We start from the raw sequence: 43,912 nt of genomic DNA on the forward strand, positions 1-43,912 counted from the left end.
CGCGGTCGCGATCGGCGCGGCGACCGTCTTCCAGGCCGCGAGCCAGGCGATCGACCCGCTGATGAGCCTCAACCTGGTGGTCATCGCGCTGTTCATGGGCCTGCGCGTGGTGGTGCGGCGCGGCCACGTGCGGGCCGTCAGCGTCGGGCTGGTGATCACGCTGTGGGTCCTGGTGACGATCGCGGTGTGGTTCGACGGCGGGCTCAAGAGCCCGTCGATCGCGGCCTACTTGACGATCCTGATGCTGGCGGCGCTGCTGCTGCGCGCGCGCGCGTTGTGGGTCTACCTGGCGCTGTCGGCGGCCGCGGCGCTGGGGCTGGTGCTGGCGGAGGGCGCGGGATGGCTGCCGCCGAAGCAGTCGGTCGACAGCGTGGCGCGGCCGTTCTTCGTCCACCTGATCCACCTGCTGGCGTCGACGCTGTTCCTCTACATGGCGGTCGACAGCCTCGAGCGGGCGCGGGCGCGGGCGCGGCGCAATCAGGAGCGCGCGGCGATGCTGCTGACCCAGCTCGAGCGCGAGAAGCAGCGCGCCGACGAGCTGCTGCACAACATCCTGCCCGAGCGGGTGGCCGACCAGCTCAAGCGCAAGCTGCATCCGATCGCCGAGCGCTTCGAGGCGGCGACGGTGCTGTTCGCCGACATCGCCGAGTTCACGCGCTTCGCCGCCGAGCGCCCGCCCGACGTGGTGGTCGAGCTGCTGAACGACATCTTCTCGCGCTTCGACGCGCTGGCGGAGGAGCGCGGGCTCGAGAAGATCAAGACGATCGGCGACGCCTACATGGTCGTGGCCGGGATCCCGACGCCGCGGGCCGACCACGCGGCGGCGATGGCGGAGATGGCCCTGGCGATGCGCGACGAATTCGCGCGCTTCGTGGCGGCGCGCGAGCTCGCGCTCGGGGTGCGGATCGGGCTGCACAGCGGGCCGGCGGTCGCGGGGGTCATCGGCCGCCGCAAGTTCATCTACGACCTGTGGGGCGACACCGTGAACACCGCGAGCCGCATGGAATCGCTCGGCGCCGTCGGCGAGATCCAGGTGACCGAGGCGGTGGCGCGCGAGCTCGCCGGCCGCTTCACGTGCACGCCGCGCGGCACGATCGCGGTCAAGGGCAAGGGCGAGCTGGAGGTGTTCTGGTTGCAGGGACCGGCGGAAAAGCCGGTGGCCGTGGGGTCTTGAGTCCTCACGCCGGTGGGGGTCTTGAACATGGGCATGGCGCTGCACCGCGCGGGTGTACGCTGGGCCGGATGGACGAGGCGCTGCTGCGCTACCCCGACGTGCTCGCCTATCTCCGGCAGCTCGCCAGAGATCCGGGGTTCGGTCGGGTGCAGTACGTCACCGACCTCGGCGGAACGCTGCGCGCGGCGGTCGTCGGGCGAGCGCGGGCCCGCCTGGCGATCGTCGAGGCGCTCGGGTTCGTGCCGCCGGAGTTCGACGTGGTGCTGGTGGTCGGACCCGAGCGCTCGCTGTCGGCCGCGCTGGCCCGCATGCCGGCCAACCGCGCCCACGCGCTGGCGCTGCCGACGTCGCCCGGCCGCCTGCGACGGGCCATCGACGAGGCGCTGCTGGCGGTCGAGGCCATCCTGCAGAGCCGCGTGGCCAACAAGCTGGTCGACGTCGGCCTGGCGCTGAACCGCGAACGCGACCCACGGCGCGTGCTCGAGCTGATCGTCCGCCACGCGCGGGCGATCACCGGCGCCGACGCCGGCTCGATCTACGTGGTCGAGGGGGAGGGGGCGACGCTGCGCTTCCGCGTGGCCCACAACGACTCGGTCGCCGCCGACCTGCGCGACCACACCCTGCCGGTGTCGGACGCGTCGGTGGTCGGCGCGTGCGTGCGCAGCGGCCACATCATCAACCTCGAGGACATGTACTCTGAGACAGGTCGCTCGGCGCTCGGGCGCACGTTCGTGCACGACCGCTCGTTCGACGAGCGCTTCGGCTACCAGACCCGCTCGCTGCTGACGGTGCCGATGCGCGCGCCGGAGGGCCAGGTGATCGGCGCGGTCCAGCTGATCAACGCCAAGGAGGGCCGCGAGCCGCTGACGAGCCCGGGCGACTTCAACCGCCGCACGCGGCCGTTCTCGGCCGCCGACGAGCGGGTCTGCCTGGCGCTGGCGACCCAGGGCGCGGTCGCGCTCGAGAACGCGAACCTGTACGCGGAGGTGCAGGCGCTGTTCGAGGGGTTCGTGCGCGCGAGCGTGACGGCGATCGAGCAGCGCGACCCGACGACCAGCGGCCACAGCCAGCGCGTGGCCGACCTGACGGTGGCGCTGGCGGAGGCGGTCGACGCCGCCGGCGGGCCGCTCGCCGACGTCAAGTTCTCGAGCGAGGAGCTGCGCGAGATCGAGGTCGCGGGGCTGCTCCACGACTTCGGCAAGGTCGGCGTGCGCGAGCACGTGCTGGTCAAGGCGAAGAAGCTGTTCGAATGGGAGCTGACGCTGGTCGAGGAGCGTCTCGACCACCTGCGCACGGCGGCGCGGCTGCGCCTGGCCGAGCGCGAGCTGGTGGCGCTGCGCACCGGCGACATCGATGTCGAGGCGGCGCGCCGGGCCTTCACGGCGGAGCTGCTGCAGATCGAGCGCTGGCGCGAGGTGGTCCGCCGCGCCAACGAGCCGGCGCTGCTGGCCGGCGCGGTCGAGTCCGAGATCCACGAGGTCGCGGCCGCCCGCAGCTCGACGCCGGACCGCGAGCTGCGGATCCTCGACGACGCCCACCTGACGGCGCTGCTGGTGGCCCGCGGCAGCCTCACCGAACACGAGCGCTCGGAGGTGCAGAACCACGTGCGACACACGTTCGAGTTCCTGCGCCAGATCCCGTGGGGCCAGCGACTCAAGCGCGTGCCGGAGATCGCGGGGATGCACCACGAATACCTCGACGGCAGCGGTTATCCGCGCGGCGCGGCGGCCGCGGCGATCCCGATCCAGGCACGGATGATGACGATCGCCGATATCTTCGACGCCTTGACCGCCGCCGACCGCCCGTACAAAAAAGCCGTGCCCGTGGACAAGGCGCTCGACATCCTCCACGCCGAGGCCGACGCCGGCAAGCTCGACCACGTGGTGCTCGAGGTGTTCGTCCAGGCGCGGGTCTACGACCGCATCGATCTGTCGGGAGGCCGCAAGTGAGTCGCGCGAGGCCATCGGGCACAGGCAGAGGCAGGCCAGGCAGCCGCGGCGAGGCGGGGGACGGCGGCCGGGCGAGGGGCGAGGGGGACGAGGCCGACGTGCGCGAGGACGATGTGCGCGAGGACGACGAGGGCCGCGGAGCGGACGAGGAGGACGGCGCGGACGGCGAGGACGGCGAGGACGGCGACGAGCTCGCGGAGGGCGGCGAGGACGACGGCGACTTCGCCGAGGACGACGCGGACGAGGACGACGTTGAGGAACTCGCGGGGGACGATGCGGACGAGGACGACTTCGCCGAGGAAAGCGAGGACGACGGCGACTTCGGCGAGGACGGCGCCGACGACGAGGACGACGATGACCTCGCGGAAGACGGCGAGGACGACCTCGGCGAGGACGGCGACGACGAGGACGACTTCGCCGAGGACGGCGAGGACGACGCGGACGAGGCTGAGGACGACTTCGCGGAGGACGACGCGGACGAGGATGAGGACGACGTCGAGGACGACGTTGAGGACTTCGCGGAGGACGACGCGGACGAGGATGAGGCGGAGGTCGCGGAGGACGACGCGGACGACTTCGCGGAGGAGGACGAGGACGACGTTGAGGAGCTCGTGGAGGACGTCGCGGACCAGGAGGACGAGGACGAGAGGCTCGCAGGCGGCGATGAGGACGAGGGCGACGCCCTCGCCGGCGACGATGAGGGCGACCTCGCGGATGACGACGAGAGCGAGGACGACGGCGATGCCCTCGCGGCCGACGGCGACGACGACGGCGACGACGAGGTCCGGAGCGCCCGCGGCGCCGCGGCGCGCGGTCGGTTCGTCTCCGGCGACGACTTCGAGGACATGTCCTTCGCGCCAGGTCGCGGGCGCGTCCGCTTCACCGTGGCCCCGCGGCGCAAGGCCCCGCGGTGGTTCGTGCAGGCGCTCGCGCGGCGGGTCACCCGGGCCGCGCGCAGGTTGGGGATCGGCGCCGGCGCGGCGGTGACCTGTCACCTGGTCGACGACGCCGCGATCGCGGCGCTCAACGCCGAGCACATGGGCAAGGTCGGGCCGACCGACGTGCTGTCGTTCCCCTCGGGGCCGCTCGGGCCGGGGGGCGGCGCGGGGGGCGGCGACGTCGTCATCAGCGTCGACGCGGTCCGCCGCCAGGCGCGCGCGCGCCTCGGGATCTCCGCCGCGACCGGCGACATGACTGTGGGGACAGGTCGCAAGCGACAGGTCCTTTGGGGCCTGATCATCGAGACCGGTCCCAAGACACCTGTACTCCCGGACATGGTCGAAGGGTCCGCCGAGGCCGCGGCCGCGATCGACGAGGCGACGGTGCTGGCGGTCCACGGGCTGTGCCACCTGCTCGGCCACGACCACGGGGACCGCCGCGAGGCGCTGGCGATGCACCGGGCCGAGCGCCGCGGGCTGCGGGCGGCCGACACGCCCGACGTGCCGCGGCCGTACGGGATCGACGCCCGCCGCGAGCGGCGCGGGAGGAGGACGCGATGACGACGCCGGTCATCGTGGTGCACGGCGGCTCGGGCACGGTGGCGGAGGACCTGCGCGCAGGGGCGGTGACGGGCACGCGCGCGGCCGCGGCCGCCGGGCAGAGAGTGCTGCTGGCGGGCGGCAGCGCCGAGGCGGCCGTGATCGCGGCGGTGCGCGTGCTCGAGGACGACCCGGGCTTCAACGCCGGCCGCGGCGCGTGCATGAACGCCGACGGGGTGTTCGAGGCCGACGCGGCGATCATGCGCTCGCGTGACCTGCGGTCGGGCGCGGTCGCGGGGGTCCGCGAGGTCCGCGACACCATCCTGCTGGCGGCGCTGGTGATGAACGAGACCCGCCACTGCCTGCTGGTCGGCGACAACGCGGCCCGCTTCGCCCGCGAGCGCGGGGTCGGGCACTTCGGCCGCGAGGAGGTGTGGACCGCCAAGGCCGAGGCCCACTTCACGGCGGTGCGCGCGGGCAAGCGGCTCGACAACCGGGCCGACACCGTCGGCGCGGTCGCGCTCGACGCCCGCGGCGATCTGTGCGCGGCCGGCTCGACCGGCGGCGTGCTCTACAAGTTGCCCGGTCGCGTCGGCGACACGCCGATGGTCGGCTCGGGTCTCTACGCCCACCCCGAGCTCGGCGCCTGCGCGACGACCGGGCTCGGCGAAGCGATCCTGACCCACGTGCTCGCCTACGCGGCGCTGCAGCGCGTGCACGGGGCCGCCGGCGCGGCCGTGACGCCGCTGGCCGCCGGCCTGGTGCGCGAGGTGTCGGCGCGCTGGGACGGCGCCGCCGTCGGGCTGATCCTGCTCCGGCCCGAGGGGACGCCGGCCATCGTCCACGCCAGCGACCACATGAGCTGGGCGATGGCGGCGGGCGACGGCGCGGTCACGGGCGAGCTGTCGGCCTGAGGTCGCCATCGTGCGGAGCGGTCCTCGACGCGGACCGTGGTTCATCCTTCGTGCCGGTCGTCGGGGAGCGGGCCGCGGGCCCGGCGCTGGCGTGGCCTGCCCGAGCACACCTGAACTCGTGGACAGGCGCCGGCCGGACGGCCCCGCTGCAGCAGCGGGCGGCCGTGCGAGCGGTGATCTGGGCACTGGACGCCGGGCTGGGGGGGCGCCTATAACCGGCAGGTGCTCCTCAGCGCGCTGATCGTCGCCCTGGCCGCACCGCCGGCCGCCGGTTCGGGCGCGCCCGCGGTGCCGTGGGGGCCGCTGCCGGGGCAGGCGGCGCCGGCGAGCGAAGGTCCGAAGGAACATGCTCCCTCAGACATGTCCTTCGGGACAAGTGCTTCGGGACAGGTCGAAACGGCCAGCTCCGCGGCCGCGAGCCCGCCCGAGGCGGCGCCGGTGGAGCCGATGGGTCCGACCGGACCGGCGCCCGCGCGGGGCGAGGCGCCGCCGCCGGCGCCCGGCGAGGCGACGCTGGTGCTGACGGGCGTGGGGCAGGGCGGGCAGGCGATCGTGTCGTCGCCGCGCGGCAAGTTCCTCGGGTCGTTCGCGCTCGGGCCGGGCGAGTCGATCGCGCTGCGCGGGGCCGCCGGCGAGTACGTGGTCCGCAGCCCCGGGGCGCCGTACGGCGTGGTCGTGCCGGTGGTCGGGCGCGCGCGGGTGCAGGTCGGGCCGGCCGGGCCGGCGGTGGTGGCCGACGAGGGGCCGACGCCCGGGCCGGTGGTCCGCGTCGACCCGCCCGCGGGCACGCGCGACGGCAATTGGCGCCGGCCGGTCGCGCCGATCCTGTCGGCGCTGGTGCCGGGCGTCGGGCAGATGGTCAACCGCGAGTACGCGCGCGGGGCCGGGTTCCTGCTCGGCAGCATGTCTCTCGGGGCAGCTTCGCTCGCGCTCGCGCTCACCCGCGACCCCGCCGACGCCGCCACCGCGGGCGCGCACGGCCGGACGTTCACCACCGACGTGGTCGGCGCCGCCGGCCTCGGTCTGCTCACCGGCGGCCTGCACCTCCTCTACATGGCGCAGGTGATGGACGCCTACGCCGGGGCGATCGGCAGGCGCTCGCCGCGGCCGCACACGAACCACAAGCTCTCGCTCGAGCTGCGCCGCATGGCGACCGTGGGCATGCGCGCCGGCGACCCGGCGGCCCATCTGTATGCCGACTGGAACGTCGGCGTGCTCGGGCAGGTCGCCAGGCGCTTCAGCGTCGGCCTCACCGACCTGAGCCTCAAGTTCGGGCCGGGGCGCGCGGCGCTGCAGGGCGGGCCGCGGCTGCAGTACCGCGTGCTCGAGCGCGGGCGCGTGTGGCTGTCGCTCGCCGCCGGCGCCATCGTCCAGGGCGCGTTCGCCAGCGGCCCGCCGCCGGCGGTGCCCGCGGGCGAGAAGGCGCCGCGCACCGCGGTGGTCGCCGCCGTCCCGTACGGCCAGCTCGACCTGCGGCTGTTCATCCTCGACCGCTGGTCGATCGACATCGTCCCGCGGATCAGCGCGCCGCTCGGCGCGGCCCGCTACTACCGGGGCGACGGCGCGATCCCGAAGCAGGCGGTCACGCTCGAGCTCGGCACCGGCCTGGGGGTGTACTTCTGATGCTGGCCTTCGGAACATGCCCCTCGGGACACTGGCTGGCAGGACATGTCCGAAAGGTCATGTTGACGGCGCTCGCGCTGGCGGCCGGGTGCGTGTTCGGCTACCGCAGCGAGGCCGAGATCGAGGCGACCTGGCCGCTGACCGGCGTGCAGGCGGTGCGGATCGACCTGCCGCGCACGCCGCTGTCGGTGGTCGGCGACCCGATGGCCGTCGGGCTCGAGCTGCGCGGCGAGTGGCGGGCGGCCGGCGGCAGCCGGAAGGTCGCCAAGGCCAACGCGCGCACGCCGCGGCTGGTGTTCGACGTGACCGGCGGGTTCGGCCGGCTCGGCGCGGTGGTGCCGCTCGCGGTCGACGATCAGGTCGACCTCGAGGTCGAGGAGATCCGGCTGCCGCCCGGCCTCGACGTGGAGCTGCAGACCGAGCTCGGCGACGTCGACGTGGTCGACGTGGTCGGCAACATCGGCGTCGACGTCGACGTCGGCGACGTCGACATCGAGGGCGGCGACGGCGGGGTCGCGGTGCGCACCGGCGACGGCCGCGTGCGCGTCGAGTCGGCCGGCAACATGGACCTGCGCACCGGCCACGGGACCGTCGAGGTGTGGCAGGCCAGGGCCGGCGGCAACGACGTCGTGGTCCGCGCCGAGGGCGACGTGCGCGTGTGGCTGGTCAGCGACGCCGACCTCGACCTCGACCTCAAGGGCCGCGAGATCCGCGTGCAGACCGGCACGGTGTCGACGATCACGAGCGGCTCGTTCCGGCGCGCGGTCGGCGGCGGGCACGTGAAGATCTGGGTCGACGCCGGTCAGGGCCAGGTCGAGGTGCGCCTCGGCGAGCCCCAGACGCCGTGACTGCGGCGCTGCGATGGCGCCGGGTCCCGTCCGGCGGCGCAGGACAGGCGCGCGGCGCGGTGTGACCCCTCGCTCGTCCGGGCGAGACGCAGGCTTGCGAGCAGACCGGCGCCCGTGCTACACGCTTCGCCGCTCCTCGCGCCAGAGTGGCGAAATCGGTAGACGCGGCGGACTCAAAATCCGTTGAGGTAGCCCCTCGTGTCGGTTCGAGTCCGACCTCTGGCACTTACGCGGGCTTCGTGCCAAAACGATCCCCGTGCCCATCGATGTCGTGCGAGCGCCGGCTGATCGGTCCCCTGGTGGGCCCACCAGCCTCGCGCGTCATCTGCTGTGCGCGGTGCCCCAGCTCGTCGATCCGAACTTCGTGCGCTCGGTGGTGTTCGTCATCGATCACTCGGAGCGCGGGGCCTTCGGGCTCGTCATCAACCATCGCCTGCCGACCACGATCGCCGAGTTCGCCGACGCGGTGACGCTGCAGTGGGAGGGCCCCGCCGACCAGGGCCTGCGGCTGGGCGGGCCGGTCGAGCCGGTGCGCGCGTTCCTCCTGCACGACCAGCAGCAGTGGGACCCGCTCGCCGAGGACGTCGCGCCGGGGGCGTTCCTCACCGCCTCGCTCGAGGGCGTGCGCCGCGTCAGCGACAACCGCTTCGGCGGGGCCGGCCGCAACTACCTCGTGTTCCTCGGCTACGCCGGCTGGGGCCCCGGCCAGCTCGAGTCCGAGATGGCCCAGGGCAGCTGGCTGGCGGTGCCGCTGCGCGAGGCGGCCAGCGACTCGCCCGGCGTACCCGTGCCGTGGCTGTTCCACACCGCGCCCGAGCTGATGTGGCACGACGCGCTCGCGGCCGTCGGCGTCGACCCGGCGCGGCTGATCGGCGCGAGCGTCGGCTCGGGCCGCGCGCCGCAGGCGTGACGCGGAGGCGCCGCGTCGAGAGGTTGCAAGTCGCCGAGGACATGTCGTGGAGAACGTGTTCTTTTGAACATGTCGAATTCGACGTGTCGTTCCGAGCATGTTCGTCAGCGCATGCCGGACGCGACATGTCGATCAGGACATGCGGCTCGCGCAGTCCTCGCGGCGCCTCAGCGATCGTGCTGGCGGGTGCCGAGCGGGCGCCGCGCCTCGTCGCGCAGACCGATGAGGACGCTGTCCCCGGCCGGCGCCAGCGCGAGCTCGCCGTAGCGGGCGGCCGCCAGCGTCGGGCCTTCGCCCTCGGGGAACAGGAACGTCTCGGCCCCGAGGCTGACGTCGCGGCCGCGCCTGGCGTAGCGCAGGCGCAGCTCGCCGGGCGCGAGGGCCCGGCCGTCGTCGACGCGGACGAAGCGGGCGACGTGGTCGCCGTCACGGGTGATGACCAGCGTCCCGCGCGGGGCCAGCCGGTCGACGTCGCCCAGCTCGCCGATCAGGGCGTAGCGCAGCTCCATGTAGTCGCCCTGCATCAGCGAGCGCGGGTCGACCGGCGCGAGCGGCAGCAGCACGGTCTCGCCGGAGCCGAGCACCTGCTCCTTCTGGATCACGACGTAGCCGGGGATCGCCAGGCCGAGCGCGAGCGCGAGCGACAACCACCGCAGGTCGGCGATCCGCGCCGGCAGCGGGCGGCCCTGGCCCTCGCGCGGTCGGTCCGCGCCGCGTCGCAGCACGGCCGCCAGCACCAGGAACGACAGGCCGTGGCTGACGGCCACGATCGATTTGGTCAGCAGCGTCGTGCCGTGCTCGTAGTACCAGAGGAACAGGAAGCTGCCGATCGCGACCAGGCCGAGCAGGCGCAGGCTGGCGCTCGCGCGCAGCTGGCCGAGGAGCAGCAGCGTGAGGCCGGCGCCGAGGCCGGGCGTGTCGAGCCCGAACAGGGCCGTCAGCCACACGACGGCCCAGGCGAACCACTGGCTCCTGCCGCGCAGCTCCGGCCGCTCGCGCCCCGCCTGGCCGATCAGCCAGGTCGACAGCGCCGCCCAGCCGGCCGACAGCGCCAGCGCGCCGGGCGGGATGTCCCCGGGCGAGAGCAGGAACAGCGGCAGCTCGTCGCCGCCGCGCCGCTCGAGCCCGGCGGTGATCGGTGCCCACACCACCAGCGGCAGCGCGTAGGCGAGCGGCTGCCACAGCCGGCCGAGCCGCGGGAGCAGCTGCGCCTGCTCGACCCAGAGCGCGCAGGTGCATGTCCCGAGGAACAGGGCCACAAGGCCATGTCCGAACGGACCGACGCGGAGCTCGGCCGCCAGGCCCAGCGCCGCGCCGGCCGCGACCATCACCGCGGCGGTGCCGATGGCGAGGTCGCGGACGAGCGCCAGGGTCACGGCCTGCAGCACGATCGCGGCGACCAGCATGCTCTCGTCGCTGCGGAACACCTCGGAGAGGCTGGCGAGGATCAGGATCTGGCCGCCGATGGTGGCGATCCAGCGCAGCTGCAGCTCGAGCACCGAGGCGGCCCCGCGCGCGAGCACGGCCGCCAGCGCGAGGCCGGCGGCGCCGAGCAGCAGGCCGAGCGGCACGACCTCGGTGACGTCCATCTGCACGAGGAACAGCGCCATCAGCAGCGCGCCGAGCCACACCGACACCGAGGTGCCGGCCTGCTGCAGGTGCAGGCCCTCGCTGGTGAGGCCGGCGAGGGCCGCGTGGGCCTTCTGCCCGGCCGGCGTGGCCTCGTCGAGCACGTCGCGCTCGACCAGGCCCTCCTCCGCCAGGTGCTCGAGCAGGCCCCGCGTGCTCACGTCGCGTCCTCCACGACCGGCCGGCGGGCGCGGAACCACTCGCCGCCGACGTAGCCCTGCACGCTGAGGAGCACGCCCATGAGCAGGAGGCCGCCGACCTCGGCGTCGAGCACGTCGAAGATCAGCTTGCCCTCGGCGACCGTCAGCAGGCCGAACAGGAAGGCGACCCCGCCGCGCTCGAGGCCGAGGTCGCCGAGCCGGCGGCCGAGCAGCAGCGTGCCGGCCGCCTGCGCGAGCGCCAGCAACAGCGCCAGCCCCTGCCCCGAAGGCCAGCCGTCGACGCCGATCGCCGCGGCGCCGTGGGCGAAGCCGATGCTCCCGCCGAGCACCAGCGCGACCGCGCCGATCGCATCTGCGTCGCGCCGCGTCGCCCGCCGGGCCAGGCCCAGCGCCGTCAACGCGGCGGCGCCGGCGAGGCTGGCCCAAAGACCAGGTGTCTCGAACGGGTGGCTGCCGAGCGCCTGATCGATCCACAGGTAGATCGTGACGACGCCGAGCAGCAGCGCGGTGACCCACGCGCCGGCGAACCGGATCGCCAGCGCGTAGCCGGCCAGCACCAGCGACCAGGCGAGGAACAGCTCGTAGGCGTCGGCGCCGGTCTGGTAGACCTGGCCGACCAGCGCCATCAAGGGGCCGAACAGCAGCCCGCCGGCCAGCGCCGCGGCGCGACCGCTGAGCCTGTCGAGGCCGATCCAGCCGCCTGCGAGGGTCGCAGAGGCCATCGCGGCGGCCGCCAGGCCCATGCGCGCCTGCGGCGTGAACACGTCCCAGTTGGCGGCGATGAAGAAGATCGCGCCGGCGACGGCGAGGACGGTGCCGAGGATGATCAGCTGGAAGCGAGCGAAGCGGTACCACGAGGCCGCGGTCGGGCGACGCCCGGTGAGTTCGAGCGCCCGCTCGAGGGCTGCGGGCCCGAGCACGCCGGCCGCAGCGAGCGCGTGCAGGCGGGCGGCGATCGGCGGGCCTGCGAGCGGGTCGGACACGCGGAGAGAAACTAGTGCGGCGCGCGCAGCAATTCAACCGGTCGCGGCCGTCGCACACCGGGGACGGGGTGCGACGGCCGCAGGCGCGGGAGCGCCCCGAAAATGAGATGGCACAAGGGACAGGTTGGGTCGAGGCGAGCGGCTGGAGTATCGTCGCGCCCATGCGAACCTTGTTCTCCCTTGTGGCCCCGATCTCGCTGGTGCTCGCCGCTTGCGGCAGCGTCCCGGGCGATACGGCCACCGACACCGACACCCCGGGCGATACCTCGACCGATTCCACCGCGACGGAGACCGCGACCGCGACCGACACGAGCACGTCCACCGCCGCAGATCCGACCGAGGTCCCGACCTCCGGGGCGCCGACCACCGAGGCGACCGACTCGACGAGCACGACCGCGACCGACACGGACGACACGACCACGGGCGACCCGGGCGTCCCCACGTGCGGCGATCCGGTCCACTTCGCGTCCGGCAAGGAGCCGGCGCAGGAGGTCCACGTCGCGCCGGACGGCGTCGACGACCCCCTGTCGTGCGGGACCCTCGACGCGCCGTGCCAGACGATCGGCGCGGCGGTCGCCCTGGCCACGCCCGGCACCGCGATCCGCCTGCACCCCGGCACCTACGCGGCCGACGAATTCGTCGAGGAGATCGCCGGCAGCGAGGACGCGCCGATCTGGATCGGCGGCGTCCCCGGCGAGGAGCGGCCGGTGATCTCCGGCGGCACCGAGGGCCTGCACCTGTCGCGCGTCCGCCACCTCGTCGTCCACGATCTCGAGGTCACCGGCGCGTCCGGCAACGGCATCAACGTCGACGACGGCGGCCTCTTCGAGGACCCCGAGGCGACCCGCTTCGTCGTGTTCGAGCGCGTGTTCATCCACGACATCGGCGACGGCGGCAACCAGGACTGCCTCAAGTTGTCGGGCCTCAACGACTTCTGGATCCTCGGCAGCGAGTTCACCGGCTGCAGCGCCGGCGGCAGCGCGATCGACCACGTCGGCTGCCACCGCGGCCTCATCCTCGACAACCAATTCAGCGACAACGGCGGCAACGCGATCCAGACCAAGGGCGGCAGCGAGGACATCGAGATCCGCGGCAACACGATGAGGGAGTGCGGCCAGCGGGCGATCAACATGGGCGGCTCGACCGGCTTCGAGTTCTTCCGCCCGCCGCTGCTGCCGAACGCGGCCAACGCCGAGGCGCGGAACATCCGCGTGATCGCCAACGTGATCGTCGGCGGCGAGGCGGCGCTGGCGTTCGTCGGCTGCGTCGACTGCCTGGCCGCCAACAACACGATCATCCGCCCGCAGCACTGGTTGCTCCGGATCCTGCAAGAGACGGTGTCGAACCCGGCGTTCGAGTTCGCCCCGGTCGGCAACAGCCGGTTCATCAACAACGTCGTGGTGTTCGACCGCAACCAGATCTCCAACCACGTCAACATCGGCCCCGACACCGCGGCCGAGACGTTCACGTTCGCCTCCAACCTGTGGTTTGCCGCCGACCAGGCCGATCAGTCGAGTCCCGCCGGCGACCTGCCGGTGGCGGAAGTGGATTCGATCGTCGGGGTCGACCCCGCGCTCGTCGACCTCGACGGCGACTTCCACCTCACGCCCGGCAGCCCCGCGGTCCACTCGGGCACGCCGCTCGCGGAGCTCACCGGCGACCGCGATCATCAGTGCTGGGCCGACCCGCCCAGCCGCGGCGCCTTCGAGCTGGTCGAGTGACATGTCCTCCGGGACATGTCACTTCGAGACCAGCGCCGTCAGCCCGCCGTGCGTGCGGCGGGCGCGGGCGAATGCCGCGAGCGCCCGCGCCAGCGGCGGCAGTGGAGCGTCGAGGCCGACCAGCGCGCGCTCATCTCACTCGCACGAGGCGGCCGTCTTGAGCAGCTCGCTGTAGGCCTCGGCGTCGAGCAGGGCGGCGAACTCGCTGAGGTCGGGCGGCTGCAGCGCGATCATCCAGCCCTCGCCGTAGCAGTCCTCGCTGATGGTCGCGGGCGCCAGGTCGAGGCCCTCGTGGACGCGGACGACCGCGCCGCTCAGCGGCGTGAACAGCTCGATCTCCGCCTTCGCGCTCTCGAGCACCGCGAAGCACTGCCCCGGCGCGAGCTCGTCGCCGGGCTGGACGCGCAGCGCGAAGTCGGTGACCTCGCCGAGCTGATCGAGGGCGCGAGCGCTGAGTCCGACCACCACGCTGTCGCCGTCGAGTTCGGCCCAGACGTGGTTGCGCGCGTACCGACGGGAGGGGAGGGAAGGCATCGGGACCGCGTTTATCCCACGCTGGCCAGGCTCCAGCAACGGCCGACAAATGGCCGTTGAACGTCGTTTGTCGGGCTAGCGGCGCGCGGTTGTGGCGAGCTGCACGGCGATCCCGAGCAGCGCCAGCGCGGCCCACGCGACGACCTCGGGGACGGCGTCGGGCAGGCCCCCGGTCCACGGCAACGCGGTCAGGTCGGTCAGCCAGCGGATCGGGCTCTCGGCCACGAGCTCCGCGCTGCGCACGACCAGCGCGGCCCCGGTGATCGCGGTGGCGACGATCAGCACGACCCGCGACACGACCACGCTGGCGCTGCCGGCCACGCACGCGAGCAGCAGCTGGATCTCCCACGACACACCGCCGACCACCGGCGCCACGGCCCAGGTCATCAGCAACATGGCGACCGCGCCGATGACGAACACGCCGACCCGGAAATAGGCCAGGACCAGCCCGAGGCCGAGGAGGCCGGCGCCGCCCTGCATGAGGCTGGCCGTAAAGACCTGTCCCGGAAACCACATCTCCGCCAGCGCGGCGCCGGCGCCGACGCCGAACACCAGGCCGTAGATGCCGAGGACCAGCGGAAACAGCCTGTAGCCGGCGATGCAGTGCACGAGCCCCACGAGGAGCGCGACGACGGGGGGCAGACCGAGCGGCACGGCCGGACCCTAAGCGACCGCGGCCGGGCAGGGCAAAATACCGGCCGCGCCGGCCGGGGTCGGCGGGCCGCGCCCGCGCGTGTTCGTCGGCCCCGCAGCACGGAGGGCCGAGCTCGTGGGGGTCGAGCCCATGCGCACCGCGGCTCACACGTCGCGCCGCCAGTCGGCCGGTCGCGTCGCCGTCACGGCGACCGGCGCCGATGTTTCACCGTTCGCTGCGAGGACGGACACATCGCGCGTCCGCCCGTGTGACATGGGATCGTGGTATGGCTGCGACCAGCGGCATGCGCTCTGTTCTGCTGATCGCTCTTTTGGCCGTGACTCCGCTCGCCTGCGGCGGCGAGGCGGGGGCCGGCGGACCGGGAGGTCCGGGCGGCCCGGGCGGCGCCAGGGGTCGACGCGGACCGGAGGCCGAGGCGCTCGCGGTGGCCGTCACGACCCTCGCGCCGGCCACCATCGAGCGGCACTACCGCGGCGCCGGCACGCTGCGGGCGCTGCGGGCCGCCGATCTGGTGGCGCTGCAGCCGGGCGTGGTGCTCGAGCTCAAGGCCGAGGAGGGCGACAGCGTCGCCGCCGGTCAATTGCTGGCCCGCCTCGACGGCCGCGCCTATCAGCTGCAGGCCGCGCGCGACCGCCTCTCCGCCCAGAACGCCGCCAAGGAGCTCGATCGCCTCGAGCAGCTGAGCGGCCTGCTGTCGCGCGAGGAGCTCGACAAGCAGCGCTACGCCGCCGAGTCGGCGCTGGCCAGCGCCCAGGTGTCGCGTCACCAGGCCTCGCAGACGACCGTCTCGGCGCCGTTCGCCGGCACCATCACCCGCCGCCACATCGACGTCGGCAACCTCGCGACCACCTCGAAGTCGCTGTACACGATCGCCGATCTCAGCGCCCTCGACCTCGAGCTCTACGTGCCCGAGCGCGAGGCGAGCGCGGTGCAGGCCGGCGCGCCGGCGCAGATCGAGCTGCAGGACGGCAGCACGTTCGAGGCCAGGGTCGAGCGCCGGGCGCCGGTCGTCGATCCGCTGACGGGCACCGTGAAGTTCGTCGTGCGGGCCCACAACTTCCCGGCCGGCGCGGTGCCGGGGGCGTTCGCCCGCGCGTCGCTGCGGGTCGCCGTGCGCGAGGCGGCGCCGAGCGTGCCGCGCAGCGCGATCGTCGAGGTCGAGGGCAAGCCGCACGTCTACGTGGTCGAGGACGGGCGCGCCCGCCGGCGCCCGGTCGAGCTCGGGCTGGTCGGCGAGGAGCGGGCCGAGATCCGCGGCGGCGTGGCCGAGGGCGCCCAGATCGTCGTCGACGCCGGCACCGGCATCGCCGAGGGCATGCCGGTCCGCGCCGTCGCCGAGGGAGCGGCTGGCGCGAAGGGCATGCCCGAAGGGGCAGGTGCCAAGGGACAGGCCGCCAAGGACATGCCTGAAGGGGCAGGCGCCGGGGGACAGGGAACCAAGGACATGCCCGCCGGGACAGCCGAGCAGCCGGCCGCCGAGGCGAAGGCGGCGGCGAAGGGGCAGGCGGCCGCGCCGGCGCCAGGGGGCCCGTGAGCGGCGAGCCGCGGCCGCGCGGGATGGTGGCGGGCGCGGTCGGGCGGCCGGTCACGACCACCATGGTGCTCTTCGCGCTGGTCGTGTTCGGCCTGGTGGCGCTGACGCGGCTGCCGCTGGCGCTGCTGCCGGACCTCAGCTACCCGAGCGTCACGGTCCGCACCGAGATGCCCGACGCGGCCCCGCAGGAGGTCGAGGAGCTGCTGACGCGCCCGGTCGAGGAGTTGGTCAGCGCGGTGCCCGGGGTGGTGCAGGTCGAGTCGGTCTCGCGCGAGGGCACCAGCGAGGTCGTGCTCGACTTCGGCTGGGGCACCGACATGGACCGCGGGCTCGACGACGTGCGCGAGAAGCTCGACCGCGTGGTCCTGCCGACCGGCGTGCAGCGGCCGGTGGTGCTGCGCTACGACCCGTCGCAGGAGCCGATCCTGCGCCTGGCCCTGGTCTCGCACGAGAGCATGCGCCCGGCCGAGCTGTGGGAGCTCGCCGATCGCCGGGTCAAGCGCGCGCTCGAGAAGATCCCCGGCGTCGCCGCGGTCCAGATCCACGGCGGCGACAAGGAGGAGATCCGCGTTGAGCTCGATCCGCAGCGCCTCACGGCCATGCGCGTCACCGCCGACGAGGTCGCGCAGGCGATCCGCCGCGACAACGTCAACCGCCCCGGCGGCGCGCTGTCGGAGCAGAAGAGCCGCTACCTGCTGCGCACCGTCCACGAGGCGCGCACGCCGGCCGAGCTCGAGGAGGTCGTGGTCCGCAGCCAGAACGGCGCCGAGCTGCGCCTGCGCGACGTCGCCGACGTCGCCCGCGTGCCGGTCGAGCGCGAGGAGCTGGCGCTGGTCGGCGGGCGCGAGGCGGTCGAGCTGGCGGTCTACCGCGAGGGCGACGCCAACACCGTCGCGGTGTCGCGCGCGGTCCAGACCTCGCTGCCCGAGCTGCGCCTCGGGACCGGTCAGAAGGTCGTCGTGCTCAGCGACCAGGCCGCCTTCATCGAGTCGGCGATCGCCGAGGTCCAGAGCAACACCCTGCTCGGCGGCGCGCTGGCGGTCCTGGTCCTGCTGTTCTTCCTGCGCGACCTGCGGGCCACGCTCGTCATCGCCGCCGCCATCCCGATCTCGCTGCTGGTCACGTTCGTCCCGCTGCAGCTGCTCGGCGTCAGCCTGAACCTCATGAGCCTCGGCGGCCTCGCGCTCGGCGTCGGCATGCTGGTCGACAACAGCATCGTCGTGCTCGAGTCGATCGCCCGCGTGCGCGAGCGCGAACCCGGGATCGGGCTGGCCGTCAGCGCCATCCGCGGGGCCACGGAGGTCGCGGCGTCGGTCATCGCCTCGACGCTGACGACCGTCGCCGTGTTCCTGCCGATGGCCTTCGTCGAGGGCGTCGCCGGGCGCCTGATCCGCGACCTGGCCTACACGGTGTCGCTCAGCATCGTCTCGTCGATGTTCGTCAGCCTCACCCTGGTGCCGGTGCTGCAGAGCCTCGGCGGGGCAGGGGACGCCGGCGCGGGCGAGCCGCCGCCGCCGCGCTCGCTGCTGGCCTGGCTGCTGGCCCCGCTCGCCCTGCTGTTCCGCGGCCTGCGCCTTGCGACATGGGCGATGGGACATGTCCTCCGGGTCATCACCGCGCCGCTGGCCGCCGCCTACGCCGCGCTCGAGCGCGCCTACCCGCGGCTGCTCAAGGCGGCGCTGCGCTGGCGCTTCACCGTGGTCGCCCTGGCGGTGGTCCTGTGCGTCACGGCGGTGCAGCAGCTGCAGGGCCTCGGCAGCACGCTCCTGCCGGAGATCCAGCAGGGCGAGTTCTTCGTCCAGATCTCGCTGCCGCAGGGCAGCTCGCTGGAGCGGAGCGCCGACCTGGCCCGCCGCGTCGCCGCCGCGGCCGAGCGCGACCCGGCGGTCGCCCAGGTGTTCGCCCGCGTCGGCAGCATGACGGCAGGCGACAGCGCCACCGGCACGGTCGCCGGCACGCACCTGGCGCAGGTCAACGTCCGCCGGCACCCGGGCCTGCCCGCGCCGGAGGAGGCCGCGCTCGAGGAGTCGCTGATGCTGGCGATGGCCGGCGCCGCGGCCGACCCCGAGGCCACGCTGCGGCTCGGCCGGCCGGCGCTGTTCTCGTTCGACGCCCCGATCGAGGTCCGGATCTTCAGCGAGGAGCCCGAGCGGGCGATCGCCCACGCGCGCGCGCTGCTGCCCGACCTGCGCGCCATCGAGGGCCTCGCCGACGTCGCCCCCGACGACCTCGCCGGCCGCCCCGAGGTCCGCGTCGACTTCGACCGCGAGCGCCTGAGCCGCCTCAACCTCGGCGTCGACGCGGCCGCCCTCGCGGTCCAGCGCGCCGTCCAGGGCGAGATCGCGACCAAGATGCACGCGGCCGACCGCCAGCTCGACGTCCGCGTGCAGCTGCCGCAGGTCGACCGCACCCGCGCCGCCGATGTCGGCAAGATCGCCGTCGCCGTGATCGGCGACGTCCCGGTCACCGTGGCCGCCGTCGCCGACCTGGTCGAAGCGACAGGTCCCGCCGAGATCCGCCACCTCGACGGCCGCCGCGGCCTGCGGATCCGCGCCCGCCTCACCGGCGAGGACCTCGGCACCGTGGCCGCCCGCGTCGACGACGTCCTCGCCGCCCGCGACCCCGGCGACGGCCGCGTCCAGGCCGAGCTCGGCGGCCAGGCCGAGTCGCTCGGCGGGTCGATGAAAAGCATGATGTTCGCGGCACTTATCGCCGTGTTCCTCATCTACGTGGTGATGGCCTCGAGCTTCGAGAGCCTGCACCACCCGCTGCTGATCATGGGCACCGTCCCGCTCGCGGTGGTCGGGGTCGCGTGGGCCTGCGTGCTGACCGACACCCCGGTCTCGGCGATGGTCGGGATGGGGGCGATCATCCTCGGGGGCATCGTCGTGAACAACGCGATCGTCCTCGTCAACACCGTCAACTACCGCCGCGGCCAGGGCATGGACACCGGCGCGGCGCTGGTCGAGGCCGGCCGCCTGCGGCTGCGGCCGATCGTCATGACCACGGCGACGACCGTGCTCGGCCTGTTGCCGATGGCGGCCGGCGTCGGCGACGGCGCGGCCCTGCGCCAGCCGCTCGCGGTCACCGTCATCGGCGGCCTGACCGCGGCGACGCTGCTGACGCTGGTCGTGATCCCGTGCCTGTACAGCCTGCTGCCGGGCAAGCGCCAGGACGCCTGGGCCGACATGGCGGGGGAGGACTGACGTGGGCGCGGACCGGCGGCCTGGCGGAGAGGACATGCCCGCGAGCGCAGGTCCGATCGGACCTGGCGGCCAGGACATGTCCACGAAGGCAGGCCCGCAGATCGCCGGCCGCGCCAGCCTGAGCGACCTCGCGCTCGACCGCCCGGTGATGATCGGGATGCTGCTGCTGGCGATCCTGGTCCTCGGCGCGATCGCCACAGCCCGCCTGCCGCTGGCCTTCCTCCCGGCCGGCGGCACCGCGCGCGTGTCGCTGCGGATCAGCCTCCAGCGCACCAGCCCGGAGCTGGTCGAGCGCGAGGTCATCCGCCCGGTCGAGGAGGCGATGGCCGGCCTGCGCGGGCTGCAGCGGATCCAGGTCGGCAGCGGCAGCTGGGGCGTGCGCGTCAACCTCGAGTTCGCCGCCGGCACCGACATCGCCGCCCGCAAGGCCGAGATCCGCGAGCGCTTCGACCGCGTCCGCGGGACGCTGCCCGACGCGATCACGCGGGTCACGCTCGACTCCTGGGGCCGCTCCGACGACGCCGTGGTCAAGCTGCGCCTCGCCAGCGACAGCGACCTGACGCGCTCCTACGACCTGATCGAGCGCCACGTCGTGCGCCCGATCGAGCGGATCCCCGGCGTCTCGCGCGTCGAGCTCGAGGGCGTCGAGGCGCGCGAGCTCGAGGTCGCGCTCGACCTCGAGGCGCTGCGCCGCGTCGGCGTGTCGGCCCAGGCCGTCAGCACCGCCGTGCGCGAGGCCAGGCAGGGCCGCAGCCTCGGCGTGCTGCGCGAGGACGTGACCCAGCCCGGCGTGCGCGCCCCGCCGGTCGACGCCGACCCGCAGGCGTTCGCGGCCCTGCCGATCGCCCGCAGCCGCGGCGCGGCGGCCGGCACCAGCGCGGCCACGACGGCGCCGCGCACCGGCTCGACCTCGACTGCGTCCGCGCCGGCATCTGCCTCCTCGAGCATGTCCGCCGGGACAGCCGCCGCCGCCGCGCCGGTGGTCTCGGCCACCGCGCCGCTGACTGCCCAGGGCCCCCAGGGGGTCAGCCCGCGCTCGACCACCGCCAGCGTCGGTCCGGGCGTCTACACGAGCACTCCGGTCGGCGCGGGCGTCGCTCCGGCCACCGCGTCGGCGGTCGGCCAGACGAGCGGGACGCCGCCGGCGCGGGTCGGCGAGGTCGCGCGGGTCGAGGTCCACCCGCGGGAGAACCGCAACTTCCGCAGCCTCGACGGCCGCCTGGGCGTCGACCTCTCGGTCTACGCCGACGCCGGCGCCAGCCCGGTCGACGTCGCCCGCGCGGTCAACGGGGTGGTCGAGGAGCTGCAGGCCAGTCCGCGGCTCGGCGGGCTGTCGGCGGTCGTCTACCACGACCAGGGCAAGATCATCCTCAAGACGCTGGCCGACCTGCGCGACACCGGCATCTACGGCGGCTTCCTCGGCGTGGCGATGCTGTGGCTGTTCCTGCGCCGCTGGGGCGTCACGCTGGTGGCCGCGCTGTGCATCCCGCTGACGATCCTCGCCACCTGCGGCGTGCTGCTGATCCGCGGCGAGGAGCTCAACTGCATCGTCCTGCTCGGCCTCGTGCTCGGGGTCGGCATGCTGGTCGACAACGCGGTCGTCATCACCGAGGCGATCGAGCTGCAGGCCCAGCGCGGCCTGCCGGCCCGGGCGGCCGTGCGCGCCGGCGGGCGCGAGGTCGGGCTCGCCACCGTCGCGTCGACGCTGTCGAGCGTGATCGTGTTCCTGCCGCTGGTGTTCGGCGACCCGGCCAACCCGATGAGCGCGCTCCTGGCCCCGCTCGGCCTCACCTTCGCCACCGTGCTGCTGTGCAGCCTGTTCGTCAGCCAGACGCTGGTGCCGCTGGTGATGCCGACGGTGCTCGCGCGCGGCGGGGTGGCCGAAGGGACAGGTCGCAGCGGGCGCCTGCTCGGCCCGCTGATCGCCGGCTACGGGCGCCTGATCGGGCTCACGCTGCGGTTCCGCCGGACCGCGCTGGTGCTGGGCCTCGGCCTCGCGGCCAGCGTGGTGGTGCCGGCGCGGCTGCTCAACTACAACCTCACCGACATCGATCCCAAGCCCGACTGGGTCGAGGTCAGCATGCAGTTCGTCGGCAGCCCCGGCTACAAGGAGATCGGCGAGCGCGTGCGCGTGGTCGAGGAGGCGATCCTGGCCAAGAAGGACGCGCTGGCGGTCACGCACGTGTCGTGCGCCTACTCCGACTTCTGGGGCCGCTGCGACGTCCACCCGATCGCGCGCGCCGCCTCCGAGGCCGACGCCGAGGCGTTCACCAAGACGATCAAGCAGGCGCTGCCCGAGCAGGCCGGCGTGCGCTACCTGGTCGGCGAGAACAACCGCGGGCACATGCGCGGCAACCCCGACCGCCACGAGGTCGAGCTGGCGATCAAGGGCGAGGACATGGGTGTCCTCATGGACCTGGCCGAAAAGGCAGCTTCGCACCTGCGCGCGACGCTGCCGCGCGGCAGCGCCGACGACCCCGAGTCGACCGGCGTCGACACCGTGATCGGCCCCTACGACGAGGGCTCGCGCGAGCTCCACGTCCAGCTCGACGGCGCGCTGCTGCGCCGCTACGACCTGCGCGCCGACGACGTCGCGCGCCTGATCCAGACCGCGTTCCAGGGCGTGCCGCTCGGCCAGGTGCGCGGCCCCGAGGGGCAGATCGAGCTGCGCCTGTCGGCCGGCGCGCGCACCGGCGGGGCAGGGGACGGGCCCACGATCGAGGAGCTGCGCGACCTGCCGATCCCGCTGGCCGACGGCGGCGAGGTCACCGTCGGCGGCATCGCCACGCTCGAGCGCACGCGCAGCCCGTTCTTCATCCAGCGCCTCGACCGCGAGACGCAGGTCAAGGTCAAGGCCCGCTTCTTCGCCCCCGAGCCGGAGAAGAACCGCGAGCTCGTCAAGAAGGCGATGGAGAGCTTCGTGTTCCCGGCCGGCTACAGCAGCGGCGAGTGGTCGCGCTGGGGTCGCAACGCGCGCTCCAACCTCGAGGTCCTCGTCGACCTCGGCCTGTGCCTGCTGCTGGTCTACGCGGTGATGGCCTCGCTGTTCGAGAGCTTCCTGCAGCCGTTCGCGATCCTCGCCACCTGCTTGCTCGGCTGCGTCGGCGCGCCGTGGCTGATGTGGTGGACCGGCACGACGGTCGACACGACGGCGATGATCGGGCTCTTTATCCTCATCGGCATCGCCGTGAACAACGGCATCATGCTGATCGACCGCGCGATCCAGCTGCGCGCCGCCGGCATGGACCGCGACGCCGCGCTCGCGGCTGCGGGTGCAGACCGCCTGCGACCTATCTTGATGACGGCGGGGACCACGGTGCTCGGCCTGGTGCCGATGCTGATCCACCACCCCACGCTCGCAGGCGTCTACTATCACGCGATCGCGCTGATCCTCGTCGGCGGACTGGCGTCGAGCACCATCATGACGCTCGTGTTTCTGCCGGCCACGTACAGCCTGCTCGACGACTTCGCCCGGGCGGGCCGCCAGGTCTGGCGGCGCGTCGCGCGGTGAGAGCGGATACGAGCAGGTGTCCGTGTGTGACCGCCAACGTCCGTCGGCGGGCAAAAAAAAGCCCAAGCCGCGCGGCCTGGCGAGGATGATGGGCAGGCCCATGCCCGCCTCCAACGAGAACTCTTCGCTCGATCCCGCGGCGCTGCTCGCCGAGATCGCGGCGCTGCGTGAACGCAACGAGCTGCTCAGCGCGGTCATCTACCACTGCCCCGCGGTCATCTTCGTCAAGGACCCCGAGGGTCGCCTGCTGGTGTGCAACCGGACCTACGAGAACCTCGCCGGCGCCGACCCGGGCGGCCTGATCGGCAAGACCGACCACGACATCTTCGGCCCCGAGGCCGGCCAGCAGAACCGCGAGAACGACCTCCGTGTGTGCGCCAGCGGAGCGCCGCAGGAGGTCGAGGAGCACATCCCCCAGCGCGACGGCGTGCACGTCTATCTGTCGGTCAAGTTCCCGCTCTACGACGGCACCGGCGAGCTCTACGGCATCGGCGGGATCGCCACCGACATCACCGAGCGGCGCCGCGCCGAGGAGGAGCGCAACGCCCTGCAGGAGCGCGTCATCGAGGTCCAGCGCTCGGTGCTCTCCGAGCTGTCGACCCCGATCGTGCCGATCGCCGACGGCGTGATCGCGCTGCCGCTGATCGGCACGATCGACGACGAGCGCGGGCGCAACATCATGCAGGCGCTGCTCGACGGCGTCAGCGAGCACCGCGCCCGGGCGGCCATCCTCGACGTCACCGGCGTCCGCTCGGTCGACGGCGAGGTCGCCAACGGCCTCCTGCAGTCGGTCCGCGCCGCGCGCCTGCTCGGCACCAAGGTGCTCGTGACCGGCATTCGCCCCGAGGTCGCGCAGGCGATGGTCGGCCTCGACGCCGACTGGAGCGGCGTGCAGATCTTCGCCACCATGCGCGAGGCGGTCGCCTGGGCGCTGAGCCGCGAGCCGCGGCGCTAGTACAGCCGACCCGAAGTTCTCCATGGGTTCCTGCGAGCTGCTCCGTCCTGGATCTAACTGGATCCATCGCGAAGGCGATACAGGCGGCGGAATAGACGAGGCGCGAAAACGATCTCGTCGATGTGTCAGGCCCGCGAGCGCAACGGCTTCGTGTGGCGCCTTCGGTCCGTGAGGAGTTGAAGGTGCTCGCTCGGAGTGGGCGCGCCGAGGCACGCCTCGTCCTTCGGGCGAAGCTCGTGCTGCTCGCCGCCGAGGGGCACTCAAACCAGGATATTGCGCGCAGCTTGGGTTGCCACGTGGATACGGTGAGAGTGTGGCGTGGGCGGTTCGCGCGTGATGGGCGGGTCGTGACGCTCGAGGATCGCCCTCGAAGTGGGCGACCTGCTCGGATATCGCCGGCGGCACGCTGCGAGCTCATCAAGCTCGCCTGTGACAAGCCTGCCAACCACGGCCTGCAGACGCGTACGACGTGGACGTACGCGACGTTGGCGAGGCGCCTGCTTCATGAGACAGGTATTGGCCTCAGCGTATCTGAGGTGGGGCGAATCCTCCGCAACGAGGACTTCCGGCCGCACAAGATGAGGCTCTGGCTACACAGCCCCGATCCCGACTTCTGCCGCAAAGTTCAGCGCATCTGCGACCTCTACCATCATCCTCCCGACGGAGCTCACGTGCTCTGCGTGGACGAGAAGACCGGCATGCAGGCGCTCGGACGGAGATTCCCCAGCAAGCTCCCCGCACCCGGTCGCGCGGGCCGTTTCGAGTTCGAATACGTCCGCCGCGGCACGTCGTCGCTGATCGCAGCCTTCGACGTCCGCACCGGCCGGGTTCTGGGTGAGTGCAAGCCGCAGCGGCGGGCCGAGGATCTCGTGGGCTTCATGGAAGCCCTCGCCCGCAACTATCCCACCGGCCAGGTCTACATCGTCTGGGACAACCTCAACATCCACTATGACGGCTCGGACAACCGTTGGGTCCGCTTCAACCAGCGCCACGGCGACCGCTTCCACTTCGTGTACACGCCGATTCACGCCTCGTGGATCAACCAGATAGAGATCTGGTTCTCGCTGCTGCAGCGCCGTGTCCTTCGCTGCGCCGACTTTCCCTGCGCCGGTGCCTTGCCCCGCGCCGTGATGGCCTTCATCCGCCGCTGGAACCGCGACGAAGCCCACCCGTTCAACTGGACCTTTCGTGGCCACTTCGTCCAAACTCAGCGGCATCACGCCGCATGAGCCGCCCACGCACCAGCCGCAACACCGCTGCGAAAACGGACGATGATGCTCGCGCTGTCGAGCAGTTCCTGCGCCAATACCAGGGCCTCGCACACATCCGCGTCCGGCATCGCGCCCCTCTCATCACCCTCGAGTCCGGCCCCGCCGACGATCCGGTCCTGCACGCGCGCCTGCGCCGCCTCGCTGCCAACTTGTGGCAACTCGAGATGGCTACCCACACCGGGCGCTGGGAACCAACCCCCTTCCGCGCCTCCCGCGACGAGCTGCTCGAGCTGCTCCTCGGTAACTTCGGCTGGACCCTCTCTGAGAGGGCCTAGCAACCCCTGGAGAACTTCGGGCCGGGTGTACTAGGCTGGCCCCGAGGGCATGCCTGGTAGGGCATGGTCGCCAGGGCATGTCTGGAAGGACATGCCCTTGAAACCATCCCGCTCAGGAGCGGGCGCGCGTGCGGTGGAACAGCCCGCCGAGGCCGAGCAGCAGCGACAGACCGCCGACCGCGAGACCTGCCCCGTAGGCCAGGCGCGTGCGGATCGCCGACGTGGTCGTCTCGGGGCGCCCGGCGCTGGCGGTCAGGCGCGCCTGCAGCTCGGCGTCGTCGGGCGCGAGCTCGGCCGCGGTGGCGAGCAACATCCGCCGGCCCTCCTCGGTCGCGGCCAGGTCGGCCTCGGCGAGCAGGGCCTGCACGCGCAGCGCGTCGGCGCGGGTCGGGTCGGCGTCGTCGAGCAGGGCGGCGCTCTTGCGCCACAGCCGGGCGCCGAGCGCCAGCTCGCCGGCGGCGATCGCCTCGGCGGCGGCCTGCTCGTAGGTCGGCACCAGCTCGGCGCGGGCGCTGAGCTCGGGGTCGTCGGCCAGCAGGCGATCGAGGGTAGCGATCGCGGCCGCGCGATCGGGCTCGGCCAGCGCCGCCGCGATCTCGGCCCGCTCGCGCGCGCGGCGGCCCTCGTCGAGGCGGGCGAAGTACGCCCGCGCCAGCCGCTCCGGCTGGGCCTCGCACACCCCGGCGATCACGCTGTCCTTCGGGGCAGTCCGGCAGTCGGGCTCGGCGAGGTCGGGGTGGTGCGAGGCGATCCGGCTCATGATCGCGATCCGGGCCAGGTCGCGGTAGGTCAGCTGCGCCGCCGACTCCCCGGTCCCGCCGCCGACGAAGCGCAGCAGCTTGCGCTCGGCTCGCGGCGCCGGTCCGGTGACGTAGGCGAGGAACGCCGCGCGCGCGGCCTCGCGGACCCGCGGGAGCGCGGCGTCGACGTGGTCGAGCAGCGGCCCCGCCGCGTCGCCCGGGCGGACCAGGCCGTAGGCCGCGATCAGCTCGCCGAGCTGCGCCGGATCGTCGCCGACGGCCTGCAGCGCCTTGCGCGGGTGAGCGCGGTCCATGCGATCGATCTGGTACGCGGCGTACTCGGCGGTGCGGTATGGGATCGAGTCCTTGATCACCTGCGCCTCGCCCTCGTCGGCGGGCAGGGCCGGCTTGAGCGAGCGCCGCAGCAGCCCGGGCAGCGCCGGATCGCCGAGGCGGCGGATCGCCCGCCCGACCTCGTCGCGGAACGTGCCCTCGTGCACGTACGCCGCCGCCAGGAGCGCCTCGACCACCTCGTCGGTGCGGGCCGGCTCGCCGCCGATCGCCGCCGCGGCGCGCAGCAGCGCCGCCTGGATCACGCAGTCGCGGTAGATCGGCCGCAGCGCCTTCGACACCTGGCGCGACGGCAGGGCCAGCAGGTCGGTGAACCAATCCTCCGACAGCTTGACCCCGTGGTGGCCGTGGGCCTTCTTCCACGCCAGCTCGAAGTGGCCGTAGCGGTTCGGCACGTCGCCGCCGATCACCGCCAGCATCGCCTTGTAGTCGGCCTTGCGCCACGTCCGCGGCGCCAGCAGCTCGGTCCGCAGCGCCGGCCACAGCGACGCCGGCGCGGCCGCGAGCGCGCGGGCCAGCGGTCCGAGGTCGCGGTGCGGCCCGTCGCGCAGCGCCGCGAGCAGCCCCGCGAGCTCGTCGGCGCTGGTCGGCGGCGCGATCGGCCGCGCCTCGCCACCTGGCGCATCGGTCCTGTCCGAAAGTTCCTGGTCTTCGGGACCTGTCTGTTCAGACACGCGCGGGAGCGGCTTCGGCCTGGCCTTCGGCTTGCGCTTGGGCGCGCCGGTGGCCTCGGCGTCGTCGGCGGGCAGCTCGGCGATCGCCGCGTCGAGCTCGCGGTCGCCGAGGGCCGCGGCCTGGGCCAGCCAGGTCTCGTAGCGGTCGGCCCACGTCTGGGCTTGCAGGGTGTCGGCCGACGAGCGGGTCAGGACCTCGACCTGCGGCTCACCGGCGCAGGCCGCGACCAGGGTCGAAAGGAGCAGAGCGCGCCGTGGCATGCGGTCTGGGTACCAAGGGCAGGGGAGATCCCCAAATTAGTCACGCCTCGCGGAGCGGGCCCGCAGGGGCGTGAACTCAGTGCAGCCGGTCCTCGGGGACAGGTGCGCCGATCTCGGGGACGAAGCGGAGGAAGCGCAGACCCGCGCCGGTGAGGGCGCGCAGGCCGTCGCTGCCGGCGTACTGGAGATAGTAGTGGTTCTGGATGCGCGCGATCGCGCATATCGCCGCCTCGTCGCCCGGCATCTGGAAGCGGATGATCACCTTCGTCCGCAGCGGCAGCGGCTCGGGCATCTCGATGAACATGCCAGTCTCGGAGATGTTGCGGGCGACGCACCACTGCTCCCCCACCTCCTCCGAGAAGACCAGCACGGGGAAAACCTTGTCGATCCGCGACGAGCCACGGCGTTCCTGGGCGACACGCATGGTGAAAGGATCGCCAGGTCGGTCGATGAGAGCAAATATCCTACATGTATGCCGAGGTGCTCTGATAATTACGGTGTGGTAGTGTGTTTTGATCGCGCGTGCGGCAGGTCTGGCCGCCGGCCGCGCCGCGCGCTTGCGTCGGCCTCCGCCATCCCCCATAAAGCCCGGACTTTTGGCCATGGAAACCGATCGCACGCCGGAGCCCGCCGACGAGGTGTCCTTTCGGGCAGGTACCGTCGCGCTGTGCGGGCGGCCGAACGTCGGCAAGTCGACGCTGCTCAACGCCCTGGTCGGCAGCGACCTCGCGGTCGCCACCCGCTTCCCGCAGACCACCCGCGAGCGCCTGCTCGGCGTGTGGTCGGAAGCCGGGTTTCAGGCCGTCCTGGTCGACACGCCGGGCATCCACCGCGCCAAGTCGGCGCTCAACAAGTTCATGGTCGACGAGGCGCTGCGCGGCGCCCAGGCCGTCGACCTCGTCCTCATGCTCGCCGAGGCGCCGATGCTGGCCGACATCGCCGCGGCCGAGGCGTGGGAGCCGGGTCCGGCGGCCACCGCCGCGCTCGAGTCGATCGCCGCCGCCGGCCGGCCGATCGCGCTCGTGCTGACCAAATGCGACCGCGTCGAGGACAAGGGGCTGCTGCTGCCGATCCTCCACAAGTGGTCGACGCTGCACCCCTTCACCGCGCTCATCCCGATCAGCGCCACCACCGGCGAGGGTCTGCCGGTGCTGCGCGATCACGTCGTCGCCGCGCTGCCGGTCGCCGCGCCGCTGTTCCCCGAGGACCAGCTGAGCGACCGCGCCGTCCGCTGGCACGCCGGCGAGCGCGTGCGCGCGGCCCTGTTCGACCACCTGCGCGACGAGCTGCCGTACTGCTGCGCCGTCACCGTCGAGTCGTTCAAGGAGCAGCGCAAGCCGGCGCGGGACATCGTCCACGCCAGCGTGCACGTCGAGCGCGAGAGCCAGAAGCCGATGGTCATCGGCCGCGGCGCCGCCACCATCAAGGCCATCTCGATGTCGGCCCGGCGGGCGATCGCCGAGCTGACCGGGAGGCCATGTGAACTCTACCTCGAGGTCAAGGTGACCCCGAACTGGACCCGCGACCCGGCGCTGATGCAGCGCCTCGGCCTGCACGCCCCCGTGGGAGGCCTGTCATGAGCGAACACGACGATGATCTGGCCGAAGGGCCAGCCGCCGATCCGGCCGACGCCCCGGCCCCCAGCGCCGACGCCGACCGTCGCACCAGCGTGGTCGCGATCGTCGGCCGGCCGAACGTCGGCAAGTCGACCCTCTTCAACCGCCTCGTCGGCGCGCGCAAGGCGATCGTCGAGGACCGCCCCGGCGTCACGCGCGACCGCCTGTACGGCGTCGTCAACCACGACGGCAAGAGCTACATCGTCGTCGACACCGGCGGCCTCGACTTCGAGGACGAGTCGCTCGGCGGCCAGATCCGGGTCCAGGCCGAGATCGCGATCGAGGAGAGCGATCTGATCCTCTTCGTCGTCGACGCCTTCGACGGCATCGTCGCCGACGACCGCGAGATCGCCGACATCCTGCGCCGCTCGGGCCGGCCGGTGCTGGTGGTCGTCAACAAGTGCGACAACCCCGAGCGCGAGATCGCGGCCCAGTCCGCGCACGAGCTCGGGTTCCCGATCATCGCCGTGTCCGCGGCCCACGGGCGCAACGCCGCCGAACTGCACGACGCCGTGCTGGCGGAGGTGCAGCAGCCCGCGCTCGAGGGGGCGATCGCCGGCGCGCCGGTCGGCACCCGCGTCGCCTTCATGGGCCGGCCGAACGCCGGCAAGTCGAGCCTCATCAACGCGCTCCTCCGCGAGCCGCGGGTGATCGTCAACGCCGAGGCCGGCACCACGCGCGACCCGATCGACCTGCCGTTCGAGTTCAACAAGCAGCCGATCGTCCTCATCGACACCGCGGGCCTGCGGCGGCGCAAGCAGATCGAGCGGGCCATGGAGAAGCTGGCCGCGATCAAGGCGATCCGGACGATGGAGCGCACCCAGGTGGTCGCCCTGATCATCGACGCCAGCATCGGCGTCACCGACCAGGATCAGCGCCTGGCCCGCATGGCCCACGAGCGCGGCAAGGGCGTCGTCGTCTGCCTCAACAAGTGGGATCTCGTCGCGCGCGACAAGAAGCTCGCCCACGCGGTGCAGGAGCAGGCCCAGGAGGAGCTGCAGTTCCTCGAGCGGCCCTACATCATCAAGACCTCGATCACGGGGGCCGGGCGCGACGCCGGGCAGGGCCACGCGCGCGGCCTCGGCGAGCTGATGGAGGCGTGTCTGCACACCGCCCGCGCGCTCGGCAAGCACATCCCCACGGCCGATCTCAACGCCGAGCTGGCCGCCGCCGTCGCCGAGCACTCGCCGCCGATGTTCGGCCCGAAACCCGTAAAACTGCTGTTCGCCACCCAGGCCGAGAGCGATCCCCCGCTGATCGTCATTTCGGCCAACCACGGACGCTGCCTTCCTGCGTCGTACGAGCGCTACCTGCTGCGCCGCTTCCGGACCCGCTGGAACCTGCGCGGGATCCCGGTGCGCCTGGTGGTCCGCGCCCGCGGGCGCACCAACAGCGAGCGGGGCAGGGGCGCGAGCAAGAGCGCCGACTGAGGTCCTGCGGCCGCGCTGCGACGAGGCCGGCGCGATCGGTGACGTCCCCGCCGCATGTGAGGCAAATCCGGGCGCTCGCGCGCTCGCGCGGCCCCATGGGTCTCCGCCAGGGGCCTGGCGGCGGCCGACGCGGGTTCGGGGCACATGGAGTGTCCGCGGACTTTACAAGCCGGGCCCACCTTTGCCATGGTAAGGGACACCGTCCACCTGCCTCCGGCCTCCCTGGAGAACCCTCATGTCGCGCGTTACTTCCCTGAGTCGTCTCTCGCTCACCGCCGGCGCTGCCCTGGCGCTCACCGCCTGTCTCGAGCACCCGATCAAGAAGGTGCTCTACGACAAGAGCTCCGAGGCGCAAGAGAACGTCGCCATCGCGATCAACAAGGACGTCGACATTCTCTTCGTCATCGACAACTCCGGGTCGATGGCCGACGAGCAGGCCCTGTTGGCCAAGAACTTCGCCGCGTTCATCAACGTGCTCGAGGCGGACGACGTGAACGCCAACTACCGCATCGGTATCACGACGACCGACAGCGGCAACCCGCGCTGTCCGGCGGCGCAGACCACCCCCGAGGGCGGCAAGCTGGTGCTGTCGAGCTGCGTCGGGCGTGCGGCGCTCGGCGACTTCTCCTTCGACATGGAGGACTACAGCTACGCCTGCACCGACGTGTGCGACCTCGACGACGATCAACTGCAGATCAAGCCGACCGAGCACCAGTACTCGAACGGCGAGAAGGCGCCGCGCAACTGGATCGAGCGCATCGAGGAGGAGACCAACCTCCCCGACGGCGTCTCGACTATCCAGGCGTTCCAGTGCTTCGGCCCGCAGGGCGTGTCGGGCTGCGGCTTCGAGCAGCACCTCGAGTCGATGTACAAGGCGCTCGCGCTGGCCAGCCAGGAGTCGTCGACGACCAACTACGGCTTCATCCGCGACACGGCGATCCTCTCGATCGTGTTCATCACGGACGAGCTCGACTGCTCGCACAACGACAAGTTCAAGGAGATCTTCACCACCAACAAGACGTTCTGGGAGGACCCGGATCGTCCCGACGCCACCTCGGCCGTGTGCTTCAACGCCGGCGTGAAGTGCGAGGGTGCGGGTCCGACCTACACGCGCTGCGAGTCGGCCAACTACGGGATCGACGGCAGCTCCGGCGTCGACGACGCCGACGCCGTGCTGCAGCCGGTGTCGAAGTACATCAATTTCGTTCAGGGCCTCGAGAACGAGAAGAAGATGTACGACACCACCCAGGAGGTCCTGGTGGCGCTCATCGCCGGCGTGCCGCCCGGCTACGAGAGCGGGGACAAGGAGATCATCTACGAGGACGAGACCGATCCGGAGGAGCGGGATCTGTTCGGCATCGGCAAGGGCTGCACCCTGCCGAACCCGGACGACCCGATGAACCCGCAGACCGCGATGCCGCCGGTGCGCGAGCGCGAGTTCGCCGAGGCGTTCCAGGTCGGCGACGATCGCAACCTGTTCTCGATCTGCCAGGACGACTACTCGATCGCGCTCCAGGCGATCGCCAACAAGATCCGCGACCAGATCAAGCCGGCGTGCATGACCAAGTGCGTCAAGGACGTCGACCCGTCCGACCCGCTGCTGCAGCCGAACTGCCAGATCTTCGAGGACAACCTGGCCGCCATGACCCGCAACGAGATCCTCCCGTGCGAGGAGGTCGGCGGTGAGTGGGTCGCTCCGGCTGGCGAGACGGCGTGCTTCGCCATGCTCATCGATCCGGGTGGCGACACCGATAGCCCGATCGACGACATGTCGCCCGAGTGCGTCATGGAGGGCTACAACCTCGAGTTCCTGCTCAAGCGCAGCGGCGCGGCCCCGGCCGGCACCACGATCTCGGCGGCCTGCGAGCTGTCGCCGAACCCGAGCAACGACTGCCCGATGCTCTGAGCCTCCTGCTCTCCCATCCGCCCGAGCGCGCTCCCGCCGTGAGGCGAGGGCGCGCTCGCGCTTTCGGGGCCGGACGTCCGGAACTCGGCAGAGACCCCGGCGGTGAAGGATCGCCAACTTGGTTGTCGCCCCGTGCCCCGGTCGCAACCGCGTTGTCTCGGGCCCGCTCCTCAAGCCCGTGAAAACTCAACGTTCTCACGGTGGCCCGCGCGACGCATGGGACAGCAGCGGAGGTCCTGATGTCGTTGCGCTCCGCTCTTATCGTCTCGCTTCCTCTCGTTGCCGGCCTCTTCAGCGGTTGCCTCGAGCATCCGGTCAAGAAGGTCTCGTACGACAAGACCCAGGTCGACGACGAGACCGTCAACGTCCAGATCAACAAGGACGTCGACATCCTGTTCGTGATCGACAACTCGGGCTCGATGGCGGACGAGCAGGCGCTGCTGTCGAAGAACTTCCAGGCGTTCATCAGCGTGCTCGAGGACCCCAAGGTCGAGGCCAACTACCGCATCGGCATCACCACCACCGACTCGGGCAACCCGCTGTGTAAACAGGCCCAGACCACGCCCGAGGCCGGCAAGCTGGTGCTGTCGAGCTGTCTCGACCGCATGGCGCTCGGCGACTTCACCTTCAACATGGACGACTACGGCTACGCGTGCAGCGACTACTGCAAGCTCGACGACGCGATGCTGACCGACCGGATCAAGCCGACCGAGACGCAGTACTCCGACGGCGAGGCCGAGCCGCGGCGGTGGATCGAGCGCATCGAGGGCACGACCAACCTCCCCGACGACGTGACCTCGGTCGAGGCGTTCCAGTGCTTCGGCCCGCAGGGCGTGTCGGGCTGCGGCATGGAGTCTCACCTCGAGTCGATGTACCGCGCGCTGCTCCAGGCCAACCGCGCCGACTCGCCGACCAACTACGGGTTCTTGCGCGACCAGGCGATCCTCTCGGTGGTGTTCATCACCGACGAGCTCGACTGCTCGTACAACCCCAAATTCGGCGAGGTGTTCACCACGAACAAGATCTTCTGGGCCGACCCCGACGACCCGCAGGCGACCAGCGCCGTGTGCTTCAACGCCGGCGTGAAGTGCGAGGGCGCCGGCCCGATTTACGACCGCTGCGTCTCGGCCAACTACGGCATCGACGGGGCCGTCGACGTGCCCGACGAGGAGGCCGTGCTGCAGCCGCTGTCGAAGTACATCGACTTCCTGCAGACGATCGAGGACGAGAAGAAGATGCGTCAGGCCGATCAGGAGGTGCTCGTCGCCCTGATCGCCGGCGTCCCGCCCGGCTACGAGAGGGGCGACGCCGACATCGTCTACCAGGACTCCGACGACCCCGAGTTCCAGAGCAGCTTCGGCATCGGCGCCGGCTGCCAGTTGCCGAACCCCAACGACCCCGACGCGCCGCAGACAGCGGTCCCGCCGGTGCGCGAGCGCGAGTTCGCCGAGGCGTTCCAGGTCGGCGGCGAGCGCAACCTGTTCTCGATCTGCCAGGACGACTACTCCGAGGCGCTGCGCGAGATCGCCAAGAAGCTCGAGGCGCAGATCCGTCCCGCGTGCATGCCCCAGTGCGTCAAGGACATCGACCCGAGCACGCCGGTGCTCGATCCGTCGTGCGTGCTGGCCCAGATCAACACGGCCGAGGGCACCCGCGAGGAGCTGCCGCCGTGCGAGGAGGTCGGCGGCGAATGGGTCACACCCGCCGGCGCCACGGCCTGCTTCGCGGAGCTGATCGATCGAGGCAGCCAGACCGACAGCGAGCTCGACAACATGGATCCGTACTGCGTCGGCGAGGGCTTCAACCTCGAGTTCAAGCTCGTCCGCACCGGCCCCGCGCCGGCCGGCACCACCATTCAGGCCACGTGCGAGCTGTCGCAGAACCCCAAGCAGGACTGCCCGATGCTGTGAGCCGCCGTCACGGCCGCTGGACGCGCAACATGTGCCAGTCGATGAAGGGCGTCTCGGGGTCGTCGACGCAGAGCTGAGTCTTCGCGTTCACCTGGCCCTTCACGTGGGCGCGTACGACCGCGAGCAGGTAGGTCGCGCCCGCGAGGTCGGTCGCCACGACCTCGCCCGCGGCGAGCGTGCCGACCGCCTCGCCGTGGTCGCTGAACGCGAGGCGCAGGTGCCTCGCCTGTCCTTCGCGACAGCATTCGCCGGCGGCGCAGTCGCACGGCTCGCCGGCGCCGCGCTCGACGTCGAGGCGCACGTCGGCGTCGATGAAGCCCGGTGCCGCGACCACCCGCGACGAGGCGACGTAGAGCGGATAGACGGTGGCGTCGTCGAAGATGGCGAGGCCGGTGGTCTTGCAGCCGCTCGCGGCCTCCGGGTCGCCGTCGACCGCGACGCCCTGGTGGACCACGCGCAGGCAGGCCCCGTCGACCACGTAGGGCGCGAGCCCCGGGTCGAGCGGGACGCTAAAGCTGCAGGTGCCGCAGGTGTTGTCGGTGCACAGCGCGATGTCGGCGCCGTCCTCGCTCGGCTTGCCGATCTTGCCGAAGTACTGCGTGACGGCGGCGCACTGGGCGGGGGGCAGCGGCGGATCGACGACGAGCCGCTCGTCCGAGAACGGCTCGCAGAGCGGGCCGGCGCTGCCGGCGCTGACGTCGCCGCCGCTGGTGGCCGCCGCCGAGCCGGTCGTCGTCAGCGCCGAGGTCGTGAGATCGACGGCGCCGGTGGTGGTCGTCCCGGTCGTGAGATCGAGTGTCCCCGAGGACATGTCACCGCTCGCGCCGCCGAGGAAGAACAGCGGGTTGGGCCGCGAGCACGAGACGAGCAGCAGCAGGGCCGACCACAGGCGCACGCGGTCATTGTCGACGATCTCGTGGCGTTCGCGGGCTCTTCGTGCGGGCGCGCCTCCGCCCGGCGCGCCCGCGCGCGTCCGCGTTGGCTGTCCCGACGGACATGTCATCGCGCGCGGACGCGCCGGCGCAGGGCGGGCGCGTCCGCGGAGGTTGGGTGTCCGAATGGACAGGCCATTCGTGAGGCCTCCCGTGGGGCCGCTGCTAGCGATCGGCTCAGCGGTCGAGCTTGACCAGGCCGCGCGCCGCGGCCTCGACGAGCCCGAGGTTGTAGGCGACCAGGCCGATCAGCAGCGCGGCGAAGCCGAGGGCGACGAGCCGCTGCGCCCGCGTGCCGGCGGTCCGGCGCGCGAGCCAGTCGCTCAGCATCGCCAGGCCGAGGGCGACGAAGACGGTGCAGCCGGCGTGGCGGCGGGCCCCGAACGCGAAGCCGCCGCCCGGGTCGCGCGCGCACGCGAACAGGAGGGTCAGCGCGCCGATCACCGCCAGCGCGCCGAGGGCCACCCCGCGCGACGCCGGCCGGGTGAGGCCGAGGACGAGGCCGACGAGCGCGACCGCGGCGATCGGGGTCCACGACAGCAACCCGTGGCCGCCGAACAGCACGACGCCGAGGTCGCGCCCGAGGTGTTGCAGGTCGAAGAAGTCGAGGTCCCAGCGGATCGCGCCGCGCTGCGATCCGGGGTGCGCGAAGTTCATGTAGAGCTGCGGCATGACGCCGAGCACCGACACGGCGAGGGCGGCGACGGCGTCGCGGTAACTCGCGCGCGAGGTCCCGCCGCGGCGGTGCTCGACGAGCCACCACGCGACCGGCAGCAGCAACCACAGCGCGTTCTGCAGGCGCATGAGCAGGGCCGCGGCCAGGCCGAGGCCGACCGCGAGCGGACCGGCGCCCCGCAGGGCGAAGGCGGTGAGCCAGGCGACGGCGGCGGCGTCCGGCGCGTGCGCGTAGCCGGTGCTGACGAGCGCGTAATACGGCACGACGAAGCCCAGCGTGGCCGCGAGCGCGACGAGGTCGCGTCGCCCCGCGCTCAGCGTGACGAGGCCGCGCTGTCGCAGCGCCTGCACGCTGGCGACGCAGCCGGCGAAGGTCAGGCCGATCGACATCGCCGCCAGCGCCGCGGCGAAGCAGGGGTCCCAGAACGGGTGCAGGTCGAGCGCGCGGTGGACCCGGAGCCCGGGGACCATCAGCAGCGAAGGTCCCAGCTCGCGGACGGGCAAGCGCCAGCCGTCCTGCGCCGGATCTTGCCCGAGCTTCCAGCGATCGCCGAAGCCGCGCAGCTGGTTCGACAGATCGATGTCGCCGTCGAAGGCGAGGCTGCGCCCGGCCAGGTAGATGTAATAGGCGTCGCCGGCGATGGCAGAACGCCCGCGATGCCGGGGAGCCTCGACCGCGAAGGTGTAGGCGAGCGCCGCCACGGCCAGGGCCCCGGCGATGAGCCAGGTTCGTCGTCCAGGACCCGGGGCGGCCATCGCGGCCGATGATAGAGACGACCTTGCGCGCTTGCAAGGAACGCGGCCAGGCCTGTCCCGGAGGACAGGCCGACGAGCATCAGTAGGCCTTGGCCATCAGGACCCGGCGGGCGCTCGGTGCCCCCGAGAACACGCAGCGACCGGCCTCGGGCTCGGGGCCGTGGCCGGGCAGGGGGATGCAGCGGATCGTGACCCGCGTCTGCTCCTTGATCTTGGCCTCGGTCTCGCGGGTGCCGTCCCAGTGGCACCACGCGAAGGTGCTCTTCTCGCCGGCGAACGCGGCCAGGAACTCGTCCCAGGTGTCGATGTTGCGCGAGCGCTCGCGCAGGCGCTCCTGGGCGAGCCGCAGCAGCTCGTCCTGGAAGCGATCGAGGCGCTCCTTGATGGTGGCGACGAACTCGTTCTGCGGGATGAACTCCTTGCCGCGACCGGCGGCGGTGTCGACCCGCATCTTGACGCAGACCTGGCCCTTGGCGAGGTCCTTGGGCCCGAGCTCGACGCGCACCGGCACGCCCTTGCGCTCCCACATGTAGAACTTGTTGCCGGGCCGCAGGTCGCGGTCGTCGATCACGACCTCGACGAAGTCGCGGTAGCGGCTGCGGGCCGGCGCGAGGTCGACGTCGGCCAGCTGGGCGCGGATCGACTCGGCGGCGGCGAGCACCTGCGACCGCTCCTCGTCGTTCTTGTAGATCGGGACGATGACGACGTGGATCGGGGCGAGGCGCGGCGGCAGGACCAGGCCGCTGTCGTCGGAGTGGGTCATGATGACCCCGCCGACCAGGCGCGTGCTGACGCCCCACGACGTCTGCCACACGTAGTCGCGCCCGCCGGCCTCGGTCTGGAACATGACGTTGAACGCCTTGCCGAAGTTCTGCCCGAGGTCGTGGCTGGTGCCGGCCTGCAGCGCCTTGCCGTCCTGCATCAAGGCCTCGATGCAGGTCGTCTGGACCGCGCCGGCGAACCGCTCGCTGTCGGTCTTGACGCCGCGGATCACCGGCATCGCCATGAGCTGCTCGGCGAAGTCGCCGTAGACGGCGAGCATGCGCATGACCTCGGCCTGCGCCTCCTCGTGGCTGGCGTGCGCGGTGTGGCCCTCCTGCCACAGGAACTCGGTGGTGCGCAGGAACATCCGGGTGCGCTTCTCCCAGCGCATCACGTTGGCCCACTGGTTCACCAGCAGCGGCAGGTCGCGGTAGCTCTCGATCCAGCGCGAGAAGAAGTAGCCGATGATCGTCTCGCTGGTCGGGCGGATGATGTACGGCTCCTCGAGCTTCTCGCCGCCGGCGTGGGTGACGACCGCGAGCTCGGGCGAGAAGCCCTCGACGTGCTCGGCCTCCTTGGTGATGAAGCTCTGCGGCACGAGCAGCGGGAAGTAGGCGTTCTGGTGGCCGGTCGCCTTGAAGCGGGCGTCGAGCTCGCGCTGCAGCTTCTCCCAGATCGCGTAGCCGTGCGGCTTGACGACCATGCAGCCCTTGACGACCTTGGCCGGCTCGGCCAGCTCGGCCTCGCGGATGACGTCCTGGTACCACTGCGGATAGTCGGTCTCGCGCGGGGTGATCTTCCCGCCCGCCTTGCCGACCTGATCCTCTTGCTGCTCGGCTCGCGCGCCCTGTTTCATGGGCGGAGGATGCCGAGCGCGCGCGGAGGTGGCAAGCCCCGGCGGCCGGGCAGGGGACCGTTCGCCGCGAGCGCCTCAGCCGGTGAGCGGCGTGATCTGGTCGCGCAGCGCCTGGATCTCGGTCCGAACCTGGTCCTTGAGGGCCGGCAGGTCGTCGAGCGTGAGGCCACGGGTCGAGATCGGGGCACCGACGGCCACGTAGGCGCGCGCCTGGCCGAAGCGCCAGTCGTGCTTGGGCAGCGCCGCGGCGGTGCCCGCGACCGCGATCGGCAGCACGTCGGCGCCGGTCTCGATCGCCAGGTGGAACGCGCCGTCCTTGAACGGCCCCATCTCGTCGCCGAGCGCGCGCGTGCCCTCGGGAAAGATCATGACCGGCGTGTCGCGCATGAGGTACCGCCGGCACCGCGCCATCGCCCCCTTGGCCGAGCCGCGGTCGCCCCGCACCACCGGGATGTCGCCGGCGAAGAACATCGCCCAGCCGAGGATCGGGACCCTGAACAGCGAGGCCTTGCCGAGCCACTTCATCTCCCACGGCAGGTGCGAGATGAGGAACGGGTCGGTCTGCGAGCAGTGATTGCTGACGACGACGGTCCGCCGCGGCCGATACGGCGGCAGCGGCCTGTGCACGCGGAAGTCCCACAGCGGGTTGAGCTTGGTGACGCCGATGGCCGCCAGGCGGAACAGCCGGCCGGTGATCCTCCGACCATGGTCGAAGGGCCAGGTGAGCGGGGCCAGCACGAACTGCAGGCAGAAGGCGAGGCCGCCGAGACCGAAGATGAGCAAGTATGTCCAAACGGACAGGAGGATCGTGCGCGGTGCGGACATGCGCGGCATGGCGGTCTGGCCCTGATGCGGGACGTTGCCCGTCATGCCACGAGGCCTCCGGCGTGCCAAGCTCCGCGGGCCGCGCAGCACGCCGGCGAGCGCCGCGCGATGGTGCGAGCGGCGAGCGTCGACGCTCTCGTGCACGCGCGCGAGCGAGGGCGTGCTCGCAAACTACCTGGCACCGTCCGTGGCGCCGACAACCCAAGCCGATGTCAACAAGAGCCGAACTGCGAGACAGCCGATCGCGGGGCCCATCATTCCGCGGGCCGGCGCATGCACTTCGATCCCCGAAGATGGTAGTGGCCGCCGCCTCGTCGATCCGTGCCGGCTCGGTTCATGAGCTGTCGCACGGCGAGGCCACGCGAGGTCCTGACGGATCGGCGCACGAGCAGCCACCGCGCGGCCGGAGGCGAACCGCTCAGTGGCGCAGCGCGGCGGCGTCGAGGAGCGCGCCGCAACGACGGGCCGCGTCGTCGAGCGTGAACAGACCGACGAGGTGACCGCGGTCGCTGATGACGACGGCCTCGGCCCGGTGCGTGAGCATCATGCGCAACACCGCGTCGACGCTGCGCCACGGCGGGGCGACCGGAGGGTCGCCACGCATCATGTCGCGGACGAGGCGGCGCGCGAGGTGATCGCCGCGGAGCCGGGCGAGGTCGCGTTCGTACACGAGGCCCAGCAGCTCGCCGTAGTCGAGCACCGGCAGCAGGGCCGCGCCCTCGCTGCGCATGCGCTGCAGCGCCGCGCCGGCGCCCTCGTCGGGGAGGACGGAGAAGGGCAGCGCGCGCATGAGCTCGCAGACGGGCCGATCAGCCATCGGCCAACACTTTAGCCGAGACCGCGGCGGGATCCACCGCGCCAGGCCGACATCGGCGGTGCGGTGTGATGTCGCCCGGCCGGCTGACGCGACGTCATCAGCCGGCGCGCGAGCGCCCGTCAGGGCCTGCCTGGGCGTGCATCACTTCGAGCGAGAACAGCACCGCAGCGACCCACAGCGCGGTTCCGAGGCCGAGGTGCAGCACCTGCATCCAGCCGGGGGCGGAGAGCATCACATTGAGGACGCCGGCGGCCAGCTGCGCGAACACCAGGATCATCACCCACGCGCTCGCCCGGCGGACGGCCGACGTCGCGGTGCTCCCCCCCAGGTGATGAGCGACGACCGCGGTGAAGAAGCCGAGGCCGCAGGCGAGTACGGGGTGCATCAGTCGCAGGCGCTGGAGGAAGTGGGCGCCTGCGCCGAGGTCGCGTTGCAGGCGATCGGCCAGCGCCCCCGACTCGACCGGATAGAGGGTGTCGCCGAGCGCGGTGACGGCCCCGCTGATCCCGACCAGGACGAGGCCGCCGAGGCTGGCGTACACGAGCCAGCGGACTCGACGCGACGGGCCCTGACGCGCCGGCTCGCCCGTCGCGTCGCGCCCCGACGCCCACGCCGCGAGCGCCAGGGCGCCGGTCAGCAGCGACGTGTTGACGAGGTGGGCGGCCATGACGATCGCGCGGGCGACCGAGTCGTTGTCGCCGACCAGGCCGAAGCGCACCAGGCCGGCGCCGATCAACGCCTCGGTGATCGTGAACGCGAGCGCGAGCCAGGCCCCGAGCCGGGCCGCGTGTCCGCGCGGGAATCCGCGCAGCGCCGCCACCAGCAGCGCCAGGACGATGATGCCGCACAGCCCGGAGGTGACGCGGTGCGAGAACTCGATGACCGTCTCGATGGTGGGGCTGATCGGCACGACCTCGCCGTGACAGGTCGGCCAGTGCTGCCCGCACCCCGCGCCCGAACCGGTGATCCGGACGACCGCGCCGAACAGGATCACGAGGACGGTATACGCGAGGGTCCCCCAGGCGAGGCTGCGAAAACGTGCGCGTGTGGCGGCCACCGGCCCTCCATACTCGCTTTCTCGCCCGCCGGCCAGCCCCGCGACCGCCTGCCACGGGCGTCTCCGCGGCCACCGCGGGCGGACGGTCCTCGCCCGTCGCGGCCGGGCGAGCGTGAGTTCGGCGACCGCCGCGCGCCGGCGCCACGACGGACAGGTGTCGCTGCCGGCGCCGCCGGGGCAGCCGGACCGCGGGCGACGCGGCTGCGCCTGAGGACATGTTCGAATAGTCCTGCTCTGGAGGACATGCGCTCCGAGACATGCGCTCTTGCACATGTCCTCAGTGCCAGCGGAGGCGGCGCCGCGGATCGCAGCGGACATGCCCGAGAGGACATGTCCTGGGGGCTTCAGGCCGGCTTGGCCCGCCGTCGCCGCAGCCGGCGCAGGATCCCGCCCGGCAGGCCCCACAGCTGCGCTCCGCCGGGGTAGCGGCCGGCGCGGACGATCGCGGCGAAAACCACGAACCCGAGCGCGATCACGAGCGCCAGCGTCCCCGCGCCGAGCAGCCCGCGCAGCAGGCGGGGCAGGGCGGCGAGCGAGTCGGCGAGTACGCTCGAGACGCCGGCCCAGGCGGCCCACACGACCGCCCCGAGGGCGGCGTTGGCCGCGGCCAACACGCCGAGCTCGCGCCAGCGGCCGGGGCGGGCCAGGCCGCCGATCTCGCGCCGGTAGAACGCGCGCAGCAGCGTGAGGTTGACGAGCGCGCCGATGGATGTCCCGAGGGCCAGGCCGGCCGGGCCGAGGCGCTCGTAGGTGAAGGCGTTGAAGCCGATGTTGGCGGCGACCGAGGCCAGCGACGCGATCAGCGGCACCCGCGGGCGATCGATCGAGTAGAACGCCGGCGCCACGATCTTGACCATGCTGTAGGGCGCGAGCCCGATCGCGTAGGCCTGGAGGATGAGCGCGACCGCGGCCGACTCGGCGGCGCTGAAGCGGCCGCCCTCGTAGATGAGCGACACGATCGGGTGGGCCAGGAGGACCAGCCCCACGGTGCTCGCGGAGGTCAGCAGCCAGGCCGCCGACAGGCCCTCGCCGGTGCGGGCGATCAGGCGCGAGCGGTCGCCGCGGGCCGCCTCCTCCGACACCTGCGTGGTCGTCACCGTGGCGAGCGCCACCCCGAACACGCCGATCGGGAGGAAGAAGATCCGGAACGCGTACTCGACCTGCGCCACCGCGCCGTCGCCGAGGCTGGCGGCGAAGCGGGTGTTGACGAACACGTTGAGCTGGACCGCGGCCACCCCGACGATCGCGGGCAGCATCAGCGCGACGATCCGGCGGATGCCCGGGTGCGCGAGCAGGCCGCGCAGCTGCGGCCGCGCGCGGTAGCCGAGGCGGCGCAGGTACGGCAACAGCACCGCGGCCTGGGTGACGCTGGCGAGAAGCGTGCCGACGCTCCAGGCCAGCACGGCGGCGCGTCCGCCGAGCCCGGCGAGCCACATCCCCGCGCCGGCGGTGATGCTGACGAGGTTGAACAGCGCCGGCGCGAGCGCGAACGGCAGGAAGTGCCGCTGCGCGTTCAAGACCCCGCCCCACACCGCGCCGACGCTCACGAGCGCGAGGATCGGCATCATGACGCGCGTCAGCGCGGCGGTCTCGGCGATCTTCTCGGCGCTCCAGCCCGACGTGATGGCGACCACGAGCGGCTCGGCGAACACCACCCCGAGCAGCGTCAGCGTGCCCGTGACGAGCAAAATCCCGGCCAGCGCGAGGTTGGCGAGCTGATACGCGCGCTCGCGATCTTCCTGCACCAGATACGAGGTGAAGGTCGGGACGAACGCGCTCGACAGGGCCCCCTCGGCGAGCAGGTCGCGCAGGAGGTTGGGGATCCGGAACGCGACGGAGAAAGTGTCCGCGAGGGCGCCGGCGCCGATCAGGCGCGACTGCAGCGACATACGGACGAGCCCGAGGACGCGCGAAGCGGCGACCGCGGCGCTGATCGAGCCGGATGACTGGAGGGCGGAGGGCACGTGGCGCGGCAGTAGAACACGCGCCGGGCCCGTGCGATAGTCCCGGCCCCGTGCTCCTCGCGCTCATCAAGACGCTCAGGCCGCGCCAGTGGATCAAGAACCTCTTCGTCGCCGTGCCGCTGATGTACGGCCAGCGGCTCACCGATCCGTCGAGCCTGCTCGTCACCGCCGGCGCCGTCGCGCTGTTCTGCCTGATCTCCGGCTGCGTCTACATCCTCAACGACCTCGTCGACGTCGAGAAGGATCGCGCCCACCCGAAGAAGCGCAACCGACCGATCCCGTCCGGGCGCCTGCCCGAGGTCGTCGCGCGCCGCTTCGCCGTCGTCTGCGTGCCGGTGTGCCTGGCGCTCGGCTACTGGTTGCAGCCGCTCTACGCCGCCGCCCTCGGCGGCTACTTCCTGCTCAACCTGGCCTACAGCTTCAAGCTCAAGCAGATCGCCTACGTCGACGTGCTGTCGATCGCGGCCGGCTTCATCCTCCGCGTGCTGGCCGGCGCGCTCGCCCTCGGGATCCCGGCCTCGCCGTGGCTGCTCGGCTGCACTGGCCTTTTGGCCATGTTCCTCGGCTTCGGCAAGCGGGCCCACGAGCTCGCCGGCGCCGAGGATCCGCAGCGCCAGCGCGCCGCGCTGGCCGCCTACAACCTCGTCACGCTGCGCGTCATCCTCTACACCCTCGGCTTCGCCACCGTCGGGCTCTACGTCGCCTACACCCTCAGCGAGCACGTGCTGGAGATGTTCGGAACCAACCGCCTGGTCTACACGGCCGCGTTCGGGGTGGTGGGCATCGCCCGCTTCATCTTCCTCTCGACCACCCGGCGCGAGGCCGAGTCGCCGACCGAGGAGATGCTCAAGGACCCGCTGTTCATGATCAACTTCGTGGTCTGGATCGCGCTGACCGCCGCGCTCCTCTACGGGTGGATCTGAGGCCGCGATGTTGACGGTCATCCAGCGGGTCTCGCGGGCCGCGGTGCGCGTCGACGGCGAGGTCGTCGGCGCCGTCGAGCGCGGCGCCATGCTGCTCGTGGCGGTCGAGCGCGGCGACGTCGAGGC

At 72.5% G+C, this 43,912-nt stretch carries 33 protein-coding genes and 1 tRNA gene; 20 read left to right on the forward strand and 14 right to left on the reverse strand.

Annotated features, from left to right (window positions below; translation table 11 throughout):
- From K7C98_RS32935 to K7C98_RS32970, 8 genes are all read left to right on the forward strand, one after another.
- The coding region (locus tag K7C98_RS32935; RefSeq protein ID WP_276572740.1) for an adenylate/guanylate cyclase domain-containing protein at positions 1-1,174 on the forward strand (1,174 nt) is incomplete at its 5' end.
- 68 nt (positions 1,175-1,242) lie between these two features.
- Positions 1,243-3,123: an HD family phosphohydrolase gene (locus K7C98_RS32940; RefSeq protein ID WP_224195804.1), complete on the forward strand. Its 1,881-nt coding sequence runs from the start codon at positions 1,243-1,245 to the stop codon at positions 3,121-3,123.
- A gap of 98 nt (positions 3,124-3,221) precedes the next feature.
- On the forward strand, positions 3,222-4,622 hold the full coding sequence (gene ybeY / locus K7C98_RS45170) for an rRNA maturation RNase YbeY (RefSeq protein ID WP_224195805.1): 1,401 nt from the start codon (positions 3,222-3,224) through the stop codon (positions 4,620-4,622).
- The gene (locus K7C98_RS32950) at positions 4,619-5,515 is read left to right on the forward strand and encodes an isoaspartyl peptidase/L-asparaginase (protein ID WP_224195806.1); all 897 of its coding nucleotides are present in this window, start codon (positions 4,619-4,621) and stop codon (positions 5,513-5,515) included. The genes ybeY and K7C98_RS32950 overlap by 4 nt, the downstream gene beginning before the upstream one ends.
- Before the next feature lie 222 nt (positions 5,516-5,737).
- Positions 5,738-7,138, forward strand: a complete 1,401-nt coding sequence (locus K7C98_RS32955) for a hypothetical protein (RefSeq protein ID WP_224195808.1) — start codon at positions 5,738-5,740, stop codon at positions 7,136-7,138.
- A gap of 59 nt (positions 7,139-7,197) precedes the next feature.
- Positions 7,198-7,986: a hypothetical protein gene (locus K7C98_RS32960; RefSeq protein WP_224195809.1), complete on the forward strand. Its 789-nt coding sequence runs from the start codon at positions 7,198-7,200 to the stop codon at positions 7,984-7,986.
- A 140-nt stretch (positions 7,987-8,126) separates the two neighbouring features.
- Positions 8,127-8,211: transfer RNA gene (locus K7C98_RS32965), tRNA-Leu, on the forward strand.
- A gap of 112 nt (positions 8,212-8,323) precedes the next feature.
- Positions 8,324-8,896 carry a YqgE/AlgH family protein gene (locus tag K7C98_RS32970; protein WP_224195810.1) on the forward strand — a complete coding sequence of 191 codons (573 nt, stop codon included), beginning with the start codon at positions 8,324-8,326 and terminating at the stop codon, positions 8,894-8,896.
- A 167-nt stretch (positions 8,897-9,063) separates the two neighbouring features.
- Here the strand turns inward: K7C98_RS32970 and K7C98_RS32975 are convergent, their stop codons facing one another.
- On the reverse strand, positions 9,064-10,686 hold the full coding sequence (locus tag K7C98_RS32975; RefSeq protein ID WP_224195811.1) for a GDYXXLXY domain-containing protein: 1,623 nt from the start codon (positions 10,684-10,686) through the stop codon (positions 9,064-9,066).
- Complete coding sequence (locus K7C98_RS32980; RefSeq protein ID WP_224195812.1) at positions 10,683-11,669, reverse strand: DUF2157 domain-containing protein; 987 nt, start codon at positions 11,667-11,669, stop codon at positions 10,683-10,685. The genes K7C98_RS32975 and K7C98_RS32980 overlap by 4 nt, the downstream gene beginning before the upstream one ends.
- A gap of 161 nt (positions 11,670-11,830) precedes the next feature.
- On the opposite strand from K7C98_RS32980, the gene K7C98_RS32985 reads away from it, so the two are divergent.
- Positions 11,831-13,390 (forward strand): right-handed parallel beta-helix repeat-containing protein, encoded by a 1,560-nt coding sequence (locus K7C98_RS32985; protein ID WP_224195813.1) that lies wholly within the window; start codon positions 11,831-11,833, stop codon positions 13,388-13,390.
- A gap of 135 nt (positions 13,391-13,525) precedes the next feature.
- On the opposite strand, the gene K7C98_RS32990 is transcribed toward K7C98_RS32985, so the two are convergent.
- Together K7C98_RS32990 and K7C98_RS32995 are read right to left on the reverse strand one after the other, a co-directional pair.
- Positions 13,526-13,924 carry a glycine cleavage system protein H gene (locus tag K7C98_RS32990; RefSeq protein WP_224195814.1) on the reverse strand — a complete coding sequence of 133 codons (399 nt, stop codon included), beginning with the start codon at positions 13,922-13,924 and terminating at the stop codon, positions 13,526-13,528.
- A gap of 75 nt (positions 13,925-13,999) precedes the next feature.
- Positions 14,000-14,578 (reverse strand): DUF4203 domain-containing protein, encoded by a 579-nt coding sequence (locus K7C98_RS32995; RefSeq protein ID WP_224195815.1) that lies wholly within the window; start codon positions 14,576-14,578, stop codon positions 14,000-14,002.
- Positions 14,579-14,895: 317 nt separating this feature from the next.
- Between K7C98_RS32995 and K7C98_RS33000 the strand changes: the two genes are divergently transcribed.
- The 5 genes from K7C98_RS33000 to K7C98_RS33020 all read left to right on the forward strand — a co-directional run bounded on the left by K7C98_RS33000 (position 14,896) and on the right by K7C98_RS33020 (position 25,014).
- Positions 14,896-16,113, forward strand: coding sequence for an efflux RND transporter periplasmic adaptor subunit (locus K7C98_RS33000; protein ID WP_224195816.1), 1,218 nt, complete (start codon positions 14,896-14,898; stop codon positions 16,111-16,113).
- Positions 16,110-19,319, forward strand: a complete 3,210-nt coding sequence (locus K7C98_RS33005; protein ID WP_224195817.1) for an efflux RND transporter permease subunit — start codon at positions 16,110-16,112, stop codon at positions 19,317-19,319. Before K7C98_RS33000 ends, K7C98_RS33005 begins: the two co-directional genes overlap by 4 nt.
- Positions 19,320-19,395: 76 nt before the next feature.
- On the forward strand, positions 19,396-22,830 hold the full coding sequence (locus K7C98_RS33010; RefSeq protein WP_224195818.1) for an efflux RND transporter permease subunit: 3,435 nt from the start codon (positions 19,396-19,398) through the stop codon (positions 22,828-22,830).
- Between the two features lie 100 nt (positions 22,831-22,930).
- A complete protein-coding gene (locus tag K7C98_RS33015) occupies positions 22,931-23,785 on the forward strand; it encodes a PAS domain-containing protein (protein WP_224195819.1) in 855 nt (284 codons plus the stop codon).
- Positions 23,786-23,967: 182 nt separating this feature from the next.
- Entirely contained in the window at positions 23,968-25,014 is a 1,047-nt protein-coding gene (locus tag K7C98_RS33020; RefSeq protein ID WP_224194774.1) for an IS630 family transposase, read from the forward strand.
- On the opposite strand, the gene K7C98_RS33025 is transcribed toward K7C98_RS33020, so the two are convergent.
- From K7C98_RS33025 to K7C98_RS33035, 3 genes are all read right to left on the reverse strand, one after another.
- Positions 25,002-25,232, reverse strand: coding sequence for a hypothetical protein (locus K7C98_RS33025; protein WP_224194750.1), 231 nt, complete (start codon positions 25,230-25,232; stop codon positions 25,002-25,004). The genes K7C98_RS33020 and K7C98_RS33025 overlap by 13 nt on opposite strands.
- 211 nt (positions 25,233-25,443) lie before the next feature.
- The gene (locus tag K7C98_RS33030; RefSeq protein ID WP_224195820.1) at positions 25,444-27,357 is read right to left on the reverse strand and encodes a hypothetical protein; all 1,914 of its coding nucleotides are present in this window, start codon (positions 27,355-27,357) and stop codon (positions 25,444-25,446) included.
- Between the two features lie 76 nt (positions 27,358-27,433).
- The gene (locus K7C98_RS33035; RefSeq protein ID WP_346660320.1) at positions 27,434-27,961 is read right to left on the reverse strand and encodes a PilZ domain-containing protein; all 528 of its coding nucleotides are present in this window, start codon (positions 27,959-27,961) and stop codon (positions 27,434-27,436) included.
- Here K7C98_RS33035 and era point away from each other — a divergent pair.
- The 4 genes from era to K7C98_RS33055 all read left to right on the forward strand — a co-directional run bounded on the left by era (position 27,960) and on the right by K7C98_RS33055 (position 34,219).
- Positions 27,960-28,937 carry a GTPase Era gene (gene era / locus K7C98_RS33040; protein ID WP_224195821.1) on the forward strand — a complete coding sequence of 326 codons (978 nt, stop codon included), beginning with the start codon at positions 27,960-27,962 and terminating at the stop codon, positions 28,935-28,937. The genes K7C98_RS33035 and era overlap by 2 nt on opposite strands.
- Positions 28,934-30,403: a ribosome biogenesis GTPase Der gene (der, locus tag K7C98_RS33045; RefSeq protein ID WP_224195822.1), complete on the forward strand. Its 1,470-nt coding sequence runs from the start codon at positions 28,934-28,936 to the stop codon at positions 30,401-30,403. The genes era and der overlap by 4 nt, the downstream gene beginning before the upstream one ends.
- 235 nt (positions 30,404-30,638) lie before the next feature.
- On the forward strand, positions 30,639-32,309 hold the full coding sequence (locus K7C98_RS33050) for a vWA domain-containing protein (protein ID WP_224195823.1): 1,671 nt from the start codon (positions 30,639-30,641) through the stop codon (positions 32,307-32,309).
- A gap of 245 nt (positions 32,310-32,554) precedes the next feature.
- Positions 32,555-34,219 (forward strand): VWA domain-containing protein, encoded by a 1,665-nt coding sequence (locus K7C98_RS33055; protein ID WP_224195825.1) that lies wholly within the window; start codon positions 32,555-32,557, stop codon positions 34,217-34,219.
- 7 nt (positions 34,220-34,226) lie between these two features.
- On the opposite strand, the gene K7C98_RS33060 is transcribed toward K7C98_RS33055, so the two are convergent.
- The 7 genes from K7C98_RS33060 to murJ all read right to left on the reverse strand — a co-directional run bounded on the left by K7C98_RS33060 (position 34,227) and on the right by murJ (position 42,863).
- Positions 34,227-35,114: a hypothetical protein gene (locus K7C98_RS33060; RefSeq protein WP_224195826.1), complete on the reverse strand. Its 888-nt coding sequence runs from the start codon at positions 35,112-35,114 to the stop codon at positions 34,227-34,229.
- A gap of 214 nt (positions 35,115-35,328) precedes the next feature.
- Entirely contained in the window at positions 35,329-36,582 is a 1,254-nt protein-coding gene (locus K7C98_RS33065; RefSeq protein ID WP_224195828.1) for a hypothetical protein, read from the reverse strand.
- Between the two features lie 79 nt (positions 36,583-36,661).
- The gene (proS, locus tag K7C98_RS33070) at positions 36,662-38,200 is read right to left on the reverse strand and encodes a proline--tRNA ligase (RefSeq protein WP_224195829.1); all 1,539 of its coding nucleotides are present in this window, start codon (positions 38,198-38,200) and stop codon (positions 36,662-36,664) included.
- Positions 38,201-38,275: 75 nt separating this feature from the next.
- Entirely contained in the window at positions 38,276-39,070 is a 795-nt protein-coding gene (locus K7C98_RS33075; RefSeq protein WP_276572741.1) for a lysophospholipid acyltransferase family protein, read from the reverse strand.
- Positions 39,071-39,443: 373 nt separating this feature from the next.
- Positions 39,444-39,842 carry a CBS domain-containing protein gene (locus tag K7C98_RS33080; RefSeq protein WP_224195830.1) on the reverse strand — a complete coding sequence of 133 codons (399 nt, stop codon included), beginning with the start codon at positions 39,840-39,842 and terminating at the stop codon, positions 39,444-39,446.
- Between the two features lie 97 nt (positions 39,843-39,939).
- Complete coding sequence (locus K7C98_RS33085; protein WP_224195831.1) at positions 39,940-40,899, reverse strand: COX15/CtaA family protein; 960 nt, start codon at positions 40,897-40,899, stop codon at positions 39,940-39,942.
- A gap of 344 nt (positions 40,900-41,243) precedes the next feature.
- The gene (gene murJ, locus K7C98_RS33090; protein ID WP_224195832.1) at positions 41,244-42,863 is read right to left on the reverse strand and encodes a murein biosynthesis integral membrane protein MurJ; all 1,620 of its coding nucleotides are present in this window, start codon (positions 42,861-42,863) and stop codon (positions 41,244-41,246) included.
- 50 nt (positions 42,864-42,913) lie between these two features.
- Between murJ and K7C98_RS33095 the strand changes: the two genes are divergently transcribed.
- Positions 42,914-43,786 (forward strand): UbiA prenyltransferase family protein, encoded by an 873-nt coding sequence (locus K7C98_RS33095; RefSeq protein WP_224195833.1) that lies wholly within the window; start codon positions 42,914-42,916, stop codon positions 43,784-43,786.
- A 7-nt stretch (positions 43,787-43,793) separates the two neighbouring features.
- A partial coding sequence (locus tag K7C98_RS33100) for a D-aminoacyl-tRNA deacylase (RefSeq protein ID WP_224195835.1) occupies positions 43,794-43,912 on the forward strand: 119 nt, incomplete at its 3' end.

It is taken from the genome of Nannocystis pusilla, from assembly GCF_020073745.1.
In the GTDB taxonomy this organism is placed as follows: Bacteria; Myxococcota_A; Polyangia; order Nannocystales; family Nannocystaceae; genus Nannocystis; species Nannocystis radixulma.

Bases quoted from the DNA above. Each gene is read 5' to 3' on its own strand.
- K7C98_RS32985 (WP_224195813.1), top strand. From the start codon at position 11,831: ATGCGAACCTTGTTCTCCCTTGTGGCCCCGATCTCGCTGGTGCTCGCC.
- K7C98_RS32990 (WP_224195814.1), bottom strand. From the start codon at position 13,924: ATGCCTTCCCTCCCCTCCCGTCGGTACGCGCGCAACCACGTCTGGGCC.
- K7C98_RS32960 (WP_224195809.1), top strand. From the start codon at position 7,198: ATGTTGACGGCGCTCGCGCTGGCGGCCGGGTGCGTGTTCGGCTACCGC.
- K7C98_RS32940 (WP_224195804.1), top strand. From the start codon at position 1,243: ATGGACGAGGCGCTGCTGCGCTACCCCGACGTGCTCGCCTATCTCCGG.
- K7C98_RS33075 (WP_276572741.1), bottom strand. From the start codon at position 39,070: ATGACGGGCAACGTCCCGCATCAGGGCCAGACCGCCATGCCGCGCATG.
- der (WP_224195822.1), top strand. From the start codon at position 28,934: ATGAGCGAACACGACGATGATCTGGCCGAAGGGCCAGCCGCCGATCCG.
- K7C98_RS33080 (WP_224195830.1), bottom strand. From the start codon at position 39,842: ATGGCTGATCGGCCCGTCTGCGAGCTCATGCGCGCGCTGCCCTTCTCC.
- K7C98_RS33035 (WP_346660320.1), bottom strand. From the start codon at position 27,961: ATGGCCAAAAGTCCGGGCTTTATGGGGGATGGCGGAGGCCGACGCAAG.
- proS (WP_224195829.1), bottom strand. From the start codon at position 38,200: ATGAAACAGGGCGCGCGAGCCGAGCAGCAAGAGGATCAGGTCGGCAAG.
- K7C98_RS33015 (WP_224195819.1), top strand. From the start codon at position 22,931: ATGCCCGCCTCCAACGAGAACTCTTCGCTCGATCCCGCGGCGCTGCTC.
- K7C98_RS33030 (WP_224195820.1), bottom strand. From the start codon at position 27,357: ATGCCACGGCGCGCTCTGCTCCTTTCGACCCTGGTCGCGGCCTGCGCC.
- era (WP_224195821.1), top strand. From the start codon at position 27,960: ATGGAAACCGATCGCACGCCGGAGCCCGCCGACGAGGTGTCCTTTCGG.
- K7C98_RS33065 (WP_224195828.1), bottom strand. From the start codon at position 36,582: ATGGCCGCCCCGGGTCCTGGACGACGAACCTGGCTCATCGCCGGGGCC.
- K7C98_RS33010 (WP_224195818.1), top strand. From the start codon at position 19,396: ATGTCCACGAAGGCAGGCCCGCAGATCGCCGGCCGCGCCAGCCTGAGC.
- K7C98_RS32950 (WP_224195806.1), top strand. From the start codon at position 4,619: ATGACGACGCCGGTCATCGTGGTGCACGGCGGCTCGGGCACGGTGGCG.
- K7C98_RS33050 (WP_224195823.1), top strand. From the start codon at position 30,639: ATGTCGCGCGTTACTTCCCTGAGTCGTCTCTCGCTCACCGCCGGCGCT.